We start from the raw sequence: 57,671 nt of genomic DNA, 5'->3' as shown, positions 1-57,671 counted from the left end.
ACAGTAAGGCGAGCACGCCTTCTTCGCCGATACGAGCCATCTTATGCAGGTTGGCAGGTTCTCCCACGGATGTGAAATCGAATTTAAAGTCTCCTGTTTCTACAATGTTTCCATTTGGTGTTTTAACAACGATGCCGTAAGCTTCAGGAACACTATGGGTGGTTCTGAAGAAAGATACCTGAGTCTTTCTGAACTTGATTACAGTGTCTTCATTTATCTCGTGCAGGGTTGCTGAACGGAGCAGATGGTGTTCGCTTAATTTGTTTCTGATCAAAGCAAGTGCCAGTTTTCCTGCATATATAGGAATATTGAGTTCTCTCAACAGATAAGGCGTTCCACCTACATGGTCTTCATGTCCATGAGTGATGAAGAGTCCCTGGATCTTATCCTTATTTTCTACCAGATAAGAGTAATCAGGTATAACATAATCGATTCCCAGCAGATCATCTTCCGGAAACTTGATTCCGGCATCGATCAAGATGATTTCATCTTGAAATTGTATAGCATAGGTATTTTTACCTATCTCGTTTAAGCCGCCTAATGCAAAGATGGCCGTTTCGTTGTTTTTTATATTTGGTTTCATTATATAACTCCCTTGTCATAATTATTGATCTATTAAAAATCTTACTTTGCCTAACTGTGATATATAGTAAATTAAAAAGGGAAACCTATTTTGATAATCTCCGCTCGGTGCGTGGTGTAAGAAACCACTGTTATAATTATTCTACCATACTAAAAATAATAAGTATAGAATAAGGAAAACAGCATATAGGAGAACAAATCAGAAAAATCGGATTGTAGTTTGCCGGAAATTTAGATATAGTAGAACGTGTATGTATAGTGAAGGAGTGTCTGGCATTGGAAAATAAAAAGCTTTTTATATTTGATATCGATGGAACTGTCCTGGATAATAGCAAGTCCATCCCGTTAGAAACGAAGCAGGCGATCAAAGAGTTAAGCGAATCACATGAAGTTGCAATAGCGACCGGAAGGAATCGTACGATGGCGAAAGAAGTCATTGAGGAATTAGGGATTTCCAGTTACATCGTATGTAACGGTGCGGCGGCATACTATAAAGATGAAGCTATTTATACAAATTTTCTAAATGAAGAGGATTTGGAAAAGTTGATTGACATTGCCGATGCACATGACCACCAACTGGTCTATGAAACAATAGATGATTTAAGACGCAGGAATGAAGTGCCCGGTAAACGTATGACAAACGGTATGACATTTGTAGGCTTTGATGTTCCAGCTTATGACAAAGAATTTTACAAGAAAAATCCGCTTGTTCAGTGTCTGTTATTTATTTCTGAAGAAGAAATGGATATTTACGCTGATAAGTTCAGTCATTTCAGATTTGTACGCTGGTATAAAGAGGGGATAGACGTGTTACCTGCAGACGGATCGAAATATCTGACTATAAAGATATTAGCTAATCATATGGGGATAAATCTGAACGATGTCATAGCTTTCGGTGATGGCATGAATGATATTGAAATGATCAGACATGTAGGTACAGGAATTGCTATGGGAAATGCAGAAAAAGAAGTAAAAGATGTTGCAGATAGTGTAACAGAATCTAATGAGAATAATGGCATTCCCAGTGCTTTACGTAAAATGAAGTACATTAAATAATAAAGTTGCCAATATAAATAAATCAAAAAAAGAATGTTCAAAATAAAATTTACTCTGGACAAATAGATTGAAATAAGTAATAATATAAAAGGACATTCTTTTTGGGGGTATAGCTCAGTTGGGAGAGCGCTTCGCTGGCAGCGAAGAGGTCAGCGGTTCGAGCCCGCTTATCTCCATAATTTTTTAAGAACTGCAGAACAAAACACACGTTTTTGTGTTTTGTTCTGCAGTTCTTTTTTTATTCCGACAGCTTATTAGTATTCGATCACAGTCGGTGCAGCTGGAATTAACAGACGACTTCACTAGAAGATAAGGTACAATCGCGAAGTACCGGTAATTGAATTAAAGTTTCAAATATATTTATTGAAACGCTTACATTTTTAGTATATAATCTACACTTACAGTGAAATATGAGAATGGAGGCGATGAAATGCTGACAGATAGACAGGTAACTGAACTGAAAGCACTTATGGAAAAACATAAGAATAGTAAAGAGTCACTTCGAATCGCCGATGTAACCAAGGTGATTTATCCCGTTGATAAGTACAAGAAGCAACATAAAATTAAAAGTTAAACTTAAAATCAGAGAACTAAAAGATATGCCTTAAAGTTAAAGCATAAAAGTCAATTTTAGATTTTTTAAAGTTAAGCCAAGGTAAAGATTTCCTGTTACTATGCAGAATCTACACACATTTTACTTAATTTGAAATTCTAGTGTGGTATTTTGTTGTTGAACAGTATTCCTTTCAGCACAGAGCTATGCTAAGATATAACTAAACATAATCGGAAAATTATTACTATGTTGAGCTCCCCTCTAGAATGGTTGCTGAAAATTCAGATGACCATAACCACTTTTAAATGAATATTTCTATTAGATTGATAAAAAAACTATCTTCATCTATTGAAAAGTGGTATATTAGTATACGACATTATTTTAAATATCTACAAAAGGAGAGGACTTGATGAACTTAGAAAATAAATCATCTCAAATAGAATTTACAACGGCTTCTCAAACATTAAAATATGGATTTTTTTGGTTTATTGCTTTCTTTTTCGCTATTCTGGCTTTTCTATTTAATTCACCGGAGGAAATACTGGAAGGGCAAATCGTTATACTCCTGTCTCCTTCAAATTTAGTAACAGATTATTTTGCTATATCAAACGTCGGAGCAACACTTTTCAATTCAGCAATATTAACAGCTCATTCAATATTGATCATTAAAATGTCAAAGGCAAGGATCAATGGAGCTGTCATTGCCGGCGTATTAACAGTTGCTGCTTTTTCCTTTTTTGGTAAGAATCTTTATAACTCTACGCCGATAGTTTTAGGTGCTTTTGCATATGCATGGTCAACTAAAGCACCGGCTGAACATTCATTACTTGCTGCATTGTTTGGTACTGCTTTAGGCCCACTTGTTAGTGAGATCTCATTTAATATCGGTCTATCCTTGTTGTCCGGTATCTTCTACGGATACCTAGCCGGCTTTATTGCCGGCTTTATTATTCCTCCTTTAGCTCATCATATCGTTAAATTTACTAAGGGCTTTAGTGTTTATAATATAGGATTTACATGCGGTGTTATAGGTACCTTATTCGTTTCTATTATTCGTAGCACAGGGAGAGAAGTAGAGCCGGTATCGCTCTTATCATCCGGTCATAATGAACCTTTCATCATCATTTTTCTTGTTTTATTCTCAATTATGATGATCACTGGGCTTCACTTTAATCATTGGACGTTAAAGGGATACGGAGAACTGCTGCAACATTCCGGTCAGCTTTCAACTGATTTTCTTGATCTGAATGGTTTTAGCATTACTTTGATCAATATGTCATTACTAGGATATCTATCCCTGGGCTATGTTCTGTTTCATGGCGGAGAATTAAATGGACCAGTTATAGGTGGTATCTTAACTGTGGTCGGTTTTGGAGCTTTTGGTAAACATATCAGAAATGTCATACCTATCCTTATAGGAGTGACTTTGATGGGATATTTGAACAATTATGACATGAGTTTAACAGGAGTAGTCACTGCAGGGTTGTTTGGAACAACCATTGCCCCGATAGCTGGAAGATATGGCGTAGTGATCGGTATGTTAGCTGGAGCGTTCCATTTAAGTATTGTAAGTAATACAGACACTCTTCATGGCGGGATAAATCTTTATAATAATGGCTTTTCTGGGGGATTCGTTGCAGCAATAATGATTCCCATATTGGAGGCTTTCCATTATCATAAGGAAAAAAGGAAGGAACTTCGAGAACCAGTGGATCCAGCAGATGAGATGAAAGGCGAGTCATAATTAGAGAACCAGAATAACTGGGATAAGAAAGGTAGACAAAAACCGCGTTCCCGGTTCAGCATGCATACTACATGCTGAACCGGGAACGCGGTTTTTTAACGAATATTGATAGATTAGCAAGCAGAGACTATACAGGAGTAAATTGTACTATTCTGCTGATCCTAATACTTCCAAATCATCAGGGAGGGCTAAAGGGTTATCTGGATCGATGTGGTCATAAAACATGACGCCGTTCAAGTGGTCAATTTCATGTTGAACCACAATGGCAGGAAAGTTCTTCAAACGTTTTTTCTGTGTGTTGCCGTCAATATCGACATATTCAACTTTGATACGTTTATGTCTGGGGACATATCCCGGCACTTCCCGGTCCACAGACAAGCATCCTTCTCCTTCTGACAGGCAAGTCTGCTGAACAGAATGACTGACGATCTTTGGGTTGATCAATACCCCGCTGAATTCGGGTTCAGACTCTTCGGGATCATCAGAAGGAACATGAACGGCGATCATGCGCTTGGAAACATTTACTTGCGGAGCCGCTATACCGACTCCTGGTCGTAATTCATATTTTTCAGCTGTTTCAGGGTCCTGGCTGTTCTTTAAAAATTCCAACATTTTATCTGCCAAATCTTTTTCTTCATCAGTCAAGGGAAGAGTCATTTTACCCGCTACTTTACGTAAAGTAGGGTGGCCTTCACGTATAACATCATTCATGGTCAACATTTTCATTTCCTCCTTAAGCAAGTTCACTAGTATTTTAACAGTTTTTCCTAATTTCTGCACCTTTATTATTAAATTTATAAAAATAGCTGATAAGTTATGTTTGTTTTTTAAGAGTGATGGATTTCACATGATAATTTTTCTGAAAAATCAACTGGTACACTTTTTTTTTTTCAGGTCTTTTATATAACAGTTTTTTTCCCTGTATTACTTTATTAAAATAAATTTTAAAATCTCATCATTCCAGAGAGTATAACAGTAACGTTGTGCTTTGTATCACAATGACCCGACAATCCTTTTGTGCCGGTATTTCTTCCCGGTCAATTAAGACGCTATCGCTTGCATTTCACTTAAAAAAATGATAAATTGGAAAAGGAATAGATAAAAATGTAACAGTCAAAAAGCGCTGTTACACTTAATTATATAAAGAGAGAGGAATGGGTAATCTATGGCAAAGCAACCAGTTGATTACGAAGCATTATTAAGTTCGATCGAAGCTTCGTTTCCGATGGTTCAAATATTAGATAAAGATGGGAACGTTGTTAACAACGACATCATGCCGGATTTATCTGATGATGAATTAGTAGAATTAATGACAAGAATGGTGTGGTCACGAGTCCTTCACGACCGCTCAATGGCGTTAGCTCGTCAAGGAAGATTAGGTTTCTATGCTCCAACAATGGGACAGGAAGCTTCACAGCTAGCAAGTCATTTCGCATTCAAAAAACAAGATTGGCTATATCCGGGATATCGTGATATTCCACAATTGATTCAACACGGCTTATCAGTATCCCAAGCATTCTTATGGTCAAGAGGACATGTGGAAGGCAATAACTATCCTGAAGATTTACATGCAATGGGTCCTCAAATCATTATCGGTGCACAGTATATCCAAGCGATGGGTAATGCAGTAGGACAGAAACTGGCTGGAAAAGAAGATGAAGTAACCTTCACTTATACTGGTGACGGCGGATCTTCACAGGGTGATGTATACGAAGGTATGAACTTTGCCGGTCGTTACAAAGCACCTATCGTCTTCTTCATTCAAAACAACGGCTATGCTATTTCCACTCCTCGTGAGAAACAGTCCGCTGCTAATACGCTGGCTCAAAAAGCTGCTGCTGCTGGTATTCCTGGAATCCAGGTCGATGGTATGGATCCATTGGCAGTATATGCAGTAACTAAGCAGGCACGTGAATGGGCTGCTTCAGGTAATGGTCCAGTACTGATCGAAACGATCACATCCCGTTTCGGACCACACTCAACATCTGGTGATGATCCAACGCGTTACCGTGAACAAGAATCGTTCGATTACTGGGAACAAAGAGATCCGCTTATTCGCTTCCGTAACTTCCTGAAAGAAAAAGGACTATGGACTGACGAAAAAGAAGAAGAGCTGATCGAAAAAACTAAAGAAGAAATCAAACAAGCTGCCAAAGAAGCAGATCAAGCTCCAAAAATGAAAGTTTCAGAATTCCTGAAAAACATGCACGGCGAGCCTGGTCAGAATATCGTTGAGCAGATCGAGAAATATGAAGCAAAGGAGAGTAAATAATCATGGCGAATCTTACAATGATTCAAGCGATCACGGAAGCCTTAGATCAAGAAATGGCTCGTGATGAAAAAGTCCTGGTATTCGGTGAAGACGTAGGTAAAAACGGCGGTGTTTTCCGTGCGACTCAAGGTCTTTTTGATAAACACGGTGAAGACCGTGTCAATGACACTCCGCTTGCTGAATCTGGAATCGGCGGTATGGCATTTGGTTTAGCTGTTCAAGGCTTCCGTCCAGTAATGGAAATCCAGTTCTTCGGATTCGTTTTCGAAGTCATGGATTCAATTGTTGGTCAAATGGCGCGTACACGTTACCGTACAGGCGGCAAATTAAACTTGCCAGCCGTAGTTCGTTCACCATTTGGTGGCGGTGTTCACACACCAGAAATGCACGCAGACAGTTTAGAAGGTTTGATGGCTCAGTCACCAGGACTTAAAGTCGTTATCCCTTCAAACCCATACGATGCTAAAGGGTTGCTAACTTCAGCTATCCGCGATGAAGATCCTGTTGTATTTCTTGAACACATGAAATTATACCGTTCATTCCGTGATGAAGTTCCTGAAGAACAGTACACGGTCCCTCTAGGAAAAGCGGGAGTTGCTAAAGAAGGTTCTGACGTTACTGTAGTAGCCTACGGTTATATGGTACGTGAAGCACTTAAAGCTGCAGAACAGCTGGAAAAAGACAATGTATCAGTTGAAGTGCTTGACCTGCGCACAGTCTCACCAGTTGATTATGAAACAGTAGTTAAATCTGTTGAAAAAACTGGCCGTATGGTTATGGTTCAGGAAGCTCAACGTCAGGCCGGTGTCGGAAACACTGTTATTTCTGAAGTTTCTCAGCGTGCTATTCTTTCATTAGAAGCACCTATCGGCTTCGTTTCTGCCCCTGATACGGTATATCCATTTGGTCAAATCGAGAACACCTGGTTACCAAACGCTAAAGATATTACTGCAGCAATCAAAGAAACAGTTGAATTTTAATTAACGTTAACTGTCAGTACTGAATGAACACATTCAAAGTAAAATCATTTTAGAAGGGAAGAAAATTACAATGGCTTTTACATTTAAACTCCCTGATGTCGGGGAAGGCATGGCTGAAGGAGAAATCGTCAGCTGGTTAGTTTCTGAAGGAGACACCATTGAAGAAGGCGATTCTATTGCTGAAATCCAAAACGATAAATCAGTTGAGGAACTAGCCTCTCCAGTAGATGGAACGATCAAGAAATTCTTGGTAGAACCAGGAACAGTCGCTTCTGTAGGTGATCCTATTGTTGAGATCGATGCTGAAGGACACGAAGGTGACAGTGAGGATTCAGAAGAAGCAGCAGAAGAAACAGCTGCTAAATCAGAAGTATCGTCTGAAGAAGCTAAAGCCGGCGCTGAAAAAACAGATCCGGCGCAATCAGAAGCAAGTGTTTCTGATGATGTTGTTAAGACTGCTGATTCTAACAAACGCGTTCTTGCCATGCCGTCTGTCAGACAGTATGCACGTGAAAAAGATGTTGATATCAGCCTTGTAGAAGCATCAGGCAAAGGCGGGCGTACGACACGCGACGATATCGATAACTTCCTTCAAGGTGGCGGACAAGCTGCAGCTTCTCAAGAAACAGCTGCTACTGAAGATAGCTCACAGAGTGAAGCTAAAGGAACGACTTCTGCGGTTTCCACTAATGTCAAACCATTTAAATCTGGTCGTTCTGATGAAGAAACCAGAGAAAAAATGTCAACGACCCGTAAAGCAATTTCAAAAGCAATGGTCAACAGCAGCTTGACGATTCCATCTGTATCATTGTTTGATGAAGTAGATGTAACGAAATTGATGGCACACCGTACGAAATTCAAGACGATTGCAGCTGAGCAAGATGTTAAATTGACTTTCTTGCCATATGTTGTTAAAGCGATCATCGCTGTCATGAAGAAATTCCCGGCACTTAACTCATCTATCGATGATACGACTGATGAAGTTGTTTACAAAAACTACTTCAACATCGGTATTGCTGCGGATACTGATCAAGGACTTTATGTTCCGGTTGTTTCAGATGCTGATAAGAAATCAATGTTCAACATCGCTTCTGAAATTTCAGAACTAGGCGCTAAAGCACATGAAGGCAAATTGAAATCAAGTGATATGGCAGACGGATCGATTTCAATTTCTAATATTGGTTCAGTAGGCGGCGGTTGGTTCACGCCGATCATCAACCATCCAGAAGTCGCTATTTTAGGTGTTGGACGTATCGCTAAAAAAGCAATCGTAAATGACGAAGGAGAAGTCGTTGCTGCTCCAATGTTGGCATTGTCGTTAGTGTTCGATCATCGTGTTATTGACGGTGCAACAGGTCAAAAAGCCATGAACGAATTAAAACGTCTGTTGGCAGATCCTGAGTTATTATTAATGGAAGGATAAGGTGAATCATAAATGGTAGTAGGAGATTTCGCAATTGAACTGGATACAGTAGTTGTCGGAGCTGGACCTGGTGGATATGTGGCAGCTATTCGTGCCGCACAAATGGGACAGAAAGTCGCTATTGTAGAGAAAGAATTTATAGGTGGCGTATGCTTGAACGTTGGATGTATTCCTTCAAAAGCATTGATCACTGCTGGACATAAGTATCAGGAATCACTTGATTCAACAGTATTCGGTGTTACTTCTAAAAATGTTGAAATCGACTTTGCGAAAACACAGGAATGGAAAAACACTCAAGTCGTCAATAAACTGACTAAAGGTGTTGAAGGCCTTCTTAAGAAGAACAAAGTAGAGATCTTACGTGGGGAAGCATTCTTTAATGACGAGAATACAATGCGTGTCATGGGAGAAGATAGTGCGCAAACCTATTCCTTCAACAATGCGATCATCGCAACAGGCAGCCGTCCAATCGAAATTCCAGGATTTAAATTCAGTGACCGTGTATTAGACTCTACCGGTGCATTGAATCTGACTGAGATTCCTAAAAAAATGGCTATCGTTGGCGGTGGATACATCGGTTCTGAATTAGCGGGTGTCTATGCCAATTTAGGTACTGAAATCACGATTCTTGAAGGTCTTCCTTCAATCTTGAATGGTTTCGACAAAGACATGGTCAAGCTTGTAGAGAAAAACTTCAAGAACCGCGGAGTAGATATCATTACTAACGCAATGGCTAAAGAGTCAACTGTTACAGATAACGGCGTAACTGTTAAGTATGAAGCTGATGGAGAAGAAAAATCTCTGGATGTGGATTATGTATTGGTTACAGTAGGACGTAAGCCAAATACTGATGAATTAGGTCTTGAACAAGCTGGTGTTAAAGTCAGTGACCGTGGATTGATTGAAGTCAACGAACAAGGCAGAACGAACATTAATAGTATCTATGCTATCGGTGACGTCGTTCCAGGACCTGCTTTAGCACACAAAGCAAGTTATGAAGCTAAAATAGCTGCTGAAGCTATTTCCGGTAAAAAAGTAGCTGTGGATTACCGCGCACTTCCAGCCGTAGCTTTCACAGATCCTGAAATCGCATCTGTTGGATACACTGAAAGTGAAGCAAAAGAAAAAGATCTTGATGTTAAAGTCACAAAATTCCCACTTGGTGGTAACGGTCGTGCATTATCTCTTAACGCTACTGAAGGTTTCGTACGTTTAGTAACAACGAAAGAAGACAATGTCATCGTTGGTGCTCAAGTTGCGGGGATCAGTGCATCAGACATCATAGCTGAGCTTGGTTTAGCTATTGAAAGTGGTATGAACGCTGAAGATATCGCCTTAACGATCCACGGACATCCTTCATTAGGTGAAGTTGTCATGGACGCGGCTGAAGCAGCATTAGGTTTACCTATCCACATGTAATAAGTGTAAGGTTGTAAACACGGGAGATTCTCGGCTTAAAAGCCGGGAATCTCTTTGTTTTTGCAATTTGCTGTCCACTCATTTAAACTTAGATTAAAGATGTGTGAAATGAGGAGAAATTATGTCGGAGAATAGAATGAATAGAGATAAAACGGTCATTAAATGGATCGATGAGATAAGTCGGGTCATTATTCAAAAAAAAGATAATCAATTGGAAATCGAACAGAAGACATCGGCCAATGATTTAGTAACGAACATGGACAAGTGGGTAGAGAAAGAGCTGGTTGAAAGAATCCGCTCAGCTTATCCTGAAGATCGTATTTTAGGAGAAGAAGGATTCGGAGATGCTGTTGAAAACATGAGCGGGACAGTCTGGTTCGTGGATCCTATTGATGGAACATTGAATTTTATACTTCAGAACGAAAATTTCGCTTTGATGTTAGCTGTTTACGAAGATGGAGTACCGGTGCAAAGCTATATCTATGACCTTACCCTCAATAAATTGTACAAGGCAATTAAAGGCGAAGGGGTCAGTTGTAACGAACAACTGTTAAGTGAACCAGCGAATGTATCCTTGAGTGAAGGTATGCTCGCTACAAATTCTAGTATTATGATTGAAGACAAATATGATAAAGTCAGAAAAATAGCTAGAAAGAGTTTAGGTTTAAGACTGGTCGGTTCTGCCGGGCTTGAGACAGTTGAAGTGGCGAAAGGAAGTATTGCGGCTTATATCGCTACGAACTTAAAGCCTTGGGATATTGCTCCAGGCATTTTATTTATGGAAGAACTCGGATTGAAAGCTACTCAATTTAATAATGAACCATTAGATTTACTCAAGAATAACAATATCGTTTTTGCGACTCCAAAAGCTCATGACGAAATTATGAAGCTTATGAATATATAATGAGGGAATAGCTTGTAATTTTGTTTGTATTACTGTTATAATACTTGGGGCAACAATATAGGATATTTGGAGAGCATTTATTCTTGAGTGTGAATCTATCAAGAATAAGTGCTTTTTATGATGAACATAAAAGAAAGCTCTATGAAAACGACAACAAATAATTAGATTCTAAGGTAATGAATTCGGAGGAATATTATGAAAAAAAGAGATGATATAAGAAATATTGCAATAATAGCTCACGTTGACCATGGTAAAACGACGCTGGTTGACGAGTTGCTGAAACAGTCTGATACGTTGGATGCTCATGGTGAATTAAGTGAAAGAGCCATGGATAATAATGATCTGGAAAAAGAACGTGGCATCACGATACTGGCTAAAAATACAGCTGTTAAATATAAGGACCACAACATCAACATTCTGGACACACCAGGACATGCCGACTTCGGTGGAGAAGTGGAACGTATCATGAAAATGGTCGACGGTGTTATTCTTGTCGTAGATGCTTACGAAGGAACGATGCCTCAGACACGTTTTGTTCTAAAAAAAGCGCTGGAAATGAAATTGAGACCGATTGTTGTTGTTAACAAAATTGATAAAGATACTGCTCGACCAGCAGAAGTCGTTGACGAAGTTGTAGACCTGCTTATTGAGTTAGACGCAGATGAAGATCAGCTGGAATTCCCGGTTGTTTACGCTTCTGCAATCAATGGGACAAGCAGCCTTTCAGACGACCCGGCAGATCAGCAGGACACGATGGAGCCTATCTTTGAAAGTATTTTAAAAGAAATTCCTGCCCCTGTGGATAACAGTGACGAACCTTTACAATTCCAAGTATCATTGCTTGACTATAATGACTACGTTGGAAGAATAGGTATCGGTCGTGTATTCAGAGGGAAAATAAAAGTTGGAGACAACGTTACGTTAAGTAAACTGGACGGGTCAACCAAGAATTTCCGTGTAACAAAACTGTTTGGTTTCTTTGGACTCGATCGTGTAGAAATCGAAGAAGCTAAAGCCGGAGATTTAATTGCTGTTTCAGGATTTGAAGACATTTTCGTTGGAGAAACAGTGACACCTGCAGACCATGTAGATCCGTTGCCTATTCTTCACATCGATGAGCCAACGTTACAAATGACTTTCTTAGTGAATAACTCACCGTTTGCAGGCCGAGAAGGTAAATGGGTAACATCAAGAAAGATCGAAGAACGTCTAATGATGCAGCTGCAGACCGATGTATCACTTCGTGTAGAACAAACTGAATCTCCTGATGCGTGGATCGTTTCTGGACGAGGTGAGTTACACTTATCTATCCTGATCGAGAATCTGCGTCGTGAAGGCTTTGAGTTACAGGTATCCAAGCCTGAAGTTATCGTTAAGGAAATTGATGGTGTAAAATGTGAACCATTTGAACGTGTACAAATCGACACACCCGAAGAGTACATGGGTTCAGTTATTGAGAACTTGAGCCAGCGTAAAGGTGAAATGCAGGACATGATCCATACTGGAAATGGACAGGTTCGTTTGATATTCCTGGCGCCTGCTCGTGGTTTGATCGGTTTCACAAATGATTTCTTATCTCTGACTCGTGGCTATGGTATCATGAACCACACCTTTGATCAGTATTTACCGTTGGCACAAGGTAAGACTGGTGAACGTCGTTATGGTGCGTTGGTTTCTATGGAAAACGGTGCAGCAACGACCTATAGTATTATGAATCTGGAAGACCGTGGAGTCATCTTCGTAGAACCTGGTACAGAAGTTTATGAAGGGATGATCGTCGGGCAGCATAACAGAGATACAGATATAGCTGTTAACGTCACTAAAGAAAAACAGAAGACGAATGTCCGTTCTGCAAATAAAGATCAGACTAATGTTATCAAACGTCCGCGCATCATGACACTTGAAGAATCTTTGGAATTCTTAGCTGATGACGAATATTGCGAAGTTACACCTGAATCTATCCGATTAAGAAAGAAAATCTTGAATAAAAACGAACGTGAGAAAGCAGCGAAACGTTCACTGTAAGCTATTGAATTTGAACTGAATCTCATCTCATTTCTTTTATATTTTCAACTCAGTACAGTTATGATATACTTGTAAAAAGAAAGCGATGGAAATAGTTTGAGGAAGGATAGACTTATGGATCAATTACAGATTGCTCTTGCTAAAGACGTTTTAAATGAAGACGCTAGAAAAATAGCTTCTTTGATCGAAAACCAGCAGCATTTGTGTGTTGCTTGCCCTGCTTTTGAAGAAGTCATTGATACCCAAATGTTTGGTTTTTCAAAAAAAGTGGAGTTTGCGATCGCTATGGGCATGATGGATGAAGAAGAAGGACATTTAATGTTGAGTTCTTTAGAAAAACATTTAAATGATTTATACACAGACGCTTTTAATTCCAACTAAAAAGAGTGAAACAGATTAAAAGTCCCTCTCGTGTGGAGGGACTTTTTGTTATAATGAAAAAAACAGAAGAAGGTGAAAAACTTGGAACAGGAAAAAAGCACCAGAGCCGGATTAGTTGTCTGGCTGTATACCACAAAATATGTAAACAAGTTAAAGCGTTATGGTCTTGTCCATTATGTGTCGAAAAGTATGAACTATGCAATCATTTATGTGAACCGGGAGGATATGGAAGCAACCGCCGGCACGATCGCAAAACAGCATTTCGTGAGAAAGGTTGAAGAGTCTTATCGATGTGACCTGCCAAATACTTTTGACGGCATCTTGGATGAAGTTGCAGCATTATCAGAAAAAGAAGATGAAGATAATATGTTGGGCAGTATGTTTAAATAATAGTGAAGGGTGATCGTGCATGAGAATTATATCAGGAGAATTCGGGGGTAGAAGACTCAAAGCTGTTCCCGGTCAGAGTACCCGTCCTACTACAGATAAAGTGAAAGAATCCTTATTCCACATGATCGGTCCGTATTTTGACGGCGGTCATGCTCTGGATCTTTATTCGGGAAGCGGGGCTCTTGGGATCGAAGCGGTATCGAGAGGTATGAAGAAAGCGTATCTAGTCGATCACAGCCACCAGTCAATAAAGACGATCAATGAGAATGTCAAGATAACGAAAGAGCAGGAAAAATTTATTGTCTGGAAGAAAAAGGATACTCAGGCTCTGGAAAATCTTAGACAGCTTGGGGAATCTTTCGATCTGGTGCTGCTTGATCCTCCTTATGGCAGACAAGAGCTGGAACAGGTAGTGAAACAGATTCTTGACTACCAGTTAGTGAATGATCGTGCTGTCATAGTGTGTGAAACAGATAAAGACGTGTCGCTGGACTTCGATGCCCCAACTCTGAGATTTATAAAAGATAAGATATATGGTACCACGCGCATTTCTCTGTATGAAAAGGTGGCCGCCGAATGAAAAGAGCCCTGTATGTAGGAAGCTTTGATCCGTTGACGTATGGTCATTTGAATATTATGGAAAGAGCAGCAGACCTGGTGGATGAGCTGATCGTCGTGGTAAGTGCGAGTACGGCAAAAAACTATTTGTTTTCTGAAGAAGAACGGCTCTCAATGGTTAAAGACAGTTTGCTGGACAGGAATATTGAAAACTGTCAGATCATTGCCCATGATGGATTGACCGTTAAACTGGCAAGAGAAAAAAATGCCAGACTGCTGATTCGAGGTATCCGATCCGTAAAGGATTTTGAATATGAACGGGATATAGCCGATCTGAATTCTCTCATGGATGAGGGTATCGAGACCCTTTGTCTGATTTCTGATGCAAAGTACCAGTCCATCAGTTCGACCATGGTGAAAGAAATCGCCTTTTACGGAGGCGATGTACACCAACTTGTGCCCAGCGGTGTAGAGGATAGATTGAAGAAAGCAATGATGAAGGTGGATAAAAACAAGTGAATAAGAAACGATTTATTTTAAAAACATTTCTTCTGGGACTGGCCGTTTATCTTTTATTTTTTCTGCCTATTCCATATTTTATCGAAAGACCCGGAAGTGCTGTGGTCATTAACGATAAAGTAGAGGTAGATGGACAAACAGATGGCTCAGACAGTCAGTATATGCTGACGACCATTGAGGTTTTCAGAGCTACGCCGTTTTCTTCGCTCTTTCAGTTTTTACCCTATCATTCCGGAGTTAGCGAAGCAGATATGCTTGGCAGTTATGATGATTATGATGATTATCGTATGCTACAGCAGTATTACATGGATTATTCCATTGACACAGCTAAAGCCGCAGCATTTAATGCAGCTGAGTTACCTTATGATATAGAATATGAAGGAGTTTATGTGATGTCGGTGTCTCCGGAATCCAACTTCTATGATGAGCTGGAGATGGGGGACAGTATTTCTGAAATCAATGGAGAATCTTTTGAGAACACAGACGGGTTCATCGAGTATATCAGCCAGCAGTCTGTGGGAGATGAAGTTACCCTCACTGTTGTCAGAAGCGGAGAGACGACCCAAGTGAGTGGCGAACTGATTTTGATCGAGGAAACTGGTAATCCGGGTATCGGCATTACGCTGGTGACGCAATCTTCAGTTACGACATCTCCAGAGGTTTCAATAGATGCTGGGAATATCGGTGGCCCCTCAGCTGGACTGATGTTCTCGCTGCAAATTTATAAAATGCTTGTTGAAGACTTTGACAGCGATCTGGTAGTTGCCGGAACGGGCACTATTGCTGAAAATGGTGATGTTGGCCGCATAGGAGGAATTGACAAGAAAGTTGTAGCTGCACATGAAGAAGGAGCTGCCGTTTTCTTTGCTCCGGATGATGAAATCGACAGTCAGGTACTGGAAGAGTATCCTGATCTGCAATCGAATTATGAAACGGCACTCGAAGCAGCAGAAGACATTAACACAGATATGGAGATCGTACCTGTTGACCACATCAGTGATGCTATTGAATATCTAAATAATATCGATTAAATAATAATACGAAGAGGTAGGGACTAATATCCTTGCCTCTTCGTTTTTTTCTAAGATCTGTATACTTTAAGTAGCCAGTCTAGCGTTCATGTATCAATATAATCAGAGCATTCCTAAGTCATTATTTAATGACGCAATAAAATTGTATTTTGATCAGAGTTTTAAAGTGAGTTTTTATTTTTTTGGATAATATAATAGGTGAGGAGTTGAAGGAGGGGTTCGACAAGACATGAAGCAAATCAGATACGTTAAGGAAATAAGTATAGGCATTCTCGTTATCGGGATACTTTTAATTGGTTATTTCGGGGTGTTATCAGATTCTGATGAGGGTGATGAAACGGCAGATACTGTCTTATTGGAGTCGTTGATGGAAAATCCTTCTCAGATGCCTGAGGAAGAGGAGAAAGAAGAAAATGAAGAGCTCCTGCATCAGGAGGGGAAATCACAGGAAACAGTGACTGTAGTCGTTGATGTGAAAGGGGCTGTAAAGTATCCGGGGGTTTTTTCTCTCAATGCAGAACAGCGCGTGATCGATGCAGTAGAGGCGGCAGGTGGTCTGACAGAAGAAGCCGATTCTAAGACTATTAATTTTGCACAGCTACTGGTAGATGAAATGTATGTCTATATACCGGCAACGGGCGAGGAAACGACACAGTTGTCCGGCATGTCTGAAAATCATCTGACAAAAGAAACTATTATTGATATCAATTCAGCAGATGAAACAGAGATGCTTCAGTTGGATGGCATTGGTCCGAGTAAAGCGGCGGAAATCATTAAGTATAGAGAGACGAACGGTCCATTTAAGTCAAGAGAAGAACTGGTGAACGTGTCCGGTATAGGAGAAAAAACGTTTGAACGAATAAAAGAAATGATAAAAGCTGATTAAATAGCATGCTGTTGAAATATTTTTCAAGACGGGTGGTTTAAATTATGAATAGAGGAAAAGGCAGCAGTATAAAAATACAGGTATCTACAAATATCAGTAAAAGAAATAAGACATCTAGATGTTTACAGGAAAACTGATTTTTATCGCGTTGTCACTCTTGTCTGTCGCGGCAGGTATAAGCAGTGGATATACTCTGCCAGTGCTGATAGTGACAGCTTTTATCTGGCTGAGAGTGCTCATCCAAAAGAACGGTGTCCTCCTTATCGTCTCCATTTTAGTGACGCTATTATTCAGTGTGAGATTTGCTTATTTCTATCCGACTGGCTCTTCCATAACTCTGTCTGAGAATGAATGGGTAAGTGTGGCTGTGAAAGAAACCAGCTGGAAAGTTGACGGAGATAAGTTGGAATTTGAAGGTCTGATTCAGCAGGACAGTGTCCGTGAAAAAGTCAAAGTAATCTATTACATTAAGAGCGAAGGTGAAAAGCATCGACTGGCTGCATCGATTCCTAAAAGTGCCGCCATTAAAGGTATTCTGTCGATACCTGAGGAACCTTCTAACTTTAACCAGTTTAATTATGGGACGTATCTGAAAAGTAAAAAAATCTTTAATATACTAAAAGCTTCCGAACTTGCTGTTTGGGAACACGAACAGGAAAAACCAAGGGATGTGTATGTATTCGATTCCTTTAGACAAGAGATACTATCGCACATTGATCGTACATTGACACCGAAGACGAGCGCTTATACCAAGACCCTCTTGTTTGCTGATAAACGTTCATTCTCGAGCGATGTCATGGATTCCTTTAAAGAATTAGGAATCGTGCATCTGCTGAGTATTTCCGGGCTCCATGTCGTTTTTCTGATCGATTTGATACGGCTTTCGCTTTTGAGGATGAGAATAAGCAAGGAGGCCACGGCTTCAAGTCTTATACTGATCCTGCCGCTTTATGGCATAGCGACAGGCTTTGGGGTGAGTGTCTTCAGAGCTGTAGGCCAGGCCTGGCTAAAACTGTTAGGGGACAAACTGAATCTGACGGTGACAGCACTAGACAGCTGGTCTATGATGCTGATCCTGACTCTTTTCATTCAGCCATACAGTCTGTATATGATCGGTTTTCAATTAAGCTATCTTATAAGTTTTATGATTATTGTACTGGCACATCAGCCTTTTTTTAAACAAGGGACTAAAGTGGAGACATATGTGACTATGAATCTTCTGCTGCTTGTCTCCTCCATCCCCGTATTAAGTTATCATTTTTATGAGTTTTCCTGGGGTGTCCTTGTTTTGAACAGTCTGTTCATTCCTTTGGTGGGCAGTCTGCTGTTGCCGCTGCTGATAGTCAGTCTCTTGCTCTCGTTACTGATCCCCAGTTCTTTAATCTTTGAAGGCATCCTATTTATGATAGATAAGCTGATAACTGCCATGGAAACCATTGTCAGTGAGACTGCATCGAGTCTGACTTTTACTTTCGTTACCGGGAGACTCTCACAGGCAGCCTATTTTCTGCTGGCTTTATTCATTTTAGTGTTACTCGTAATGATCGAAAAGAATAGACCGAAAAGATTTCTTCCTTTTCCCGTTATCGGCATAATCATATGTGTGCTTTCTGTCAGGTTTTCACCTTTAGGACAAGTTCTAATGATCGATGTGGGTCAGGGAGAAGCCATCCTGATAAAAGAACCCTGGGGGAGAGGGAATTATCTCATTGATACCGGCGGACAAGCAGAATTTCCGGTCGAAGAATGGCAAAATAGGGAAAAAATATTTAATGTGGGTGAAAATATCATCCTGCCTGTGCTAAAATCAGAAGGAGTACATAAACTGCAATCCATTATTATTACACATCCGGATATAGACCATTATGGAGCGATGATGGATATCATCAGCCATATGCGCACAGAACAAGTGGTTTCCGCTAAAACCACCTTTCTGGAGGAAAATTTTCAGAGTCAGTTTTCTTCTATCGTCAAATTTGGCACTGTAATCAAAGAAGCAGCTGAAGGCAGCGGCATCTATCTTCCGAAAAACACATTCGCCGTCCTGTCTAATGAAGAAATGACAACTGCTTCAAAAAATGACAGTTCATTGGTCCTGTACGGGTTGATCGGCAGAAAAACGTGGCTTTTTACGGGTGACTTGGAAGCTGAAGGTGAAAAAGTCCTGCTGGAAAAATATCCGAATATGACGGCTGATATTTTGAAAGTCGGCCATCACGGAAGTCAGACATCCTCCCACGATGGATTTATCAATCAGCTCAGGCCTGAAACAGCCTGGATTTCCGCCGGCAAGTCTAACAGATACGGGCACCCGCATGATAATGTAACTGAGAAGCTAAGAGATCGGGATATTAACATTTATCGGACAGACACTAATGGAGCAGTCAGATATAGATTCACAGACCAGTATCCATTAGTAATTATAGACAGTTACCTGTTTTCTTTTGAACAGAAAAGAGGACAAAGAGGAGAATGAGATGAAAACCGTATTAAAACAGATCGATAAAATAAAAAAAGGACAGCTGAAGCCTGTTTATGCTGTAATCGGCACTGAAAGAATGCTGATAGAAGAGGTGACGGCTTCTTTGACTGAGACGATCCGGGCCGGTCAGGAAGATGACATGAATATCATGCATTTTGATCTCACCGAGACCAGTATAGACGATGTGATATTTGAAGCCGAAAGTTTTCCTTTTTTCGGCGGGAAGAAACTTATCTTCGTTCATTCAAGCTATATCTTTACCGGAAAGAAAGTCTCAGCGGCTGTTAAACACACGCCGTCACTGGTGGAGAACTACTTGAATGATCCATCGGACTTCTCCATACTCGTTTTTATTGCTCCTTACGATAAGCTGGATAAACGAAAGAAAGTGACTAAAACCCTTTTGAAATCAGCCGAAGTCATCGATGTGACCCCGGCATCTGAGAAGGATACAGCTGACTATCTGAAAAGTTACTGCCAGAGCAGCGGATACAGTATGTCCAGAGAATCTTTTGAGCGGCTGCTGCAGTTGACAGATAGGAATCTGTCAAAAGCTAAAAATGAACTGGACAAGCTGATGGTATATCACATAGAAGACAAAGAAATCAGCATGGAGTCGATCGACAAACTGGTATCGAAATCGCTGGAGCAGAATATCTTTGAGCTGAATGAAAGGGTATTGAAGAAAAATGTCAAACAGTCAATAGAACTTTATCAGGATCTTCTCCATCAGAAAGAGGATCCAATAAAAATCCTTGCTTTAATGATCAGTCAGTTCAGATTACTGCTGCAGGTAAAGATTTTACGGAAAAAAGGATACCAGCAGGCTGATATAGCAGGTATACTAAAAATACACCCCTATCGTGTCAAGCTGGCATTGCAGACGGAGAAAAGATTCAAGCAGGAGATCCTGTCACAAGCGCATCGCTATCTGATTACTGCAGACTACGAAATCAAGAGCGGGAAAGTGAACGCAGAGATGCAGATCGAACTCTTTATATGGAAATTTTCCACAATGACGGAATAAACCTGAAATGAGCAAAAGTTTTCATTGAAAATATAAGTCATGTGATGTAAAATGGAGAATGTTGAACTAATCAACTCACATGGTCTAGATAGTGCTGTTTAGTTACAGTAACCATTTAATTCCAACTATATGTTTACTAAATAAGGAGTGTTTTACAATGCCAAATATGGATCAAGCAATCAAACGTCAAAGACAAGACGTGAAAAAAAGAGCAACTAACCAAAGTCAAGTCACATCTATGAGATCAGCTAAGAAAAAATTCTTAACAGCTGTTGATACTGATGCTGACAATGCAAAAGACTTATATGAAGATGCTGTTAAAGCAATCGATAAAGCTTCATCAAAAGGATTAATTCACGAAAACAAAGCTGCCCGTGATAAATCACGTTTAAGCAAAAAATTAGCTAAATAAGTATGAAAAGTATTCTCTAAAGACACTTAGTCTTCGGGAATACTTTTTTTATGATAAACTGATAGCGACTAGTTTATACAAGGAGTGTTAGAATGGCTGAACAGAGCTTTAATTTAAAATCGCTATATAAACCAAGCGGAGACCAGCCTGAAGCGATCAAGCAGCTGGTAAAGGGTATCAAGGATGATCAGAAAGAACAGGTACTTCTTGGCGCCACCGGAACAGGTAAAACGTTTACGATGTCCAATGTCATCCAGCAGGTCAATAAACCAACGCTGGTGATGGCTCATAATAAAACATTGGCGGGACAGCTGTATACAGAGTTCAAGGAATTTTTCCCCGACAATGCAGTGGAATATTTCGTCAGTTATTATGACTACTATCAGCCGGAAGCCTATGTACCTTCAACGGATACCTTTATTGAAAAAGATGCGAGCATCAATGATGAAATCGACAAGCTGCGGCACTCTGCCACCAGTTCTCTGCTCGAACGACGGGACGTTATCGTCGTTTCTTCAGTGTCCTGTATCTATGGGTTAGTTAATCCGAAAGATTACGAGGAACATGTCCTTTCATTACGATCAGGGATGGAGATCAGCAGAGAGGACTTATTGCGCCGACTGGTGGACATGCAGTTCGAACGCAATGATATCGATTTTCAGCGTGGTCGGTTCAGAGTGCGCGGGGATATTGTCGAGATATTCCTGGCCTCCAGGGAGAGCGAAGCGATACGTGTCGAGTTTTTCGGTGATGAGATCGACAGGATCAGGGAAGTGGATGTTCTGACAGGTGAAGTCAAAGCGGATCTTGCTCATGCAGCGATTTTCCCTGCGACTCACTTTGTATCAAACGATGAACAGACACGGTCTGCTATTGAATCGATCCAGGCTGAATTAAAGGACAGGCTTGAAGAACTTCATAAAGAAAACAAGCTTCTGGAAGCACAGCGGCTCGAACAGCGGACGAATTATGACATTGAAATGATGATGGAAATGGGCTACTGTTCCGGGATAGAAAACTATTCCAGACATCTCGACGGACGGAAGCCGGGAGAATCACCTTATACACTGCTGGACTTCTTTCCAGAAGACTCGCTTTTCATCATCGATGAATCCCATATGACCATGCCGCAGATACGGGGCATGTATAAAGGGGACAGAGCCCGTAAACAGCAGCTGATCGATCACGGATTCAGATTGCCGAGCGCACTCGATAATCGACCGCTGCGTCTGGAAGAGTTTGAAGAACGAGTACCACAGATCACTTATATTTCAGCTACGCCGGCCGAATACGAAATGAGCCGTTCGAGCCAGGTCGTGGAACAGATCATCCGTCCGACAGGCTTGCTGGATCCGATCGTTGAAGTCAGACCTATCAAGGGACAGATCGATGATATCATCGAAGAAATAAACAAGCGTATCGAGAAGAACGAGCGGGTGTTTATCACGACCCTGACCAAAAAAATGTCAGAAGACTTAACGGATTATCTGAAAGAAGTGGGGATAAAAGTCCAGTATCTGCACAGTGATGTCAAGACGCTGGAGCGGACACAGATCATCCGTGACCTTCGCGTAGGTAAATTTGATGTGCTGATCGGTATCAACTTGCTGCGAGAAGGGCTGGACGTGCCGGAAGTCTCGCTGGTCACGATTTTGGATGCTGATAAAGAAGGGTTCCTCAGAAGTTCACGTGCGCTGATACAGACCATGGGACGTGCCGCACGTAACGAGAATGGCCGGGTCATCATGTATGCGGATCATATCACTGATTCTATGCGCAATGCGATTGATGAAACAGAAAGGCGCCGTGCCATCCAGGAAGAATATAACGAAAAACACGGCATCACCCCGACGACCATCAAAAAAGAAGTACGGGATCTTATTAAGATCACGACTGCTGTGGATGAAGAGGAAAAAGATCTGTCGGAAGAAACGATCAAAAACTTATCCAGAAGAGAAAGAATGGAACTTATTGAAACGATCGAACTTGAGATGAAAGAGGCAGCCAAGGATCTTAACTTTGAGAAGGCCGCAGATTTAAGAGATGTCGTCATGGAACTGAAAACGAAATATATGAAGTAGAATCTGAACAGACTTCTGTATGTTTACCGGTGAAATCACTTGATTTTTCCTCAGGACTAGTGTACTCTTTAGAGTGTGCATGACGCACAGACCGTTACTTGGTTTGCCGCATCACCAGCGCCTACTCAGTAACAGGATTCACAATACGGAAAGAGGTGGAAAAAAATGGCAATTTCAAAAGAAAGAAAAAATGAAATCATTAATGAATATGCCCGTCACGAAGGAGACACTGGTTCTCCGGAAGTGCAGATCGCAGTTTTAACTGCTGATATTAATGAATTGAATGAACACGCAAAAACACACAAAAAAGATTTTCATTCAATGCGCGGACTAATGAAAAAAATTGGTCACCGTCGTAACCTGTTGGCTTATTTACGTAACAAAGACATCACGCGTTACCGTGAATTGATCCAAAGACTTGGTTTACGTCGTTAATTTATATCTTAAGCAGGGCTGCTTATTCATATAAGTGAAGTCATGTTTAATATTTATGATAAATACAAAGCGGGATTCTATGGAATCTCGCTTTATTTATAAAAAAGATCAGGATGCCTGTCATACTACTAACCAAACGTGATGAGTCTGAATCGTCAGAAAAATGACGTTTGTTTAGTAGATACGGCTTCCTGTCAAAATGAAGGAGAGAAATGAATGACTGAAAAAAAAGTTTTCACAACTGAACTCGGTGGACGTAAATTAACTGTTGAGATCGGCCAAATGGCAAAACAGGCTAACGGAGCCGTTCTCGTCCGCTATGAAGACACTGTGGTTTTAACTGCTGCAGTGGCAAGCAAGAAAGCCAGTACCCTGCCATTCTTCCCGCTGATGGTGAATTACGAAGAAAAAATGTATTCTGTCGGAAAGATACCTGGAGGATTCATAAAACGTGAAGGAAGACCATCTGAAAACGCCACATTGACTGCGCGTCTGATCGACAGACCGATCCGTCCAATGTTCGCCGAAGGTTTCCGTAACGAAGTGCAGGTCATGAATACTGTATTGTCTGTCAACCCGGACAATTCTCCTGAAATGACAGCAATGTTCGGTTCATCACTGGCATTATGCGTATCAGATATTCCGTTCAACGGTCCTATTGCCGGCGTTAATGTCGGACGTATCGATGGCGAATTCATCATCAACCCGTCAGAAGAGCAAATGAATGAATCAGATATCCAGCTGACTGTTGCCGGAACAAAAGATGCCATCAACATGGTGGAAAGTGGCGCGGATCAGGTTGCTGAAGAAGACATGCTGGAAGCTTTACTGTTCGGACACGAAGCAATCAAAGAATTGGTTGCCTTCCAGGAAGAAGTCGTTGCAGCTGCAGGGAAAGAAAAAATGGACGTAACATTGCTGCTTCCCGATCAGGAATTAAAAAATGAAATCGTCAATGAATATAATGACAAGATGAAAGAAGCGATCCAGACTTTTGACAAGCAGGAACGTGCTGAAAAAACAGAAGCGCTTAAAAATGTAATCGTTGAGAAGTACGAAAGCGAATATATGGATGCACCGGATTATGAAGCTGTCATCAAGGATGTCAAAGCGATCATCAATGGTATGGAAAAAGATGAAGTGCGTCGTCTGATCACTGAAGAAAATACACGTCCAGATGGTCGTAAAGTGGATGAAATCAGACCGCTTGATTCAGAAGTAACGATACTGCCGCGTGTCCATGGTTCAGGTCTGTTTACCAGAGGTCAGACTCAGGCATTGTCTGTCGCAACGCTTGCACCGCTGACAGAACATCAGCACATCGACGGATTAAGCAGCGAAGACAGCAAACATTTCATGCATCACTATAACTTCCCGAACTACTCTGTCGGAGAAACAGGTCCAGTCAGAGGACCGGGGCGTCGAGAAATCGGACATGGGGCTTTAGGAGAACGTGCCTTGCTGCCGATCATTCCTAACGAAGAAGATTTCCCATATACCATTCGTTTAGTAGCTGAGGTGCTTGAATCCAACGGATCATCATCTCAGGCAAGTATCTGTGCTGGTACGCTGGCACTGATGGATGCAGGTGTTCCGATCAAAGCACCAGTCGGCGGTATTGCCATGGGACTTGTGATGGAGGGAGATAATTACACTGTCTTGACCGACATTCAGGGACTGGAAGATCACCTGGGGGATATGGACTTTAAAGTAGCCGGTACCCGTCAGGGAATCACTGCCCTGCAGATGGATATCAAAATCGAAGGGATCACGAAAGAGATCCTTGAGGAAGCTTTAGTTCAAGCTAAAAAAGCAAGACTTGAGATCCTGGACAATCTTGAAGCAACGATCGACGCACCGCGTTCTGAGTTGAGTCAGTATGCGCCTAAGATCGAATCGATCAAGATCAAGCCGGCTCAAATCAAAGTGGTCATTGGTAAAGGTGGAGAAACCATCAATGGCATCATCGATGAAACAGGTGTTAAAATCGATATCGATGAAGAAGGCAATGTCTCGATCTACGGTCAAGATGCCGAAGCAATCAAACGTGCCATAACGATCATCGAAGAACTGACAGAAGAAGTCGAAGTCGGTAAAGTGTATTCCGGTACAGTTAAGCGTATCGAAAACTTTGGGGCATTTGTCGAAATCATCAAAGGTACAGATGGCTTGGTCCATGTATCTGAATTGTCAGACAAGTACATCAAAAATGTTTCGGATGTCATTTCTGTCGGTGACAAACTTGATGTTAAAGTAACAGAGATCGATAATCGCGGTCGAGTCAACTTATCACGTAAAGCTGTTCTGGCAGAACAAGAAGAAAAAGATAATAAATAATTTTCTACAGTAAGCAGAAAAAGCATGTCTCTCATTGAACGGGAGACATGCTTTTTGTTTTTCCGGTTCTTTTACTATAAAGTATTAAATAGAACAGATGGTACAGACAGTACGGGCAAAAAATGATACAAAAGGAGTAGAGAGTGTGGATAAAACGTTTAGTCACAAGTTGAATACAATAAAATGGGTAGGCATACTCACAATGACTATCGATCATATTGGGTATTTTTTACTTCCGAATCTGCTGCTATTACGTATTATCGGCCGCATCGCATTTCCTTGTTTTCTCTACAGTACGATAGAAGGAACGAGACGGACACATCACTATGGAAGCTATATATTTCGATTGATCCTGCTTGGGATCCTGTCCATGCCAATTACTCCAAATACTGTCAATGTGCTCTTCTTACTAGCTTTATTTTCTTTATCGTTGAGATTTAAAAAGTTTGCTTTGGTGTTCGCTTTGTTAAGTGTGTTTGCTGAGTACAGTATCTACGGGTTTTTGTTCGGATGGAGCATATACTGGCTGAAAGAACGCAGCTGGCTTCAGGGGACTGGCCTTGCAGCGCTGACACAACTGCTTGTAGGGGCATCGATCCAGCTCTTTTCTCTGTTTTCCCTTCCACTTTTAGTCATGGACAAAGGGTTGAAACTTCCTAAACTGCCTAGATACTTTTTTTATGTTTATTACCCGCTGCACCAGCTGGTTTTGATAATAATCGCTGCCAGTCTTTAAAAAAATGAAGAAATCCAGCTCAGCAAAGACTGTCTGCTGGTTTTCACATACTAAACATAGGTGTGTTCTCCACGAATGGAGAGATCAGAAGAGGTGATGACTTCTGTTTTATTTGTATCGTGATAGGTCACGACAAGCCCGCCTGTTGGATCGATCGTTCTGATAGACGCTTTTCTTTTTTGTTCTTTATCTATGATCCAATAATCTTTTCCGATCAGGACAGACTGCTCTCGGCAGATAGATAAGAAAGGTTCAGTATGCTGAGAACCCAGGAAAGCTACATAGAAATTTTCGAAATGTTTTAGAAAACGGGCTACCAGCTTATTGGGATCGGTCTCTCCAGCCTTTTCTTCTCTGATCGAGGTTGCCTTACTCTGCAGGTCTTCCGGTATGTCCATTTGATCCACGTTTGTATTGATCCCGATCCCAATAACGATACCGTTAAGAGAACGGCCGGAAAATTCAGTCTCTACTAAGACACCGGCTATTTTTTTGTTGTTCAGAATAATATCGTTCGGCCATTTGATTTGCACATCAGCCCATGCGTCCAGTGCTTTTACAAGTGAGGCAGCTGTCAGCTGGGTAAGCAGTGGAATCCTTTCAAAAGGAATATCCGATTTCAGGACGAGCGATAAGGAAATACTGGCACCCGCAGGAGATGTCCAGTTCCGGCCCAGTCGTCCTTTACCGGCAGTCTGTTCATGTGCCAGGATGATTTCCCCGTTTATCAGATCTGTCAGATTTTCTTTTGCGTAGCTGTTCGTTGAGTCCATCCTGGCGTGCAGCTGAACAGGTTTACCTATAAAATCAGTCTCCAGCTGCTTTAAAATGGCCGGAACGGAGAGCAGGGGATAAGCTAAATGAATGTCTTTACCTTGTGTGCTGATCGGATAATTTTGCTCCTGCAGCTCAGTAACAGACTGCACTACCCTTTCCTGGCTTGCCATGAGCTCACTGGCCAAGTTCTCAAATGTAAGTATCTGTGGATAGGCTAAGGTCAGCGCATCGATAATATCTTGTTTAAAAGTCATGTCTTTGGGTCTCCTTAATAATAATATCTATAAAAACAGATTCAGGATTTTCGGGTCTTGTATATATTCTATCAGAAGTGAAGGGGCATTTGGAGAGCGGAGGATAAGGGAGGCAGAGTTTCACTCACAGATGCTAACGAGATTTATCTGTATTGTAAGTAGTGAAGAACTGAAATAGCCTCGGAGTATGAAAATGACCCTATCTGTGCTATACTTTAAATACGAGTGTGAACGAACGGGCAATACATAGGTGAAAAAAACTATAAATAAAACAAGCTGAAAAAGCTTTTTAGAGGTGGAAAAAATAGTGAGTAATATAAAAATTATTCCTCTTGGAGGAGTAAGAGAAAATGGTAAAAACTTATACGTTGTGGAATCGGGAGAGGATATCTTTGTCCTTGACTGCGGTCTGATTTATCCGGAAGATGAACTTTTCGGTATCGATGCCGTTATTCCTGATTTTAGTTATTTAGAAGAGAATAAAGACAGAATAGCCGGTGTCTTTCTGACACATGGCCACGAAGATGCTATCGGAGCACTGCCTTATTTCCTTGATTTATTTGAAGTACCTGTATTCGGTTCAGAACTGACGATCGAACTGGCTAAATTATTTGTGAATGAATCGAGCCTGACCCCCTCATTTGATGACTATCACGTCATTGATGAGAAAACGGAAATCGATTTTAACGGTACGCTGGTCAAATTCTTCCGTACAACACATACTATTCCCGACTCTATGGGGATCGCTGTGCAGACTGAAGAAGGAAACATCGTCTACACCGGTAACTTTAAGTTTGATCAAAGTGCCCAGGATATGTACAGCAGCGATTTGTCTCAAATAGCCGATTTAGGTAAAGAAGGCGTCCTCGCACTGCTGAGTGATTCGGGAGAAGCAGAAAGCCCATATGAAAACGTTTCTGAGAAAAAGGTTCAGGAAGAAGTTCTGGATACATTCCAGAACACTGAAGGCAGGATCATTGTAGCGGCTGTAGCCAGTAACATTCTGCGTATCCAGCAGGTATTGAATGCGGCACATCGCTCCGATCGAAAAGTGTTTATAACCGGAAAGAATCTTGAAGCTATACTTGAAACAGCTATGAAGTTGAATAAACTGACACTGCCGGATGAAGACCTGATCGTACCGGTCGACCAGATCGGTAAATATGATGATGATCGGGTGCTGGTTCTTGAAACGGGAGCTGCAGGTGAACCGATCAAAACCCTCAATCGTATGGCCGCAGGCAGCCACCCTCAAGTCAACATTAAAGAGGGGGATCTGATTTTTATTGCGACAAGTCCTTCTATAGCAATGGAAGTGATGGTTGCAGAAACTGAAAACTTGATCTACCGTGCAGGAGCTACGGTGAAACAGATTTCAGATAATTTGAAAGCTTCTGGACATGCCACGCCAAATGATCTGCAGTTAATGATCAACCTGCTGAAACCGACCTATTTCATTCCTATCCAGGGTGAGTATAGAATGCTGGCTGCGCATGCCGATTTAGCTCATGAAACAGGTATTCCTTATCAGAACATCTTCATCTTGAGCAACGGGGACGTTGTAAGCTATTCTAAAAATAAAATGACTCAAAGTGGACAAGTATCTGCAGATAACACACTGATCGATGGTATCGGCATCGGGGATATCGGAAATATCGTCCTGCGTGACAGACGTCTGTTGTCTGAAGACGGGATCTTTGTTGCCGTAGTGACGATCGACCGCAAGAAACAGAAAATCGTCTCAAATCCGCATATTGTTACAAGAGGCTTCGTCTTTGTTAAGGAAAGTCAGGACTTGATAGACGAATCTTCTGACATTGTTAAAGACATCGTGAAGAAGAACCTCAAGCACAATGACTTCGACTGGGGTTCGATCAAACATGATATCCGTGAAGCATTGAATAGTCATTTATGGAAAAAAACAAAGAGACGTCCGATCATTCTTCCTGTTATCATGGAAGTCAATCAGAACAGACGCTTCAACAGATAAATTTAATTAAATAATCATACTGTACTAGGGGAGTCAATGATATTGACTGAGAGTGAACTGAAAGTTTAGACCCTTTGAACCTGTACGTTAATGCGTGCGCAGGAAGAGTACTTGATGTGAGAACTAAAGCTTCTGAGTTTCGAGCTCAGGTAAGCCTGAAATCTCCTCCTAGTTCAGTTATAGACTATGGAGGAGATTTTTTATGCAAAACAGAAAACTGCGTATTTATTTGGAAGGGACATTATTTGCCGCGATAGCGATGGTTTTATCATTTATTCCAACAGGTATCGGATCATCATTCAGTGTCTCTCTAGGAATGATTCCACTGACATTCTATGCGATCAGAAGAGGACTCGTACCGGGCCTGTATGCTGGTTTTCTTTGGGGGCTTCTGCATTTTGTCACTGGTTCAGTATACATGCTGAATATTTATCAGGTCATGATCGAATATACGCTGGCTTATGCCTTTGTTGGACTGGCCGGCTTCTACAGTAAAGACATACTGAAGAATATTTCTTTAAATAATCACAAAACTGTTCAATTTTACATTCTCGTCGCCGTCTTTTTCGGAGCTCTAGGACGCTATTTCTGGCATTTTATCGCCGGGTGGATCTTCTGGGGGGATTATGCTCTCTGGGGAATGAGTGCGGTATTGTTTTCACTCGTTATGAACGGTTTAAGTATGCTGGTGACCGGATTTGTGACTATGATCGTCATGCTGATACTTTATAGAAATTCACCTGTTATCTTTCATCCGAAAAAATAATGAGTCAGATATCCGTCTATATTTCTAGACAGAGAGTGCAGAGCTAATGTAAACTAAAAGAAATGAAGGTTTTTAGAAGGAGTCAAACATGGACATTATTTCTGCACTTTTTTGGATAACTATCCTATTAAATTCAGCCTTAGCCATATTTACCGTTTTTCGTGAAAAAGAAAGAGATATTGCAGCGATATGGGCCTGGCTGCTGGTGATCATCATGCTGCCAGGCTTTGGATTCGTCATTTACTTGTTTTTAGGGAGGAAAATATCAAAAGAAAAAATATTTGATATTCAATCTCAGGAACGTATCGGAATGGTCCAGTTAGTTGAGTCACAGAAAAAGTTGATAGAAACAGAAAATCTTGATGTCCCTGAGTCCAAGTATCAGGACAAGACCTTTGAACTTATCCAGTTATTTCTAAACGGGAATCAGGCAGTTCTGACAAAAGGAAATAAAGTGAAACTGATAAATGACGGCAATGATAAATTTGATCAGATGCTGGAAGATATCAGAAAAGCAAAAGATCATATCCATGTGACCTATTATATATTTCGGGGGGACTCGATAGGAAAGAAACTGCTTAAAGCACTGGAAGACCGTGCAAAGCAAGGTGTTAAAGTAAGGGTACTCTATGATCCTGTGGGTGCAAGAGTACTGGGTAAGCATTTTTTTGATGGTCTGCGTCAATATGGCGGTCAGGCGGAACCTTTTTTTGGCTCCCGCTTTTTTCTTATCAATTTAAGACTGAATTATAGAAACCACAGGAAAATCGTGGTGATTGACGGAAAAATTGCTTACACTGGTGGATTCAATGTCGGAGACGATTATCTTGGTTTGTATGAAGAGATGGGGTACTGGCGTGATACTCATTTAAGGATCGAGGGGAACGGCGTACTTTCTCTCCAGACACGCTTTTTGATGGACTGGAATGCATCGACAAAACAAAAAACGATCGAATATGACGAAAGTTATTTTCCATTTTCTGGATTAAAAGGTGATACAGATTTGCAGATCGTCTCAAGCGGACCGGACAACGAGATGCACGCCATTAAAAAAGGATTCATCAAAATGATCAGTATGGCCAAAGAATCTGTCTATATTCAAACGCCTTATTTCATACCTGATGAAGCATTGATGGAAACCCTTAAAGTGGCGATCCTGTCTGGGATCGATGTCAAGGTCATGCTTCCCAACAAGCCTGACCATCCTTTTATTTACCGAGCGACCTTGAGCTATGCTGCAGAACTGATCGATTATGGGGGGGAAGTTTACATCTATGACAATGGCTTTCTGCACTCCAAGACGATCGTCATAGATGAAGAAATCCTGTCAGTAGGCACAGCCAATTTTGATATCAGAAGTTTCAAACTGAATTTCGAAGTCAATGCCTTTATTTATGACAGGGTGCTGGCTCAAAGTCAGGTCCAGCTCTTTAAAAAAGATGCTGCGCAGTCGTTTTTACTTACCGAAGAAATCGTCGACGGCTACTCTACGTGGGAACTGTTCAAACAGCAGTTCAGCCGTTTGTTTTCTCCCATTCTATAAGGTGGCTTGAACTTTCAGACGGGGTAATGCGATCAAAAGAGACGATAAAGATCATTTTAAAGATAGTGATGACATTAAGGTCATCGTGTATAGAGAAGGATAAATATAAAAATGCTGGGAAAAGCGAACAAAGGGATACGACCTTTGTCAACTTTCTCCAGCATTTTATTTTCGTCTATATAATCGTCTGATATGCCTGATATCTCGAGCATTGATCAAGTAAGTAATAGATTGAAGCTCTGACTTGATAATGACTTGAGTCGTTTTTGGTGAAAAATAAGCGATGCCTGTAAATTCACTTATACTTTCTGACTGCGAAGTAGGATTGACCTGTATCGCGACAAGGAACCGATTTTTAACCGCTTGTTTTAAAAAAGTCGTGATCTGTTCTTTAGGCATCTGGGGCTGAACATTAGTAATGGATGGAAATAGCGAACCGTATCCCTTTTTCAAGTAATGAACGATGGACTGTCTGTTCTCGGCTAATCTGTTCATATTTATCCTCTCCCGAACATATGTTACCTATATTATATCTAACGAACATACATTCGTCAATGGAATTTATTTTATTTAGTGGATATTGTTTCTATTTATTGACGGAATAAGTATAATATAAAGTGTAGTGAAAAAGGGGTGATTAAAAATATGAACTACCAGATTATTACTGATTCTTGTAGTGATTTGCCTTTAGAGCTGGTCGAGAGATATAATCTGGCGATCGTCAATTTTACTATTAGAATCGGCGATGAAGAATTAGCAGATGACATGGGAGAAAAATTTGATAAAGAGGATTTTTTTCAACGTCTCAAAGAAGGAGAAACGGCCTCCACTTCTCAAGTCAACGTGCATTCATACTTAGAGAAATTCAAACATTATATTGAGCAGGGGATGCCGGTTCTTTACTTAGCTTTTTCTTCAGCTCTGTCAGGCTCATTCAACTCAGCCGTTCAGGCTAAAAGAATGCTCGAGGAAGAGTTTGGTGAAGTGGATATAGATATTATAGACACGAAAGCTGCCAGTCTTGGGCAAGGGCTGCTGGTTTATGAGGCGGTCCAGAAGCAGGAAGAAGGGTATACGAAAGAAGAACTCATTGACTGGGTGGAAGAAAATAAACTGAATTATCATTCCTGGGTGACAGTCGATGATATCAAACACCTGCATCGTGGTGGCAGAATCTCTTCCACGGCTGCTACAGTGGGTTCTCTGCTTCATGTCAAACCGATCCTTATTATGGATCCCGAAGGCAGACTTGTACCAGCTACTAAATTGAGAGGCAGGAAAAAATCCCTAAACTATCTTGTCGAACAGACGATCAAGGGCGTGAACGATCCTGAAAACCACTCGATTTTCATTGGCCATGTCGGTGTACAAGAGGAAGCTGAATTGATCAGGGATAAAATACTTGAAAGAGTCAGTCCAAAAGAAATGATAGTTTCCAGTTATGGTCCGACAGTAGCGGCACATACAGGCTTTGGTTCGATTGCTGTTTTCAGTTATGGGCACAGTCGAACAGACTGATTCCATAAATTAATACAATAAGCTTAACCCAACCCGGAAAACTAGTATACTAGTTGACAAGTCATATGTTGTATGGTATTATTCTAGAGTAGGACATAAATAATAATTTTTATACGGTTGGGCGTTAGCTTTCAAGGATAATTTCTTCTGGGGTGAGAAGAAGCTTGTTAGCTGCGCCCACTTTTTTTGAAAGGGGGAAGAAAATGAACCGGGAAGCTATAAATTATGTTAAAGAAGCTGAAGCGAGAGTAGAAGAGCTGCGTGCTAACGCTAAGGCGGAAATCAAGGAAATAAATGCAAAAAAAGAAGAGGAAATCTCACATCATCAGGCAATCACGAAACAGGAAGTGGAAGCCTACAAGGAAAAGAAACACGATGAAATGAGACAGGCCTTGGAAAAAGATGAGCAGGAAATGGAAGAAGCCGTTCAGGCTGAGACCGTTAAGTTCGATGTTGCTTATAAAGAAAAAAAAGATGTGTTAGCCAATCGAATAGCAGAGGAGGTATTGCGTCGATATGGCAATAGCTAAAATGAAAAAGTTGACATTATTAGCAGAACATGCTCATAAAGAGGATGTTTTAAAAAGAGTACAGGAGATGCAGAGTCTCGAAGTTACTTCACTTGCTGATAAAGACGATGAAGATTTACTAAAAGAGTTCATAAGAGAAACACCTGTTTCAAAAACCCAGGATCTACAGGGGAAACTTCAGGATATCGAGTATGCTATCGATTACCTGGATGACTACGTTATTCAGCCGGGCCTGATCGAAAAACTGAAATCTAAAAGAGACGTTTATACGCTCTCCGAATTGGAAACACATGTTGAGGCGGCGAACATAGATACATCACTCGATCTTGTGTCAGTTAAAGAACAGGAAATAAATACACTCGGCGAAGAGCTTAAAAGATTAAAACAAGAAGAACAGTTCCTGAGAAAATGGCGGGGACTTAATTTCATGCCGAATGAAGTCGACCGGTTCAACCTGATGCACATCATGATCGGTACGGTAGATATAGAGCATGCCGAGCCCCTTATCGATACATTGAAAGAAAATGGCAAGATATATTACGAGGAAGTATACAGACGCAGTGATGAAGTGGCGTATCTCTTTATTCTTCCTAAAGATGATGTGGAAACATTGACGGATAGTATCAGTCAGTACAGTTTTCAAGAACTAAACTATGACTACGAAATGCTGCCGGAAGATGCGCTGTACAGAAATCTGCTGGAACAGAAAGAAAAAAGAGAGACGCTGGCTGATCATAAAAAAGAAATGGAAGGCTGGAAGTCAGTTTATAAAGACTTGCAGTTAGCGGAAGAATACTATTACAATTTATCCGAAAGAAACAAAGCGAAGGATATCCTCGTCGATAGTCCTCACTTGTTCATGTTGACTGGATGGATAGAGGAAGAAAAAGTTGAGGAATTGAAGTCCAGCATCAACCTGGCAGTCGGTGAAAACGATGTTGTTATACTCACGGATGAAATTAAGATGGAAGAATACAGAGATGTACCTATTGTTCTTAAGAACAACAAATTAATTCAGCCGTTTGAAATGATCACTGAGATGTTCAGTTACCCACAATACAATGAAGTCGATCCTACTCCTTATATGTTCCCGTTCTTTCTGATTTTCTTTGGGATGATCGGTGCCGATCTGGGTTATGGTCTAATATTATGGGTTGCAACGTTTGGTGCTTTAAAATACTTTAACATTGAAGGGTCTACAAAAAGATTTCTCAAGTTCCTGTATATACTTTCGTATCCGACTATGGCTTTTGGATTATTTTTCGGAAGTTTCTTCGGGATAGAACTGCCCATACAAGTGCTTTCTCTTCAAGACGATGTAATTGAGATTATGATCATTTCCGTCGCCATCGGAATTTTCCAGTTGGTATTCGGCTTGATCATGAATGGTATCATCAAAGGGCGTCAAGGACAGAGAGCCTCAAGTTATATCGATGGGTATGCATGGGCTATGATGCTCGTAGGTGTCGTGCTCTATGTGCTGGGGTCAATGGTCTGGGATGTTTCTTTACTGTCTCAAATCGGTATTGGTCTGGCATTGCTCAATGTAGTCGGTATTCTAGTCGTTTCCACTATCTCAAGCAAGAACAAAGGACTTGGGTTTGGACTCGGTCTATATAACTTATATGGAGTCTCTGGCTATATCGGAGATATCGTAAGTTATACGCGATTAATGGCTCTTGGTGTAGCAAGTGCGAACATTGCTATGGCATTTAACCTGATCATCGGTTTCTTGCCACCGTTGATCAGATTCACTGTCGGTGTCGTACTGATCATTGCATTACAGGCTTTAAATATTGCACTGGCTTTCTTAAGTGCGTATGTTCATTCATCTAGGTTACAATATGTAGAATTTTTCGGTAAATTCTTTGAGGGTGGCGGCAAACCGTTGCTTCCTCTGAGAACACTTGAAAAACATATATGGTTAAAAAAAGAAGCTAATTATAAAATGGAGGAATAAATTATGGATTTTGTACAAACACTTTTCGGAGACAACATGGGTCAGGTATTTGCGGCGATAGGGATTGCAGTAGCAGTTATCTTTTCAGGAATCGGTTCATCACGCGGGGTTTCAACTGCCGGTGAAGCAGCAGCAGCTTTAACTAAAGAACAACCAGAATCATTTGGTCGTGCATTGGTACTACAAATGCTACCAGCAACACAAGGTCTTTACGGTTTCGTAATCGGGCTGTTGATCCTGCTTGAAATCACTCCTGACATGGCTGTATCTCAAGGATGGTATTTATTGATGGCTGGTCTTCCAGTTGGGATCACAAGTTTATCTTCTGGTGGTAACCAAGGACGCGTTTCTGCAGCTGCTATGCAGATCTTGGCTCAAAAACCAGAACATACAACTAAAGGGATCATCTACTCAGCGATGGTTGAGACTTACGCAATTCTAGGTTTCGTTATTTCCTTAGTAATGATTATCTTATAATACCAAAATAGAATCACTTCTTTAACAGAGTATAGTCCTTTTCAGGTCTATACTCTTCGTAAAAAAAGAACTACTAAGGAGGTTCAGTATGGCAGATTTAAAACTGTTGACAGAAAGAGTTGTTGAGAAAGAAAAAACAGCGATCCGTCAGCGTGTAGAAGAAGCACGTGAAAATGCTGAAGACGAGATCCAGGCTGCTCGTGCAAAAGAAGAACAAGATAAAATTGTACGTAAACAAACAATCGATGAACAGACTCAACAAAAGTATAAAATACGTCTAAACACGTTAGAAGTTCAGAAAAGAAACAATATCCTAGCAGCAAAACAAAGGGTTCTTTCAAAAGTATTGGAAGATGCGAATCAGGAACTGAATCAGATTCAGGCCCCTGCATTCAAGAAATTTCTTGCTGACATCCTGACTCAGTTCAAAACTGAAGGCAGCGTTGAACTCATATTAGGAGAAAAAACATCTGGTCTTGTTTCTCAGGAATGGATCGATGAAACAACGGGTACGCAGCTGCAGGCAACACTTTCAAACGAAACCGTTGATGATAAAGCAGGTGTACTTGTGCAGAAAGAAGGAGTCGAGTACAACTTCATGTTCGATGCATTGATCGAAGATTCAAGATCGGAGCTCATTCGCATCATAGCTAAAGAATTATTCAATTAAGGAGGAGAAAGATTTGAAAGATACCGCTTATAGTTCAAGTAATGTTCTCATACGTGTCTACGAGAACAACCTCCTCACTCGTGCTCATTTTGAAAGAATGCTGACAGCAGATTCATTTGAAGAGGCTGTTAATGTACTTCGTGAAACACCTTATCGTAATGATGTTGATAGAATAAAAGAAGACAAAAATTACGACTCAATGTTCATGAATGAGCTGCATCAGACGTATAATGAGATGCTTAATATTGTACCGAACAAGGAATTGATTGAACTTTTTGGATTACGCTATGCATATCACAACATGAAAGTCCTTTTTAAGGAAGAAATAACTGATCAGGATTTGGATCATTTGTTTATTCCTATCGGACGGTATCCCATCTCTGAATTACGTCAGGCTGTTCGTACACGAGAGTCAGACGTTCTACCTGAAGAATATATGAACAGTATAAACGAAGTGAAAACTGATTATGAGGAATACCACAATGTGCAGGCAGTAGACATCATACTGGACAGACGCTATTTTACACATGCCCGTCTATTAGCTGATGAAACTGGCGAATCTGGTGTGCCGGAATTGATTGAACGCCACATCGATTATAATAATTTTTCAACACTTGTTAGAGGGATACAGCAGAATCGTACGCGCAACTTTATGCTGACGATTTTGTCAAGTTCCGGATCCATACCGAAAGCAGATTTGCTTGAGCTAGTTGAAAAAGATCTAAATGCTGTAGCCGAGTACTATAAAAAGACTGATTATCGTGATATCGTAAATAGAGCGATCGATAAGGATACCGGAGAATTGTCAACGGTCAATGTTGACTATGAGACCGACAAAGCTTACATGGAAAAAATGCGCGAAGCACGTCTGGAATCATTTGGGCCAAAGCCTGTTATTGCTTATCTGTATGCGAAAGAAACAGAAGTGATGAATTTGCGCTTGATTCTTTCAGGTAAAGAGAATGGCTTGACCGCGGATGAAATTAGAGAAAGGATGCGATTAAACTATGCCTAATAAAATTGGTGTTGTTGGAGATAAAGAGTCCGTATTGGCTTTTAAAATGCTTGGATTCTCTGTGTCTTTCGCATCTGAAGCTAAAGAAGCGCGCCGTATCATCGACAGTATGGCAGATAAAGATTATGGAGTAATATATTTAACAGAACAATTGGCAGAGATGATACCAGAAACCATTACACGCTACGATGCAAAAATGAAACCTGCCATCATTTTGATCCCGAATCATGCCGGGTCACGAGGAATCGGTAAAAAACGTGTCCAGGATAATGTGGAAAAAGCTGTGGGTCAAAATATCTTATAGGAGGGTACGAATTTGAGTAAAGGAACGATTGTGAGTGTTTCCGGCCCACTGGTTACAGCTAGTGGTATGGAAACAGCAAATATACAAGATATTTGTCGAGTAGGTGAATTAGGACTGATCGGCGAAATTATTGAAATGAGAGGCGACGTAGCCTCAATTCAGGTTTATGAAGAAACATCAATGGTCGGACCTGGCGAAACTGTGGAAACGACTGGAGAAGCTTTATCAGTAGAATTAGCACCCGGTATGATTTCACAGATGTTTGACGGGATCCAGAGACCTCTTGATGAATTTATGGAAAAAACGCAAAGTAATTACCTTGAAAGAGGAATGACTATTGCCCCATTGAATCGTGATAAAAAATGGGAGTTTGTTCCTTCTGTAGAAGTCGGGACAGATTTGACTGAAGGCGATATCGTGGGGACCGTTCAGGAAACAAACGTTATCGAACATCGCATCATGGTTCCATATGGTGTTAAAGGGAAATTGAAATCGATCGAAACAGGGTCTTTCACTGTTACCGATACGATTTATGTCTTAGAAACTGATCAAGGCGATAAAGAATTTACAATGATTCAGAAATGGCCTGTACGTCAGGGTAGACCGATTGCAGAAAAACTGAATCCGGTCGAACCACTTATCACTGGTCAGCGTGTTATCGATACCTTGTTCCCTGTAGCTAAGGGTGGCGCAGCTGCTGTACCAGGTCCGTTCGGAGCGGGTAAAACAGTTGTTCAGCATCAGATCGCTAAATGGGCCGACGTTGACTTAGTTGTCTACGTAGGTTGTGGTGAACGTGGGAATGAAATGACCGACGTTATTAATGAATTCCCTGAACTGATCGACCCGAATACTGGCGAATCGATCATGGCTAGAACTGTGCTGATCGCTAACACGTCTAACATGCCGGTGGCAGCCCGTGAGGCTTCTATTTATACCGGTATCACGATTGCAGAATATTTCCGTGACATGGGTTATTCAGTCGCGATCATGGCTGATTCAACATCCCGTTGGGCCGAGGCTCTGCGTGAGATGTCTGGACGTCTTGAAGAAATGCCTGGTGATGAAGGGTATCCTGCTTATCTAGGAAGTCGTATAGCTGAGTACTATGAACGTGCCGGAAAAGTCGTTTCCTTAGGAAGCACCGGCAGAGAAGGAAGTATCACAGCGATCGGAGCCGTATCACCTCCAGGGGGAGATACATCTGAACCTGTTACGCAGAACACTTTGCGTGTCGCTAAAGTATTCTGGGGTCTGGACAGCTCGCTGGCGCAGCGTCGTCACTTCCCGTCTATCAACTGGCTGAATTCATATTCACTATATTCGAATGATATGAATTCCTTTGTCGGCAGTAAACTGAACGTCGACTGGAGCGGTATGGTCACCCATACTAAGTCATTGCTTCAGGATGAGTCGGAACTGCAGGAAATCGTTCGTCTGGTCGGTGTGGAATCCTTATCTGAAAGAGACCGGTTGAAACTGGTCACAGCTCGTATGGTCCGTGAAGACTATCTGCAGCAGAATGCCTTTGATGATGTCGATACCTATACATCCAGAAATAAACAGTATGAAATGCTGAATGCTATCCTTAAGTATCAGCAGGAAGCCGAAAAGGCAATGGATCTAGGCGCATACTACGACGAAATCATTAAAGGGACCGAAGACGTACGTGAAAGAATCGGACGTATGAAATTTGTTCCTGAAGAAGAATTATCCCGCATTCAAGAAATAAACACACAAATCGAAAACGATATGAAAGTAGTACTTGAGAAAGGTGGTGTAGAATCAGATGCTTAAAGAATATAAAACAGTTTCTGAAATCGTTGGACCGTTAATGACCGTTCAAGGTGTTGAAGGAGTTAAATTCGACGAATTAGTAGATATCGAACTCCAGACAGGTGAACGTCGTCGTGGACAAGTACTGGAAATCAATGGCGATAAAGCTGTCGTTCAGTTGTTTGAAGGATCATCTGGTATCAACTTGGATGAGACGAAGGTTCGTTTCCTTGGAAAGCCTCTATCTCTTGACGTCTCAGAAGATATGATCGGCCGTACATTTGACGGCATGGGACGCGTGAACGATGGCGGACCGGATCTGATTCCGGAAAAAAGTTTGGATATCAATGGACAGGCAATCAATCCGATCGCGCGTGAATATCCGGATGAGTTTATTCAGACGGGTATTTCAACGATCGACCACCTGAATACACTGGTACGTGGACAAAAACTACCGGTATTCTCTGGTTCTGGACTACCCCATAAAGAACTGGCTGCTCAAATAGCCAGACAAGCCAGCGTTACAAATAAAGATGAAAAATTTGCGGTTGTTTTCGCAGCTATCGGGATCACCTTCGAGGAAGCTGAATTCTTTATGAACGACTTTAAAGAAACAGGCGCGATCGACCGTTCTGTACTATTCATCAATCTGGCTAATGACCCGGCGATCGAACGTATCGCGACTCCTCGTATGGCTTTGACAGCGGCTGAATATCTGGCCTTTGAAAAAGACATGCACGTTCTTGTTATCATGACGGATATGACGAACTACGCAGAAGCTTTGCGTGAGATCTCAGCTGCCCGTCGTGAAGTTCCTGGTCGTCGTGGGTACCCAGGGTATCTATATACCAACTTGGCGACCTTGTATGAACGTGCCGGAAGACTGGAAGGAACAAAAGGATCAGTAACTCAGATCCCTATCCTGACCATGCCGGAAGATGACATCACTCACCCGATTCCTGACTTGACAGGGTATATCACTGAGGGACAGATCATCCTGTCGCGTGAACTTTATAACCAGGGTTATCAGCCTCCAATCGATGTCCTGCCATCCTTGTCCCGTCTGAAAGACAAAGGGACTGGTGAAGGCAAAACACGTGAAGACCATGCACCAACCATGAACCAGATATTCTCTGCTTATGCCGAAGGTAAAGAAGCCAAAGAATTGTCTGCAGTTCTTGGTGAAGCTGCCTTGTCTGATTCAGATAAGAAATACGTTGAATTTACAAATAAATTTGAGAAAGAATATGTTAACCAGGGTAACTACACGGACAGATCGATCGAAGAAACTCTGGATTTAGGCTGGGACTTACTGAGAGTTCTCCCAAGACCTGAATTGAAACGTATTAAAGACGATATGTTAGACAAATATATGCCCAAAGGAGAGTGAGGTAAATGGCCAAGTTAGACGTCAACCCCACTCGTATGGAGCTTGCCAACTTAAAGAAACGTTTAAGTCTGGCAAGTCGTGGTCATAAGCTCCTGAAAGACAAACAAGATGAGCTTATGCGTCAGTTTATTGAGTTGATTAGAAAAAATAATGAATTGAGAAATCTTGTAGAAGAAAAGCTGGAGAAAGCCATGCAGTCTTTTGCGATGGCCAAGTCATTATTACATGAGAACTATATCGAAGAACTGATGGCTGTTCCAACACGAAGTGTCTCTTTAAATATGGGGCGTCGAAACATTATGAGTGTCAGAGTACCTCAGATGAACTTTCAATATGATGAAAGTGTCGATGATGCGACAGAGTTAACATACGGCTATTTAAATTCGAATGGTGAACTGGATTTGACATTTGAATATCTTGTAGAAGTCATGCCGCAAATGTTAGAATTGGCAGAAATTGAAAAAACATGTCAACTGATGGCGGATGAAATCGAAAAAACAAGACGTCGTGTAAACGCATTGGAATATATGACGATTCCTCAACTTGAAGAAACCATTTACTTCATTCAAATGAAACTGGATGAAAGTGAACGTGCAGCAATCACCCGTCTGATGAAAGTGAAGGACATGGGTTAATAAGATGCAGCAGTATTCAAACCACTGAAAGAAGTTATTTAACTTCTTTCGGTGGTTTTTTTGTACTCTGATAGAGTATTTGAGTTATAATAAATATAACTACGAATAACGGCTGATAAATATACGGAAAATCAAAAGCATGATGAAAGGGGGATCTCATTGGAACCGGCATTTTTTGAGAAAGAAAGTGTTAGACGGGCCATCGTTTTTGGCGGCGGGGGTGCCAGAGGAGCTTTTGAAATAGGTGTGTGGAAAGCACTGGATGAGCTCGGTTACCACGCTGATATCGTCACGGGGACATCAGTCGGGGCTTTGAATGGTGCTCTATACATCTTAGGTGATCAGGAATCGGCTGAGAAGATGTGGAAAGAAATCGAAACAAACGATATCCTGGGATTTGAATCTCCTGCAGAAGTTGCGGGATTTGGTGATTATGGTAAAACAGTTTCAGAATTTATAATGAAAGTCATTAAGGAAAAAGGATTGAGCACCAAGCCTCTGAAAGAAATGGTCATCAAATATATTGATGATGAGCAGGAAATAAGAAATAAAAGTATCATATTTGGTCTCTCTACTGTCAATTTTAAAACAATGAAAGTCGAAAACTTTTACCTGGAAGATATAGAAAAAGGCAAGTTGAGAGATTATCTTCTTGCCAGCTCTGCACTTTATCCGGCTATGGAAAAGTATTACATCAACGGAATACCTTACATCGACGGGGGTTATGGAAACAATATACCGATCGATATGGCGCTGGATAAACAGCCGGACCAGCTGGTTGTAGTGGATGTCCATGGCCCGCATTTGTTCAAACGCGATCCGCGTATCGATAATTGCGAGTATATATGGATCAGAACGAACTGGCCTCTAGGAGATACGCTGCTATTCGATAAGCAGAGGACAGAACTGAATATTCGACTGGGCTATCTGGAAACCATGAAACAGGCGCATGCTAATGATTACATGGGATACTGGTATACATTCGATCCCGAAAGTCAGGATACTGAAAAAGAGGCATTCTATGTTGCTCTACATCAGTTATTGATCGGCCAGCGTTCCAGTCATTTATTGAGTCAGATCGACAAGGAGAATTACCAGAAAACGTTATTAAAGGAACTATCAAGAAAATGGGGAAAAGTGGTCGATGAAAACACGCTTATGCTGGCTCTGCTTGAGATGACCGGCAGAACGTTTAAAGTTTCACCTGATAAAAGGTATGTAATAAGCGACTTTCAGGATCGGATAATGGAAAGAGTGAGAAAACTGCTGGAAGCTGAAGAAAAACAGCCGATCGAAGTCTTTGAACCCTCCTATATCCTCAGTGGAAAGGAATGGAGCAAAGAATTCTTTGAACAGTTGCCTCTAGTGTCTAACCGCAGAATGACTGTACAGATCCTCCGGTGGATATCTGATGATTTGATTTCTTCGGACCACCCGCTTTTTAATATCATTATGAGAGTGAAGCCATATCCTCTGATCCTGGCTCTTTACTGCAAGTTTTTATTTTCGAAAGAAAATGAATAATTTTAAAAATCAGTTCATTTTCACTCTGAAATATGGTAGAATTGAGGATAAGTTTTTAAAGATAGTATGCGTCAGGAAGGAAGTTCAAATGGAAGATCGTGGTTTACTCATCGTATTATCTGGACCCTCAGGTGTCGGTAAAGGGACAGTACGGAAAGCTATTTTCGAAAATCATTCCAATAACTTTGATTATTCTATCTCAATGACTACACGCAAAAAGCGTGAAGGTGAAGTAGAAGGTGTCGATTACTTCTTTAGAACAAAAGAAGAGTTCGAAAAACTTATCGAAGAAGATGGTTTGCTTGAATATGCTAATTATGTAGGTAATTATTACGGCACACCGATGAAATACGTCAATCAGACTTTGGATCAGGGAAGAGATGTCTTTTTAGAAATCGAAGTTCAAGGAGCATTGAAAGTAAGAGAAAAAATGCCGGAAGCTATTTTTATTTTTCTATCCCCGCCTAACCTGGAAGAACTGAATTCCCGCATAGTGAATCGCGGCACAGACAGCGATGAAATGATTGAAAAAAGAATGAAAAAAGCAGTAGAAGAGTTAAAGCTCATTCAGTACTATGATTATGTTGTTGAAAATGATACCGTTGAGAATGCTGCGCGAAAAATACGCAATATCATTGAGAGCGAGCATTTGAAAGTGACAAGAAATCTGAAAGAGTACGCACATATAATCGAGGAGATGGAATAAATGTTATTATACCCTTCACAAGATGATTTACTGAAAAAAATCAATTCTAAATATTCATTGGTGATTTTAGCTGCTAAACGAGCTAAACAGTTACATAATGAAGATGACACACACATGCTGGAAGACTATCAGAGTGTAAAAAACGTCGGTAAATCCCTTGAGGAAATCATTTCGGGAGATTTAGTTATCGATCCGGACAGCATAGAAAAATAAATAATCAGTAGCCTCTGTTTTAGGTCTTTTATAAGAGAATCTCTTTAAAAGACCAAGTGCAGAGGTTTTTTCTAGTATGCGAAATTGACAGAATGGTTAAAGACAGCGATGTGTTTTACTGATAAAATAAGAAAAAGACGTGTGAGGTGTAATAGATGTTAAAAGGGAAAAAAATAGCACTGTATGTTACTGGAGGAATAGCGGTATATAAAGTCGTTGATCTGATGCGAACGCTGATCAAAGCGGGTGCAGAAGTTAAAGTCGCTATGACGGAGTCTGCGACGCAGTTCGTCTCTCCATTGACCTTTCAAGTCTTAAGTAAAAGCGCCGTTTATACCAATACATTTTCAGAAGATGATCCCGAACGGGTCAATCACATATACTTTGCTGACTGGGCAGATTTAGCGATCGTTGCCCCATTGACAGCGAATACACTGGCTAAACTGGCTAATGGGATAGCTGATAATTTTGTCAGCTCAGCTTTACTAGCCAGCACCTGTCCTGTTTTCACCATCCCTGCAATGAATGAGCATATGTGGGAGAATCAGGCAACACAGGCCAATATCGAAACACTTAGGGGAAGACAGATGTATGTGATGAATCCTGATGAAGGCTTTCTGGCTGAAGGTTATTCAGGAAAAGGCCGGTTTCCGGCCCAGGAACGTATAGTGGACGAATTGCGTCTGTTTATACGCGAAGCGGCCGTGGATCTGCCGCTTAAAGGGAAATCTGTGCTGGTGACTGCCGGTGGAACGAAGGAGCGTATAGATCCCGTCCGATTCATTTCCAATGATTCCTCTGGGAAAATGGGCCATGCAGTAGCAGAGGCCGCCTGGGAAAGTGGAGCCAAAGTGACGCTGATCACTGCCAGTTCGTTAGACGTGTCCGAGAATATTACCGTTGCCCGGGTAGAATCCGCTGAAGAGATGTATGATGCCGTATCCAGCCGCTTTGATTCAAGTGATGCACTGGTCATGGCTGCAGCGGTATCTGATTATTCACCAGAAACGGCAAGTCCGCATAAAATGAAAAAGCAGGATCAGTTGACTATAACATTTAAAAAGAACCCTGATATTTTGAAAGAGATGGGGAATCGTAAACATTCATCCCAGTGTCTGGTCGGTTTCGCGGCGGAAACAGACAACATAGAAGTGTATGCAAACAAGAAACTGAAAGAAAAGAAGGCGGATCTGATCGTGGCTAACGATGTGGGCAAGAAAGACCGCGGGTTTAACGTGGACAAAAATGAAGTGATTTTCTTCAGTCAAGCTCGAGAGCCACAGATCATTCAACTCAAAGAAAAAACAGAAATTGCAAAAGACATTATCGATTGGATCAGTGAATTTTTAAATTAAGAGGAGAAGTCACATGTCTCTAGTAGCTAATATAATAGTGGATGTCCCTACGCTCCAGACAAATAGACCCTATACTTACAGTATCCCTGAAGCTTTCAGTGACGTCATAGAACCAGGCATGCGGGTCGTTGTTCCTTTTGGGAACGGGTCGAGAAAAATACAGGGTTTTGTCGTTGAAATCAAAGAACAAAAGGCAACGGAAATGGAATTGAAGCCTGTCGAGTCTTTGATGGATAGCTATCCGGTCCTGACAGAAGAACTCCTTCGATTAGGTGGATTTCTGGCCTATCAGACATTCAGTTTTCAGGTCAAATGTTACCAGACTATGCTGCCGGCAGTGATGCGAGCCAAGTACAGTAAAAAAATAAAAATCATTGATGAAATACCTGAGTCGTTGTTATGGGATGTCTTTAAAGGTAAAGACGAAGTGAGCTGGGAAGATGCAGAGAAGCAGAACGCTTTAACACATCTCATTCAGCTGGAAAAAGAAGATAAAGTCGAAATCGACTATGATGTACAGGATAAAGCAGCAGTCAAAAAAGTAAAAAAAGTCAGATCCATACTGAGTTTCGAGACCTATGAAGAAATCAAGGCCGATATCCGGTCCAATGCAAAAAAACAGAAACTCTTTTTGGATATCTTGCAGTCTACGGATAATGAAACGGCACTGACTTATGCGGAACTGAAAGAGTGGGGGATAACCTCCTCGACTATCCAGTCGGGCGTCAAAAAAGGCTGGTGTGAGGTTTATCATGAGGAAGTATATCGGGATCCTTACGCTTCAAGCACTTTCGAACGAAGCACTCCATTGTCCTTAACGGAAGATCAGGCGCACGCGTTTAATGAGATCCATCAGACGATCATAGACGAGCAGCACAAGGTCTTTCTTCTAAAAGGAGTCACGGGAAGCGGGAAAACAGAGGTCTACCTGCAGACGATTTCTGAAGTGATCGATAAAGATAAAGGCGCGCTTATGCTGGTGCCCGAGATCGCTCTGACCCCTCAGATGGTCCAGCGTTTCAAAAGCCGTTTCGGTGATCAGGTGGCTGTACTGCACAGTGGCCTGTCGAATGGCGAGAAGTATGATGAATGGCGCAAGATAGAAAAAGAAGAAGCCAAAGTTGTCGTCGGTGCACGTTCAAGTATCTTTGCACCGTTGAAGAACATTGGCATCATTATTATAGACGAGGAACACGAAACAAGCTACAAGCAGGAAGAATTTCCTAAATACCATGCCAGAGATGTGGCGATCTGGCGGGGCGAGTACCATGATTGTCCGGTCGTTTTGGGCAGTGCCACGCCTTCTCTGGAGTCCAGAGCCCGGGCAACTAAAGAGGTGTATACTCTTCTTGAACTGAAAAGTCGTGTCAATGACTATCCCATGCCCGAAGTCGACGTGATCGACATGAGAGAAGAAGCGAAGAGCGGCAACCATTCGATCTTTTCCGAAGCGCTGCTTGACGGTCTGAAAAAGCGGATCGAACGGAACGAACAGTCTGTGCTCCTTTTGAACAGACGCGGCTTTTCCTCATTCGTCATGTGCCGAGACTGCGGTTATGTACTGGAATGCCCGAACTGTGACATCTCTCAGACGCTGCATATGGACACGAAGACCATGAAGTGTCATTACTGCGGACATGAAGAAGGCATCCCCAAGAAGTGTCCGAAGTGTGAGAGCCGGTCCATCCGGTATTATGGCACAGGCACGCAAAAAGTGGAAAAAGAACTGAAGGAATTGATCCCGGAAGCGGGGATCATACGCATGGATGTGGATACGACCCGTAAAAAAGGTGCTCATGAAAAACTCTTCAATCAGTTTGAGAGAAAAGAAGCGAATATCCTGCTGGGCACACAGATGATCGCCAAAGGTCTGGATTTTCCAGATGTGACGCTTGTCGGTGTGATCAATGCAGATACGGCTCTTGGATTGCCGGATTTCCGCTCTGCCGAAAAAACGTTCCAGCTGCTGACTCAAGTGAGCGGTCGTTCGGGGCGGGGAGAAAAAGAAGGCAAAGTGATTATCCAGTCTTATAATCCTGAACATTATGCCATCCAGTATGCCAAGCAGCACGATTATGATTCATTCTATAAAAGAGAAATGCATTTACGGCATATAAGTGAATATAGTCCGTACTATTTTCTTTTAAAGATCTCTGTGAGTCATGAAAATGAAATGACGGCTGCCAAAAAAATCAGACAGTATACGGATTATATCCGTCCAGCCTTGTCAGATAAAGCCATCGTCCTTGGACCTACGCCTAAATCGATCGCCCGGACGCACAACCGCTATCATTTTCAAGTCCTGATCAAGTACAAACAAGAGACCGGACTGACAGATAAAATACATCAGTTACTGCAGGAAACGCAGAAAGAACAGGCTAAAGGCATCTTTATATCGATAGATTATCAGCCTTTAGACTTTATTTAGAATTGAGGTTTTAACATGTATAAAGCTATTTTTATGGGCACACCGGATTTTTCAGTCCCGATTCTGGAAGCTTTGGCAGAAAATTCTCTGTGCGAAGTGATCGGCGTGGTAACACAGCCGGATAGAAAAGTCGGAAGAAAAAAACGGCTGACTGCTCCTCCCGTCAAGAAAAAAGCTTTGGAATACGATATTCCTGTTTTCCAGCCTGAGAAATTGTCTGGAAGTGATGAACTGAAAGACATTTTAAATTTGAGCCCGGATCTGGTGATTACTGCCGCGTACGGTCAATATGTCCCGACCGTCCTGCTCCATACACCGCCATTCAAAGCGATCAATGTCCATGCGTCGCTCCTGCCGAAATACAGAGGAGCTGCGCCGATCCATTACGCCTTGATCAACGGGGAACCAGAGACAGGTGTAACGATCATGTATATGGAGAAAGAAATGGATGCTGGAGATATCCTCTCACAGCGAAGCCTGCCGATCGAAGAGACAGACACAGTCGGGAGTTTATTTGATAAACTCAGTCTGCTCGGCAGGGATCTGCTGATGGACACGCTTCCTGACCTGTTCAGCGGTGAAATCGTTCCGACGAAACAAAAAGAATCCGAAGTCACTTATGCTCCAATGATCAAGCCTTCTGAAGAAAAGGTCGACTGGGAAGAATCAGCTGAAACGATCCATAACAAAATACGGGGAATGAATCCTTTTCCGGGTGCCTATACGCTCTTGAGCGGTCAGCGATTCAAACTGTGGAAAGCTGAACCGATAAAGAGAAAGAATGAAGAGGTGCCGGGAACGATCGTCGAGTTGAATAAAAATGAATGCATCGTGGCCTGTGGAGACGATACAGCCTTGTCACTTCATGAAGTTCAGCCTTTCGGCAAACCGAAAATGCCGATCAGAGATTTTCTGGCTGGTGCTTTAAATTATTTAAAAGAGGGAATGCACTTTGACAACGAATAATCTGAAACACAGCAGCCGATACATTGCTGTTACGATACTGGAAAAAATCGAAAAGAATCAGTCTTTCAGCAATCTGCTGCTCACAGAAGCGGTTAAAAAGAATCAGTTGTCAGACAAGGATAGAGGACTGTTGACGGAACTCGTATATGGCGTGATCCAGAACAAGCTGCTTCTGGACTATCAGCTCGAGCCGTTCATCAAACAGCCGGAGAAAGTTGAAAACTGGGTCAGACAGCTGCTCAGACTTTCCTTGTATCAGATGACCCAGCTGGATAAAGTACCTGCACATGCGACCGTGAACGAAGCGGTGCGTATTGCTAAAGCCAGGGGACACAAAGGGATTGCCGGATTCGTCAATGGTGTCCTGCGTAGTATCGACCGCCAGGGTGTGCGTTCTCCTGAAAAAATCACGGACTCGGTTAAGTACCTGTCGATCAGATACAGCTTTCCGGTTTGGATGATCGAACTCCTCATAGAAGAAGTAGGTATCGTTGAAACTGAAAAAATCCTTCAGTCTTTATCTAAACGAGCGAAAGTGAGCCTGCGCGTCAATACTCAGATGAAGCCGATGGACGAGGTCATCGGTCAATTAAATGATGAAGGCTACGAAGTCAGACCGAGCCAGATCGCCAGAGATGGACTGATATGCGAGAACGGACTGCCAGTGAGCTCGGAACTGTTTAAAAACGGCACCATTACGATTCAGGATGAAAGCTCCATGCTGGTCGCAGAAGCGATGCAGATAGACGAGGGTGACAATATCCTGGATGCCTGTGCTGCACCGGGCGGAAAGACTACACATATGGCCTCTTATCTCGACGGATCGTCCGGATCTGTCACTGCTCTGGATCTGAATAAAAACAAGCTGAAAAAAGTTGAGGAAAATGCTGAACGTCTTGGAATGTCATCACTGATCAGGACACGTCCGATGGATGCAAGAAAAGTCAGCGATGCATTTGAGGCTCAGTCATTCGATAAGATCCTTGTCGATGCGCCGTGTTCCGGTCTGGGATTGATGAAACGGAAGCCGGACATCAGATATCAGAAAACACTGGATGATATCTATGCTCTGCAGAAAGTTCAGGGAGATATCCTGGACAGTGTCGCACCCCTTTTGAAAAAAGGCGGACGACTGATATACAGTACCTGTACCATCACACTCAAAGAGAACAACGAAGTGATCGAAGCATTTTTGAAAGAACACCAGGAGTTCAAACTTGAACCGGTCTTTACACATAAAAAGGCTGTTCAGCTTTCCAAAGAAGGTCTTGTCAATTTATACCCGCATTATTTTGATACAGACGGGTTCTTTATTGCAAGTTTGGTTAAATACTGAACCTAAGGTGGTGGGAAGTCTCTGACACTTAAAGTCAGGCTTTCCGCCATTACATAGCAATCATGAAATCAAGTTAAGCAGGAGTGAGAGAAACTGAAAATTTTTAAGAAAACCCACATCGGTAAACGTTCGATCAATCAGGATTACGTTGAGACGTTTTTAAATAAAGACAACCAGCTCTTAGCTGTCCTGTGTGATGGGATGGGAGGACATAAAGCCGGGGATATAGCAAGTGAAATGGCTGTGCTTCAGATAGGTAACCATTGGAAAGAAACAGCGTTCAGCAATGGGCCTGAAGCAAGCGAATGGCTTGATCAGCATATCAATCTGGAGAATCAGAGAATCTACAGGATAGCAAAGACTTACAGTGATCTGGATGGAATGGGCACAACGCTCGTCACATCAGCATTTATAAATGATGAAATCGTCGTCGGGAATGTTGGGGACAGTCGCGCTTATTATCTGGACCAGAACGGACTGGAGCTCGTGACCGAAGATCACTCGTTTGCCAATGAACTGAGACTAAAAGGAGAAATATCTGATGAAGAAGCCAGAAATCATCGCCAACGCCATACACTTACCCGCTCGCTGGGTGTGTTCGACAAAGTGGCTGTCGATTTTTTCTATTTAAAGCAGACCGATGACTCGCTGCTCATGCTTTGTTCAGACGGTTTGTCAAACGGTGTCGATCAGCCATTGATGGACAAGGTGCTTAGAGGAAAGCGGTCTTTAAGTGACAAGGCGAATATCATGACTGAATATGCTTTACAGAACGGTTCGACCGATAACATAACCATGTGTCTGATCGAAAATAAATCAGATTCAACTGATAAAGGAAAGGAGGATGAATAAATGAAGGCTGGAGAAAGAATAAATGACCGGTATAAGCTGATCAGGGAAATCGGCTCAGGTGGCATGGCCAAAGTGTTTTTAGCTGAAGATCTGATCCTTGAGCGTCAGGTGGCTGTTAAGCTTATGGCTTATAATTTCCACAATGACGAAGCCAGTATTCGCCGATTCAAAAGAGAGGCCTTGTCCACCACGGAGCTGCTTCATTCGAACATCGTGAATGTCGTTGATGTTGGAGAAGACGAAACCCCCTATATCGTTATGGAATATGTGGAAGGTTATGACTTAAAAGAATACATTAAAGCTCATCACCCTATTCCGTACAAGAAAACCGTGAATTTCATGACACAGATATTGAATGCCGTAGAGTATGCGCACAGACACAATATCATCCATAGAGATCTAAAGCCCCAGAACATACTTATCGCACATGATGAAACGATAAAGATAACAGACTTTGGGATTGCTGTGGCGCTGTCAGAAAACTCGATCACACAGACCAACTCGCTGCTGGGTTCTGTGCATTATATTTCTCCTGAACAGGCACGAGGAAGTATGGCGACCAAGCAGTCAGATATTTACTCGCTTGGCATACTCCTTTATGAGCTGCTGGCCGGACATGTCCCTTTTGACGGAGAGTCGCCGGTTTCCATAGCACTCAAGCACTTTCAGAATGAGATACCTTCTCTTAGAGATAAGGACGCCTCCCTCCCTCAGGCTCTTGAGAACGTGGTCTTGAAAGCGACGGCCAAAGAACCTGAGAAGCGGTATCAGTCTGTGCATGCAATGAAAGAAGATTTGCAGACCGCTCTTTCTTCAGATAGAACCAGAGAACCTAAATTTGTACCAGAAGATATGAGTGACGACAGAACTCGGATACTTAAACCGGTCATACCACCCAAGCAGAAAGAAGAATCGGAGGAGTCAGCGCCTGTAGATGAAAAGACATCCGCAAAGAAAAAGGCGCTTAATCGCTCACAATCAGTAAAAACGACGAAACGCAAGAAAGTCTTAGTGCTTATCATCATCTTTTTAATCATCTCTGTGCTGAGTGTACTCGCCTTTATTTTTTCTCAACCTCAAGAGGTTCAAGTACCGGATTTAGCTGGACTGACCACAGAAGAGGCATTGACGGAACTGGAAACACTCAACTTGGGTATAGGGGAAAGGGTCGAACAAAATGATGAAGAAATAGAGGAAGGCCGGATCATTAAGTCAAATCCTGCAGCTGGCTCAACTTTAAGAGAAACCAGCGAGGTCGATGTGTATGTCAGTCTTGGAAAGATGCCGGTAACGGTCGGGGATTATGAGGGCGAAGTTTATGAAGAGTCCAGAGCCGAATTGACAGACCTTGGTTTTACTGTGGAAAGAGAAAATGACAACCATCCTTCTATTCCTGAAGGGGATATCATTTCACAGAGTATCGATTCAGGAGAAGAAGTGATCCCAAGTGAATCCACGATGGTCTTTACTGTCAGTGAAGGCCCGGAAGGTCATGATCTGATCAATCTTACCGGTTATTCTCTTGAAGGAGTCGAGAGATACGCAGATGACTATAATCTTTCTGTCACGATCACACGCGAACCGCACGATTCCATTCCTGAAGGACAAGTTGCAAGTCAGTCGCCAGAACCAGGATCTCTTGTTTATAACGGTTCCCGTATATCTGTGGTCTTCTCCACAGGGCCAGAGGAACCGGAAATCATTTCTTTTGACCGGGGTATAACGATCGAATACGTTGATACCCAGGAAGAGACTGAGACGGAGAATACAGAAGAAAATGGCGGAACGCAGCCCGAAGAGATTGTTGAAGAACCGAATCATATCGAGATTTATGTCGACGATGCTGAAAATACGTACGACGACATCTACCGTGAGTTTGATATTTATGAAGACACTATGGAAATCATTTCCTTCAGCGTCCTGGAAGATGAGACGGCTAGTTACAGAGTCTTGAGGAATGGTGAAATAATCATGGAAGAATCTGGAATAACACCGAATAATTAGAAAGGATGTGAGAGCGTGAATAAAGGCCAGATCATAAAAGCGTTAAGCGGGTTTTACTATATCAAAACAGCAGAAGGTACAGTCTATCAGACACGCGCACGGGGGATTTTTCGAAAAAAAAAGATCACACCTTTAGTTGGTGATTATGTCGAATTCAGTTTTGGAACCGAACAGGAAGGTAGTCTGGAAACCATTCTTCCGAGAAAAAACGAACTGGAAAGACCATCAGTGTCCAATATTGATTTGGGGATCATTGTGATGTCCATAAGTGATCCTGATTTCTCAACGTCTCTATTAGATCGATTCCTGGTTTCGGTTGAATATAAAGACATTCAACCGCTCATCTATGTAACAAAAACAGACATTGCCAGCGAAGCAGAGTATAATAGGGTCAAGACCATCTGTAAAGATTATGAAAAAATCGGTTATGCAGTCATCTTGCCTGAACAGGGCAAGACTATGGAGCCGGAAGATATCAAAGAAAGCCTGCAACCTTATGTAGAAGATAAAACGGTCGTCTTTATAGGACAGTCTGGAGCAGGGAAATCCACGTTGCTGAACAAGATAGACCCGCAGTTGAATATCAAAACCGCCGGCACATCGAAATCTCTGGGCAGAGGGCGCCATACGACCCGCCACGTGGAGCTGATCCCTGTGATGGGAAGTCTGATCGCGGATACACCGGGGTTCAGTGCTATTCAGTTTGATGACATCACAGAACAGGAACTGAGCGAATGTTTTCCTGAAATTTGGGAAAAGGGCAAAGACTGCCGATTCAGCAGCTGTATTCACCAGAATGAACCGGATTGTGCAGTGAAAGCTGCTGTAGAAGAAGGAGAAATCGCAAATCATAGATATAAGAATTATTTACAGGTATTAGAAGAGATCCAAAACAGAAAACCACGTTATGGAAAGAAAGGGGAAAAATAATGAAAATCGCACCTTCGATATTAAGTGCTGACTTTGCAAATCTAAAAGATGACATCCTCACGGCTCAGGAAGGGGGAGCTGACTGGATCCATGTCGATTCGATGGATGGTCATTTTGTTCCTAACCTGACTTTTGGCGCCAATGTAGTGAAGGCTATCCGACCTCATACCAGCTTGCCGATCGATTGTCACTTGATGGTGGAAAATCCGGAGAATTTTGTCGAGGATTTCGCTCAGGCTGGAGCAGATTATATATCGATCCAGTACGAAAGCACAGCCCATGTCAATCTTGCACTTCAGCTGATCAAGAGTTTTGATGTCAAAGCCGGCATCGTTATTAATCCTTCTACCCCAGTCAGTTTGCTGGAAGATGTTCTTTCTATGGTAGACATGGTCCTTGTTATGACCGTGAACCCAGGATTCGGTGGCCAGTCGTTTATTCCGGAAACATTGAACAAAATCAGAAAACTCGATCAGATGAGAACAGAGAATGACTATGACTTTCTTATTGAAGTCGACGGCGGGATCAATCCTGAGACTATAAAAGAATGTGCGGAAGCAGGCGCGAATGTTTTTGTGGCAGGTTCTTATGTATTCAATTCTGATGATCCTGGAGAACGCATCGAAGCCTTGAAAAATGCGGTGAGGGATAGTGCCTAAGACGGCTCACATCGTTCTTGGAGCGCCGGCAGAACAAGCGGTGTTCCCTGAACCCAGGCAGGGAGATAGCGTGATAGGAGTGGACAGAGGCGCGTTTGAGTGCCTGTCCAGGGATATCGGCGTCACTATAGCGGTTGGGGATTTTGATTCCGTGACACCTGAAGAAAAAGCGGCTCTTCGGTCATCAGCGGAATCCTTCCATGAATTTGATTCCGATAAAGATGATACAGATGCCGAAATCGCCTTAAAGATCGCTGTTAATGATGAAACAGTAAGTGACATCAGGATCTATAACTGGTCTGGCGGTCGACTGGATCATCTGTTGAGTATTTTCTATATGGTCTATCAGCCGAGGTTCAAAAAAGCGATCGGCCGGATGACGTTATACAATAAAACAAACACGATCACGTTTTATCCACCGGGAAGTCATACGCTCGTGAAGGACACAGCCCGGCAATACTTATCCTTCATTGGCATGACGCCGATCGAAGAGCTGACGCTTAGAGGTGTCAAATATCCTCTTGATAAAGAGTCTTATTCCTATCCAAGAGCGCTGGTCAGTAATGAATTTCTGGAGAAGGAATGCCGGTTTTCATTCAGCACAGGTCTGCTGGCCGTGATCCAAAGCGGTGATAAATAAAAAGAACGGATATCTAAAGGAATTGTTCCCTTGATATCCGTTCTTTTTCGTTTTTAAACGCGTTCAACTTTACCTGATTTCAAAGCGCGAGCTGAAACCCAAACTTTTTGAGGTTTACCATCAACCATAATACGAACTTTTTGTAAGTTCGCACCGAAGGTACGTTTAGATTTGTTATTAGCGTGAGAGCGATTATTTCCGCTTCTAGCTTTACGTCCAGTTACAAAACATTCTTTAGCCATTCTTTTTCTCCTCCTTCGTGCCTAGCTCAAATAAATAAAGCTAACTCATACTTATATAAAATATCATAATTATGCGTATGAAGCAAGTGGTTTTTAAAAAAAGAATCAAGTGTTTTACCTTTACAGAGGCCGGGTAAGTAGACGGAAAACAACTTTTTATACATTAAACTGGAATACTCCCTACAAAATCTAACCATTACAGTGTATACTAGGTAGAGTGTGTACTACACAAAACTTTTGGATGCATAAGCAAACAGGCATAGAGACACCATCTTTTTTTATCAGGTGCAGTATGCTAAAATATGTTTGAATATCAGAGGAAATTAACAATGTAAAAAAAATCTTGTAAACCGAAAGGAGATTGCAATATGAGCGTTCAAATGAATACAGAATATGGGAACATAGAAATGGCCAGTGATGTGATATCCACTGTAGTTGGTGGTGCTGCAACGGAGATTTTCGGAATCGTAGGAATGGCGAGCCGCAATCAAGTACGTGATGGTATCAATGAGATCCTGAATAGAGACAATTATTCCAAAGGTGTCGTTGTAAGACAGGAAGACAAAGATATAGCGGTAGACGTTTATATCATTGTCAGTTATGGTACGAAAATCACGGAAGTATCTAAAAATGTACAGGAAAGAGTTGGATATCAGCTTGAACATGATCTGGGCATCAAAGCCAGTTCTGTCAATGTGTTCGTCCAAGGCGTCAGAGTTCAAAACGATTTTTAAGCCAACGTCACATGTGTTGAGTGACAAAGGAGGATAATGAAAAAGTGGATGTAAACAGTTTGAAAGCAAAGAAATTTAAAGAAATGGTGGCTCTCGGGAGACAACGCCTGGATGAACACACAGAATATGTTAACTCGCTGAATGTCTTTCCTGTGCCTGATGGCGATACGGGAACGAATATGAACCTCTCATTTACGAGTGGAGCCAATGCGGTAAAGGAATCTTCAAGTGAAAAAATGGGAGAAATCACCCAGTCCTTAGCTAAAGGTCTATTGATGGGGGCACGCGGAAATTCAGGTGTTATCCTTTCTCAGTTATTCAGAGGGTTTTCAAAAGCTCTGGAAGGAAAAGAAGAAGTAAGTGCCTCAGAGCTTGCTCAGGCTTTTCAGGCAGGGGTGGACACTGCCTACAATGCAGTCATGAAGCCAGTTGAAGGGACGATCTTGACGGTGGCTAGACAATCGGCAAAAGCCGGTATCCAGAAAGCTGAAGAAACAGACGATGTGATTGTACTGATGGAAACAGTTCTTGAAGCCGCAAAACGTTCATTGAAGAAGACCCCAGATCTCTTGCCCATACTGAAAGAAGTGGGCGTCGTGGATAGTGGCGGTCAAGGTCTTGTCTATATATATGAAGGGTTCCTGTCATCACTGACGGGTGAAAAACCATCCGAAGATGCAGAGCCGAATCTTGATGAATTAGTACGCGCCGAACACCACAGAAGCGGTGTACACGAGCATGTAAATACAGAAGATATCACGTATGGCTACTGTACAGAGATCATGGTGCACATTGGCGAAGGTGAAACGGTCGAAAAAGAATTCGATTATGAAGAATTCCGTAATTATCTGAATGAACTGGGCGATTCCCTGCTGGTCGTAGCAGATGACGAAATCATTAAAGTGCATGTGCATACAGAACGTCCGGGAGAAGTCATGAATTATGGGCAGAAGTTCGGTTCGTTAATGAAAATCAAAGTCGATAACATGCGTGAACAGCATTCTGCTTTGTCCGGAGATGAACTCGAGGGATCAGAAGCAAAACCAGCAAAAGAAGAAAAAGACTTTGCGGTCGTCGCGATCGCTCCCGGCGAAGGACTGAAGGAACTGTTCGAAAGTCTGGGTGTCGATTATGTTCTGCAGGGTGGACAGACGATGAATCCAAGTACTGAAGATATCGTCAAGGCAATGGAAAGTGTTCCTGCCAGACAGTATATCATCCTTCCCAACAATAAAAATATCTTT

General features: G+C 41.8%; 54 protein-coding genes, 1 tRNA gene, 1 riboswitch and 1 other annotated feature (2 of these 57 cut by a window edge). Of the genes, 50 read left to right on the top strand and 5 right to left on the bottom strand.

Going from position 1 to position 57,671, the window contains the following annotated elements; translation table 11 throughout:
- A protein-coding gene (gene rnjA / locus BMX84_RS00805; protein ID WP_091486044.1) for a ribonuclease J1 crosses the window boundary here: on the bottom strand, positions 1–583 show its beginning. 1,088 nt of this gene lie to the left of the window's left edge; 583 of the gene's 1,671 nt are visible here — the first part of the coding sequence; its start codon is at positions 581–583; its stop codon lies beyond the left edge, outside the window.
- Between the two features lie 275 nt (positions 584–858).
- Between rnjA and BMX84_RS00800 the strand changes: the two genes are divergently transcribed.
- From BMX84_RS00800 to BMX84_RS00790, 4 genes are all read left to right on the top strand, one after another.
- Complete coding sequence (locus BMX84_RS00800) at positions 859–1,638, top strand: Cof-type HAD-IIB family hydrolase (RefSeq protein WP_091486042.1); 780 nt, start codon at positions 859–861, stop codon at positions 1,636–1,638.
- A gap of 103 nt (positions 1,639–1,741) precedes the next feature.
- A tRNA-Ala gene (locus tag BMX84_RS00795) sits at positions 1,742–1,814 on the top strand.
- A gap of 254 nt (positions 1,815–2,068) precedes the next feature.
- Positions 2,069–2,212 carry a hypothetical protein gene (locus BMX84_RS12455; RefSeq protein ID WP_177165409.1) on the top strand — a complete coding sequence of 48 codons (144 nt, stop codon included), beginning with the start codon at positions 2,069–2,071 and terminating at the stop codon, positions 2,210–2,212.
- A 388-nt stretch (positions 2,213–2,600) separates the two neighbouring features.
- Entirely contained in the window at positions 2,601–3,935 is a 1,335-nt protein-coding gene (locus BMX84_RS00790) for a DUF1576 domain-containing protein (protein WP_091486039.1), read from the top strand.
- Positions 3,936–4,082: 147 nt separating this feature from the next.
- On the opposite strand, the gene def is transcribed toward BMX84_RS00790, so the two are convergent.
- Positions 4,083–4,655, bottom strand: coding sequence for a peptide deformylase (gene def / locus BMX84_RS00785; RefSeq protein WP_091486038.1), 573 nt, complete (start codon positions 4,653–4,655; stop codon positions 4,083–4,085).
- Positions 4,656–5,100: 445 nt separating this feature from the next.
- On the opposite strand from def, the gene pdhA reads away from it, so the two are divergent.
- The 19 genes from pdhA to BMX84_RS00690 all read left to right on the top strand — a co-directional run bounded on the left by pdhA (position 5,101) and on the right by BMX84_RS00690 (position 26,233).
- On the top strand, positions 5,101–6,207 hold the full coding sequence (gene pdhA / locus BMX84_RS00780) for a pyruvate dehydrogenase (acetyl-transferring) E1 component subunit alpha (RefSeq protein ID WP_091486035.1): 1,107 nt from the start codon (positions 5,101–5,103) through the stop codon (positions 6,205–6,207).
- A gap of 2 nt (positions 6,208–6,209) precedes the next feature.
- A complete protein-coding gene (locus BMX84_RS00775) occupies positions 6,210–7,187 on the top strand; it encodes an alpha-ketoacid dehydrogenase subunit beta (RefSeq protein WP_091486033.1) in 978 nt (325 codons plus the stop codon).
- Between the two features lie 70 nt (positions 7,188–7,257).
- A complete protein-coding gene (locus BMX84_RS00770) occupies positions 7,258–8,610 on the top strand; it encodes a dihydrolipoamide acetyltransferase family protein (RefSeq protein ID WP_143058648.1) in 1,353 nt (450 codons plus the stop codon).
- A gap of 12 nt (positions 8,611–8,622) precedes the next feature.
- Positions 8,623–10,029, top strand: a complete 1,407-nt coding sequence (lpdA, locus tag BMX84_RS00765; protein ID WP_091486030.1) for a dihydrolipoyl dehydrogenase — start codon at positions 8,623–8,625, stop codon at positions 10,027–10,029.
- A 136-nt stretch (positions 10,030–10,165) separates the two neighbouring features.
- Positions 10,166–10,933 (top strand): inositol monophosphatase family protein, encoded by a 768-nt coding sequence (locus BMX84_RS00760; RefSeq protein WP_091486165.1) that lies wholly within the window; start codon positions 10,166–10,168, stop codon positions 10,931–10,933.
- Positions 10,934–11,128: 195 nt separating this feature from the next.
- The gene (typA, locus tag BMX84_RS00755) at positions 11,129–12,958 is read left to right on the top strand and encodes a translational GTPase TypA (protein WP_091486028.1); all 1,830 of its coding nucleotides are present in this window, start codon (positions 11,129–11,131) and stop codon (positions 12,956–12,958) included.
- A 114-nt stretch (positions 12,959–13,072) separates the two neighbouring features.
- A complete protein-coding gene (locus BMX84_RS00750; protein WP_091486025.1) occupies positions 13,073–13,339 on the top strand; it encodes a DUF1507 family protein in 267 nt (88 codons plus the stop codon).
- An 81-nt stretch (positions 13,340–13,420) separates the two neighbouring features.
- Positions 13,421–13,729: a YlbG family protein gene (locus BMX84_RS00745; RefSeq protein WP_177165408.1), complete on the top strand. Its 309-nt coding sequence runs from the start codon at positions 13,421–13,423 to the stop codon at positions 13,727–13,729.
- Positions 13,730–13,748: 19 nt separating this feature from the next.
- Entirely contained in the window at positions 13,749–14,309 is a 561-nt protein-coding gene (rsmD, locus tag BMX84_RS00740; protein WP_091486020.1) for a 16S rRNA (guanine(966)-N(2))-methyltransferase RsmD, read from the top strand.
- The gene (gene coaD, locus BMX84_RS00735; protein WP_091486017.1) at positions 14,306–14,806 is read left to right on the top strand and encodes a pantetheine-phosphate adenylyltransferase; all 501 of its coding nucleotides are present in this window, start codon (positions 14,306–14,308) and stop codon (positions 14,804–14,806) included. Before rsmD ends, coaD begins: the two co-directional genes overlap by 4 nt.
- Entirely contained in the window at positions 14,803–15,837 is a 1,035-nt protein-coding gene (locus BMX84_RS00730) for a SepM family pheromone-processing serine protease (RefSeq protein ID WP_091486015.1), read from the top strand. The genes coaD and BMX84_RS00730 overlap by 4 nt, the downstream gene beginning before the upstream one ends.
- Before the next feature lie 229 nt (positions 15,838–16,066).
- Complete coding sequence (locus BMX84_RS00725; RefSeq protein WP_091486012.1) at positions 16,067–16,723, top strand: helix-hairpin-helix domain-containing protein; 657 nt, start codon at positions 16,067–16,069, stop codon at positions 16,721–16,723.
- A gap of 118 nt (positions 16,724–16,841) precedes the next feature.
- Entirely contained in the window at positions 16,842–19,199 is a 2,358-nt protein-coding gene (locus tag BMX84_RS00720) for a DNA internalization-related competence protein ComEC/Rec2 (RefSeq protein ID WP_091486011.1), read from the top strand.
- Between the two features lies 1 nt (position 19,200).
- The gene (holA, locus tag BMX84_RS00715; RefSeq protein ID WP_091486008.1) at positions 19,201–20,232 is read left to right on the top strand and encodes a DNA polymerase III subunit delta; all 1,032 of its coding nucleotides are present in this window, start codon (positions 19,201–19,203) and stop codon (positions 20,230–20,232) included.
- Positions 20,233–20,389: 157 nt separating this feature from the next.
- Positions 20,390–20,644, top strand: a complete 255-nt coding sequence (gene rpsT, locus BMX84_RS00710; protein ID WP_091486005.1) for a 30S ribosomal protein S20 — start codon at positions 20,390–20,392, stop codon at positions 20,642–20,644.
- Positions 20,645–20,736: 92 nt separating this feature from the next.
- On the top strand, positions 20,737–22,725 hold the full coding sequence (gene uvrB / locus BMX84_RS00705; protein ID WP_091486003.1) for an excinuclease ABC subunit UvrB: 1,989 nt from the start codon (positions 20,737–20,739) through the stop codon (positions 22,723–22,725).
- A 165-nt stretch (positions 22,726–22,890) separates the two neighbouring features.
- Complete coding sequence (rpsO, locus tag BMX84_RS00700) at positions 22,891–23,160, top strand: 30S ribosomal protein S15 (protein WP_091486000.1); 270 nt, start codon at positions 22,891–22,893, stop codon at positions 23,158–23,160.
- Positions 23,161–23,376: 216 nt separating this feature from the next.
- On the top strand, positions 23,377–25,497 hold the full coding sequence (pnp, locus tag BMX84_RS00695; RefSeq protein WP_091485998.1) for a polyribonucleotide nucleotidyltransferase: 2,121 nt from the start codon (positions 23,377–23,379) through the stop codon (positions 25,495–25,497).
- A 145-nt stretch (positions 25,498–25,642) separates the two neighbouring features.
- Complete coding sequence (locus tag BMX84_RS00690) at positions 25,643–26,233, top strand: TraX family protein (protein WP_177165407.1); 591 nt, start codon at positions 25,643–25,645, stop codon at positions 26,231–26,233.
- Between the two features lie 50 nt (positions 26,234–26,283).
- On the opposite strand, the gene BMX84_RS00685 is transcribed toward BMX84_RS00690, so the two are convergent.
- On the bottom strand, positions 26,284–27,264 hold the full coding sequence (locus BMX84_RS00685; protein WP_091485993.1) for a biotin--[acetyl-CoA-carboxylase] ligase: 981 nt from the start codon (positions 27,262–27,264) through the stop codon (positions 26,284–26,286).
- Between the two features lie 307 nt (positions 27,265–27,571).
- Here BMX84_RS00685 and BMX84_RS00680 point away from each other — a divergent pair, with 307 nt between their 5' ends.
- The 3 genes from BMX84_RS00680 (at position 27,572) to cls (ending at position 31,563) form a co-directional block, all read left to right on the top strand.
- Positions 27,572–29,254: a ribonuclease J gene (locus BMX84_RS00680; RefSeq protein WP_091485991.1), complete on the top strand. Its 1,683-nt coding sequence runs from the start codon at positions 27,572–27,574 to the stop codon at positions 29,252–29,254.
- Between the two features lie 16 nt (positions 29,255–29,270).
- Positions 29,271–29,377, top strand: a riboswitch (TPP riboswitch).
- 79 nt (positions 29,378–29,456) lie between these two features.
- On the top strand, positions 29,457–30,020 hold the full coding sequence (thiT, locus tag BMX84_RS00675; protein WP_091485988.1) for an energy-coupled thiamine transporter ThiT: 564 nt from the start codon (positions 29,457–29,459) through the stop codon (positions 30,018–30,020).
- An 88-nt stretch (positions 30,021–30,108) separates the two neighbouring features.
- Positions 30,109–31,563, top strand: a complete 1,455-nt coding sequence (gene cls / locus BMX84_RS00670; protein WP_091485985.1) for a cardiolipin synthase — start codon at positions 30,109–30,111, stop codon at positions 31,561–31,563.
- Between the two features lie 165 nt (positions 31,564–31,728).
- Here the strand turns inward: cls and BMX84_RS00665 are convergent, their stop codons facing one another.
- Entirely contained in the window at positions 31,729–32,058 is a 330-nt protein-coding gene (locus tag BMX84_RS00665; RefSeq protein ID WP_091485982.1) for a hypothetical protein, read from the bottom strand.
- Between the two features lie 150 nt (positions 32,059–32,208).
- Here BMX84_RS00665 and BMX84_RS00660 point away from each other — a divergent pair, with 150 nt between their 5' ends.
- The 22 genes from BMX84_RS00660 to BMX84_RS00555 all read left to right on the top strand — a co-directional run bounded on the left by BMX84_RS00660 (position 32,209) and on the right by BMX84_RS00555 (position 55,451).
- A complete protein-coding gene (locus tag BMX84_RS00660; RefSeq protein ID WP_091485979.1) occupies positions 32,209–33,081 on the top strand; it encodes a DegV family protein in 873 nt (290 codons plus the stop codon).
- Between the two features lie 115 nt (positions 33,082–33,196).
- Positions 33,197–33,243, top strand: a sequence feature (sodium ion sensor (DUF1646 type); this cis-regulatory element may regulate processes involved in with the transportation of sodium ions).
- A 41-nt stretch (positions 33,244–33,284) separates the two neighbouring features.
- Positions 33,285–33,611 carry a hypothetical protein gene (locus BMX84_RS00655; protein ID WP_091485976.1) on the top strand — a complete coding sequence of 109 codons (327 nt, stop codon included), beginning with the start codon at positions 33,285–33,287 and terminating at the stop codon, positions 33,609–33,611.
- Entirely contained in the window at positions 33,598–35,571 is a 1,974-nt protein-coding gene (locus BMX84_RS00650; protein WP_091485973.1) for a V-type ATP synthase subunit I, read from the top strand. Before BMX84_RS00655 ends, BMX84_RS00650 begins: the two co-directional genes overlap by 14 nt.
- Positions 35,572–36,048 (top strand): V-type ATP synthase subunit K, encoded by a 477-nt coding sequence (locus BMX84_RS00645; protein ID WP_177165417.1) that lies wholly within the window; start codon positions 35,572–35,574, stop codon positions 36,046–36,048.
- A gap of 88 nt (positions 36,049–36,136) precedes the next feature.
- Complete coding sequence (locus tag BMX84_RS00640) at positions 36,137–36,718, top strand: V-type ATP synthase subunit E family protein (RefSeq protein ID WP_091485968.1); 582 nt, start codon at positions 36,137–36,139, stop codon at positions 36,716–36,718.
- Between the two features lie 13 nt (positions 36,719–36,731).
- Positions 36,732–37,733: a V-type ATPase subunit gene (locus BMX84_RS00635; RefSeq protein WP_091485965.1), complete on the top strand. Its 1,002-nt coding sequence runs from the start codon at positions 36,732–36,734 to the stop codon at positions 37,731–37,733.
- Positions 37,726–38,037, top strand: coding sequence for a V-type ATP synthase subunit F (locus BMX84_RS00630; RefSeq protein ID WP_091485962.1), 312 nt, complete (start codon positions 37,726–37,728; stop codon positions 38,035–38,037). Before BMX84_RS00635 ends, BMX84_RS00630 begins: the two co-directional genes overlap by 8 nt.
- Positions 38,038–38,049: 12 nt before the next feature.
- The gene (locus BMX84_RS00625; RefSeq protein ID WP_091485959.1) at positions 38,050–39,834 is read left to right on the top strand and encodes a V-type ATP synthase subunit A; all 1,785 of its coding nucleotides are present in this window, start codon (positions 38,050–38,052) and stop codon (positions 39,832–39,834) included.
- Positions 39,827–41,203, top strand: coding sequence for a V-type ATP synthase subunit B (locus tag BMX84_RS00620; RefSeq protein WP_091485957.1), 1,377 nt, complete (start codon positions 39,827–39,829; stop codon positions 41,201–41,203). Before BMX84_RS00625 ends, BMX84_RS00620 begins: the two co-directional genes overlap by 8 nt.
- A 5-nt stretch (positions 41,204–41,208) precedes the next feature.
- Positions 41,209–41,838: a V-type ATP synthase subunit D gene (locus BMX84_RS00615; protein ID WP_091485954.1), complete on the top strand. Its 630-nt coding sequence runs from the start codon at positions 41,209–41,211 to the stop codon at positions 41,836–41,838.
- 159 nt (positions 41,839–41,997) lie between these two features.
- Complete coding sequence (locus BMX84_RS00610) at positions 41,998–43,362, top strand: patatin-like phospholipase family protein (protein ID WP_177165406.1); 1,365 nt, start codon at positions 41,998–42,000, stop codon at positions 43,360–43,362.
- A gap of 88 nt (positions 43,363–43,450) precedes the next feature.
- Positions 43,451–44,068: a guanylate kinase gene (gene gmk, locus BMX84_RS00605; RefSeq protein WP_091485949.1), complete on the top strand. Its 618-nt coding sequence runs from the start codon at positions 43,451–43,453 to the stop codon at positions 44,066–44,068.
- Complete coding sequence (gene rpoZ / locus BMX84_RS00600; protein WP_091485947.1) at positions 44,069–44,281, top strand: DNA-directed RNA polymerase subunit omega; 213 nt, start codon at positions 44,069–44,071, stop codon at positions 44,279–44,281.
- 155 nt (positions 44,282–44,436) lie between these two features.
- Positions 44,437–45,636: a bifunctional phosphopantothenoylcysteine decarboxylase/phosphopantothenate--cysteine ligase CoaBC gene (gene coaBC / locus BMX84_RS00595; RefSeq protein ID WP_091485944.1), complete on the top strand. Its 1,200-nt coding sequence runs from the start codon at positions 44,437–44,439 to the stop codon at positions 45,634–45,636.
- A gap of 13 nt (positions 45,637–45,649) precedes the next feature.
- Positions 45,650–48,064 (top strand): primosomal protein N', encoded by a 2,415-nt coding sequence (gene priA / locus BMX84_RS00590; RefSeq protein ID WP_091485942.1) that lies wholly within the window; start codon positions 45,650–45,652, stop codon positions 48,062–48,064.
- A 15-nt stretch (positions 48,065–48,079) separates the two neighbouring features.
- Positions 48,080–49,030: a methionyl-tRNA formyltransferase gene (fmt, locus tag BMX84_RS00585; protein ID WP_091485938.1), complete on the top strand. Its 951-nt coding sequence runs from the start codon at positions 48,080–48,082 to the stop codon at positions 49,028–49,030.
- Positions 49,017–50,366 carry a 16S rRNA (cytosine(967)-C(5))-methyltransferase RsmB gene (gene rsmB / locus BMX84_RS00580; RefSeq protein WP_091485935.1) on the top strand — a complete coding sequence of 450 codons (1,350 nt, stop codon included), beginning with the start codon at positions 49,017–49,019 and terminating at the stop codon, positions 50,364–50,366. The genes fmt and rsmB overlap by 14 nt, the downstream gene beginning before the upstream one ends.
- Positions 50,367–50,459: 93 nt before the next feature.
- Positions 50,460–51,218: a Stp1/IreP family PP2C-type Ser/Thr phosphatase gene (locus BMX84_RS00575; RefSeq protein ID WP_091485933.1), complete on the top strand. Its 759-nt coding sequence runs from the start codon at positions 50,460–50,462 to the stop codon at positions 51,216–51,218.
- Entirely contained in the window at positions 51,219–53,222 is a 2,004-nt protein-coding gene (pknB, locus tag BMX84_RS00570; protein ID WP_091485930.1) for a Stk1 family PASTA domain-containing Ser/Thr kinase, read from the top strand. It begins immediately after the preceding gene.
- Between the two features lie 15 nt (positions 53,223–53,237).
- Positions 53,238–54,152 carry a ribosome small subunit-dependent GTPase A gene (rsgA, locus tag BMX84_RS00565; RefSeq protein ID WP_091485927.1) on the top strand — a complete coding sequence of 305 codons (915 nt, stop codon included), beginning with the start codon at positions 53,238–53,240 and terminating at the stop codon, positions 54,150–54,152.
- Positions 54,152–54,811: a ribulose-phosphate 3-epimerase gene (gene rpe / locus BMX84_RS00560; protein ID WP_091485925.1), complete on the top strand. Its 660-nt coding sequence runs from the start codon at positions 54,152–54,154 to the stop codon at positions 54,809–54,811. Before rsgA ends, rpe begins: the two co-directional genes overlap by 1 nt.
- Positions 54,804–55,451, top strand: a complete 648-nt coding sequence (locus BMX84_RS00555; protein ID WP_177165405.1) for a thiamine diphosphokinase — start codon at positions 54,804–54,806, stop codon at positions 55,449–55,451. Before rpe ends, BMX84_RS00555 begins: the two co-directional genes overlap by 8 nt.
- A 53-nt stretch (positions 55,452–55,504) precedes the next feature.
- Here BMX84_RS00555 and rpmB read toward each other — a convergent pair whose 3' ends face one another.
- Entirely contained in the window at positions 55,505–55,693 is a 189-nt protein-coding gene (rpmB, locus tag BMX84_RS00550; protein WP_091485920.1) for a 50S ribosomal protein L28, read from the bottom strand.
- A 368-nt stretch (positions 55,694–56,061) separates the two neighbouring features.
- Between rpmB and BMX84_RS00545 the strand changes: the two genes are divergently transcribed.
- Positions 56,062–56,427, top strand: a complete 366-nt coding sequence (locus BMX84_RS00545; RefSeq protein WP_091485917.1) for an Asp23/Gls24 family envelope stress response protein — start codon at positions 56,062–56,064, stop codon at positions 56,425–56,427.
- A gap of 44 nt (positions 56,428–56,471) precedes the next feature.
- Positions 56,472–57,671, top strand: partial view of a DAK2 domain-containing protein gene (locus tag BMX84_RS00540; protein ID WP_091485914.1) — the 5' portion only. It continues 471 nt past the right edge of the window; only the first 1,200 of its 1,671 coding nucleotides appear in the window; the start codon lies at positions 56,472–56,474; its stop codon lies beyond the right edge, outside the window.

The sequence above is a fragment of the Alkalibacterium putridalgicola genome (genome assembly GCF_900109825.1).
GTDB lineage: Bacteria > Bacillota > Bacilli > Lactobacillales > Carnobacteriaceae_A > Alkalibacterium > Alkalibacterium putridalgicola.
This window is presented reverse-complemented; position numbering and strand designations above follow the sequence as displayed.

Excerpts from the sequence above, each read along its gene's own strand:
- BMX84_RS00545 (WP_091485917.1), top strand. The coding sequence starts at position 56,062 with ATGAGCGTTCAAATGAATACAGAATATGGGAACATAGAAATGGCCAGT.
- BMX84_RS12455 (WP_177165409.1), top strand. The coding sequence starts at position 2,069 with ATGCTGACAGATAGACAGGTAACTGAACTGAAAGCACTTATGGAAAAA.
- BMX84_RS00620 (WP_091485957.1), top strand. The coding sequence starts at position 39,827 with ATGCTTAAAGAATATAAAACAGTTTCTGAAATCGTTGGACCGTTAATG.
- coaBC (WP_091485944.1), top strand. The coding sequence starts at position 44,437 with ATGTTAAAAGGGAAAAAAATAGCACTGTATGTTACTGGAGGAATAGCG.
- BMX84_RS00760 (WP_091486165.1), top strand. The coding sequence starts at position 10,166 with ATGAATAGAGATAAAACGGTCATTAAATGGATCGATGAGATAAGTCGG.
- coaD (WP_091486017.1), top strand. The coding sequence starts at position 14,306 with ATGAAAAGAGCCCTGTATGTAGGAAGCTTTGATCCGTTGACGTATGGT.
- rpmB (WP_091485920.1), bottom strand. The coding sequence starts at position 55,693 with ATGGCTAAAGAATGTTTTGTAACTGGACGTAAAGCTAGAAGCGGAAAT.
- uvrB (WP_091486003.1), top strand. The coding sequence starts at position 20,737 with ATGGCTGAACAGAGCTTTAATTTAAAATCGCTATATAAACCAAGCGGA.
- cls (WP_091485985.1), top strand. The coding sequence starts at position 30,109 with ATGGACATTATTTCTGCACTTTTTTGGATAACTATCCTATTAAATTCA.
- BMX84_RS00650 (WP_091485973.1), top strand. The coding sequence starts at position 33,598 with ATGGCAATAGCTAAAATGAAAAAGTTGACATTATTAGCAGAACATGCT.
- fmt (WP_091485938.1), top strand. The coding sequence starts at position 48,080 with ATGTATAAAGCTATTTTTATGGGCACACCGGATTTTTCAGTCCCGATT.
- BMX84_RS00750 (WP_091486025.1), top strand. The coding sequence starts at position 13,073 with ATGGATCAATTACAGATTGCTCTTGCTAAAGACGTTTTAAATGAAGAC.
- gmk (WP_091485949.1), top strand. The coding sequence starts at position 43,451 with ATGGAAGATCGTGGTTTACTCATCGTATTATCTGGACCCTCAGGTGTC.
- BMX84_RS00665 (WP_091485982.1), bottom strand. The coding sequence starts at position 32,058 with ATGAACAGATTAGCCGAGAACAGACAGTCCATCGTTCATTACTTGAAA.
- typA (WP_091486028.1), top strand. The coding sequence starts at position 11,129 with ATGAAAAAAAGAGATGATATAAGAAATATTGCAATAATAGCTCACGTT.
- BMX84_RS00640 (WP_091485968.1), top strand. The coding sequence starts at position 36,137 with ATGGCAGATTTAAAACTGTTGACAGAAAGAGTTGTTGAGAAAGAAAAA.
- BMX84_RS00720 (WP_091486011.1), top strand. The coding sequence starts at position 16,842 with ATGTTTACAGGAAAACTGATTTTTATCGCGTTGTCACTCTTGTCTGTC.
- BMX84_RS00655 (WP_091485976.1), top strand. The coding sequence starts at position 33,285 with ATGAACCGGGAAGCTATAAATTATGTTAAAGAAGCTGAAGCGAGAGTA.
- rpe (WP_091485925.1), top strand. The coding sequence starts at position 54,152 with ATGAAAATCGCACCTTCGATATTAAGTGCTGACTTTGCAAATCTAAAA.
- BMX84_RS00725 (WP_091486012.1), top strand. The coding sequence starts at position 16,067 with ATGAAGCAAATCAGATACGTTAAGGAAATAAGTATAGGCATTCTCGTT.
- pdhA (WP_091486035.1), top strand. The coding sequence starts at position 5,101 with ATGGCAAAGCAACCAGTTGATTACGAAGCATTATTAAGTTCGATCGAA.
- pknB (WP_091485930.1), top strand. The coding sequence starts at position 51,219 with ATGAAGGCTGGAGAAAGAATAAATGACCGGTATAAGCTGATCAGGGAA.
- BMX84_RS00770 (WP_143058648.1), top strand. The coding sequence starts at position 7,258 with ATGGCTTTTACATTTAAACTCCCTGATGTCGGGGAAGGCATGGCTGAA.
- BMX84_RS00790 (WP_091486039.1), top strand. The coding sequence starts at position 2,601 with ATGAACTTAGAAAATAAATCATCTCAAATAGAATTTACAACGGCTTCT.
- rsmD (WP_091486020.1), top strand. The coding sequence starts at position 13,749 with ATGAGAATTATATCAGGAGAATTCGGGGGTAGAAGACTCAAAGCTGTT.
- rpsO (WP_091486000.1), top strand. The coding sequence starts at position 22,891 with ATGGCAATTTCAAAAGAAAGAAAAAATGAAATCATTAATGAATATGCC.
- pnp (WP_091485998.1), top strand. The coding sequence starts at position 23,377 with ATGACTGAAAAAAAAGTTTTCACAACTGAACTCGGTGGACGTAAATTA.
- BMX84_RS00615 (WP_091485954.1), top strand. The coding sequence starts at position 41,209 with ATGGCCAAGTTAGACGTCAACCCCACTCGTATGGAGCTTGCCAACTTA.
- def (WP_091486038.1), bottom strand. The coding sequence starts at position 4,655 with ATGTTGACCATGAATGATGTTATACGTGAAGGCCACCCTACTTTACGT.
- holA (WP_091486008.1), top strand. The coding sequence starts at position 19,201 with ATGAAAACCGTATTAAAACAGATCGATAAAATAAAAAAAGGACAGCTG.
- BMX84_RS00630 (WP_091485962.1), top strand. The coding sequence starts at position 37,726 with ATGCCTAATAAAATTGGTGTTGTTGGAGATAAAGAGTCCGTATTGGCT.
- priA (WP_091485942.1), top strand. The coding sequence starts at position 45,650 with ATGTCTCTAGTAGCTAATATAATAGTGGATGTCCCTACGCTCCAGACA.
- BMX84_RS00660 (WP_091485979.1), top strand. The coding sequence starts at position 32,209 with ATGAACTACCAGATTATTACTGATTCTTGTAGTGATTTGCCTTTAGAG.
- BMX84_RS00775 (WP_091486033.1), top strand. The coding sequence starts at position 6,210 with ATGGCGAATCTTACAATGATTCAAGCGATCACGGAAGCCTTAGATCAA.
- thiT (WP_091485988.1), top strand. The coding sequence starts at position 29,457 with ATGCAAAACAGAAAACTGCGTATTTATTTGGAAGGGACATTATTTGCC.
- lpdA (WP_091486030.1), top strand. The coding sequence starts at position 8,623 with ATGGTAGTAGGAGATTTCGCAATTGAACTGGATACAGTAGTTGTCGGA.
- rpoZ (WP_091485947.1), top strand. The coding sequence starts at position 44,069 with ATGTTATTATACCCTTCACAAGATGATTTACTGAAAAAAATCAATTCT.
- BMX84_RS00685 (WP_091485993.1), bottom strand. The coding sequence starts at position 27,264 with ATGACTTTTAAACAAGATATTATCGATGCGCTGACCTTAGCCTATCCA.
- rpsT (WP_091486005.1), top strand. The coding sequence starts at position 20,390 with ATGCCAAATATGGATCAAGCAATCAAACGTCAAAGACAAGACGTGAAA.